This window comes from Rhodoplanes sp. P11 (assembly GCF_964266735.1).
GTDB classification, from domain to species: Bacteria; Pseudomonadota; Alphaproteobacteria; order Rhizobiales; family Xanthobacteraceae; genus Rhodoplanes; species Rhodoplanes serenus.
Genome location: NZ_CAXWGY010000016.1, coordinates 567,055 through 621,353, shown reverse-complemented (window position 1 = coordinate 621,353; position 54,299 = coordinate 567,055). Strand labels below are relative to the sequence as shown.

Genomic DNA, 54,299 nt, shown 5'->3' with positions numbered 1-54,299 from the left:
GACGGCTATCCATCCTCCCGCCCGCCCGGCCCCATCACGTTCCGCCACGGCCTCGAACAGTTCAAAATCCACGCCGCCGCAGCCGCAACCGGAAATCTGTACATGCCCTAGCGCCAGCGGGGAGAGGGTCGGGGTGAGGGGGCGTTTCATGGTCCAGCCGCCCCCTCACCCGGCTCGCCGCTGCGCGTCTCGCCGACCTCTCCCCGCAGGCGGGGAGAGGTGAAGAGGGCGCCGAGGCTAGAGCGGTATCCGATCCAACTGGATCGGCTCCCGCTCTAGAAGTTCTTATTCGATCGCATTTTCGACGCGAACCGGGTCCCACTTCGCCGGAAAATGCTTTAGGGCTGCGGGCCGTCGTAGCCTTCGACGATGACGAGATCGCACACCGCCTTGCCGAGCCGCAGCGCGCGGGCCTCCTGGTACTCGGGCGCGTCCCAGCAGGCGAGCGCCGTCGCGTAGTCGGGGAACTCGATGACGATGTTGCGCGAGCGGCTGTCGCCCTCCGGGGTCTCGTAGCGGCCGGCGCGCACCAGGAAGCGGGCGCCGTACTTGGCGAACGCCGTGGCTTTGGCCGCGACGTAGAGCCGGTAGGCGTCGGGGTCGGTCACCTCGACCCGGCCGATCCAGTAACCTTTCGGCATGGCGTGTCGCCTCCCCCCGCGGCTCAGGCGGTCTCGTCGGCGGCGGCCGCGATCTCGGCCACGATGCCGTCGGCGGCGGCGCGCGGGTCCTTGGCGGCGACGATCGGCCGGCCGACCACGAGATAATCGGCGCCGGCCCGGATGGCGTCGCGCGGCGTCTTCACCCGCTTCTGGTCGCCCACCTCCGCGCCGCTCGGACGGATGCCGGGCGTCACCAGCACCATGCCGGGGCCGATTTTCGGGCGCAGCATGGCGGCCTCCTCGGCCGAGCAGACGAGGCCGTCGATGCCGATGTCGTGTGCCTGGGCGGCGCGCTCGGCGACCAGCTCCGACACCGTGAAGTCGTAGCCGGCGGCGGCCAGGTCGGCGTCGTCGTAGGAGGTCAGCACGGTGACGGCGAGAATGCGAAGGTTGGAGTCGCCGCGGCCCGCCACCGCCGCCTTCATGGTCTGCGGATAGGCATGCACGGTGAGGAAGGTGGCGCCCATGCGGGCGACGCTCTCGACGCCCTTCTCGACGGTGTTGCCGATGTCGTGCAGCTTGAGGTCGACGAACACCCGGCGCCCCTTGAAGATCAGCTTCTCGGCGAGCGCGAGCCCGCCCGCGAAGGCGAGCTGGTAGCCGATCTTGTAGAAGGTCACGCTGTCGCCGAGCCGGTCGATCACCGCCTCGGCGGCGTCGATGCTCGGCAGGTCGAGGGCGACGATCAGGCGATCGCGCGGTTGTTCCACGGCAGTCCTCTCCGCGAGTGAGTCGTGAGCCAATGTGTCGGGACGCGAGTCGCGTCGAATGGATCGCGGCTATTGTGGCCAACGATCGACCGGACGGAAGCGGGAATTTACGAAGCCGCGAGGACGCGGGGCGAGGCTTGCCGCGACGCCGCATCAGCCGCGGCGATAGACCCAGACGCGGGCGGGCGGCAGGTTGAGCCAGATGCGTTCCGACGCCTCGACCCGGACACGGGCGAGCGAGCGCGGGATCGGCGGCACCACCGAGTAGGTGAACTGCACGAAGGGAGCGCCCGGCTCCAGCAGCCCGAACGCCTCGTTGAGCAGGCGGACGCGGGTGCGCAGCGGCTTGGTGACCAGCGGCAGCCCGGAGACGACGGCCGAGACCTCGCCGCGCAGGACCTCGCCGAACAGCCGGCGCAGCCGGTAGGCGTCGCCCTGAATGACGGTCGCGGCCGGATAGCGGGCGCGCAGCAGGCGGCAGAAGTTGGAGTTGAACTCGACCAGCACCAGGCGGGACTCGTCCACCCCGTGCTCGACCAGCGCCTCGGTGATGGCGCCGGTGCCGGGGCCGAGCTCGACCACCTTGCCGTCGGCCTTGGGGTCGACGAAGCTCGCCATGGCGCGCGCCAGCGGCTTGCTGGACGGCATCACCGCCCCGATCGCGAGCGGCTTCTCGATCCACGACCGGATGAACCTTACATCGTCGTCGATGCGAAGGCCCTTCCTGGCGGTGCCCACAGCAGACTGAAACGGCATGGCGACGACAACTTGGCTGTGACGCGGCAACGGCTGGTCACGGAAACGTCACGGGTAATGCTCTCGGAGCCCCGGGTCAACCCCGATCGGGTCACCCATCAGGACGAGGCGCGGTTGCCGAAGAACTCCTTGACCCTGCCGAAGAACCCGGCGGACTCCGGATGGGTCGCGGTGGACGACAGTTTCTCGAACTCCGTCAACAGCTCGCGCTGCCGCTTGGTGAGGCTCTGCGGGGTCTCGACCACAACCTGGACGTACATGTCGCCCATCTGCTTGGAGCGCAGCACCGGCATCCCCTTGCCGGTCAGCCGGAAGCGGCGGCCCGACTGGGTGCCGTCCGGGACCTTCACGCGGGTCTTGCCGCCGTCGATGGTCGGCACCTCGAAATCGCCGCCGAGCGCCGCCGTCACCATCGAGATCGGCACCCGGCAGTGCAGGTCGGCGCCGTCGCGCTGGAAGAAGGCGTGCGGCGCGATCGACAGGAAGATGTAGAGGTCGCCGGCCGGGCCGCCGCGGATGCCGGCTTCGCCCTCGCTGGCGAGGCGGATGCGGGTGCCGTCCTCGACCCCCGGCGGGATGTTGACCGACAGCGTCCGCTCGCGGGTGACGCGCCCGGCGCCGGCGCAGGCCGGGCAGGGGTCGTCGATCACCTGGCCGCGGCCGTGGCACGCCGGGCAGGTCCGCTCCAGCGTGAAGAAGCCCTGCGCATGCCGGATCTTGCCCTGGCCGCCGCAGGTCGCGCACGCCTTCGGCTTGGTGCCCGCCTTGGCGCCGGTGCCCGAGCACACCTCGCAGGTGACCGAGGTGGGGATGCGCACCGGCGCGACCTTGCCGTGATACGCCTCCTCCAGGGTGATCTCCATGTTGTAGCGGAGATCGGCGCCGCGTTCGCGGCCGGAGCCGCGGGCGCGCCCGCGCATGCCGAAGAAGTCGTCGAAGATGTCCGCGAAGGTCGAGGCGAAGTCGGCGCCGAAGCCGGGGCCGCCGGCGCCCTGCTCGAACGCCGCGTGGCCGAAGCGGTCGTAGGCGGCGCGCTTGTCGCCGTCCTTCAGCACCTCGTAGGCCTCGTTGACCTCCTTGAAGCGGTGCTCGGCCTCGGCGTCGCCCGGATTGCGGTCCGGGTGGAACTTCATGGCGAGCTTGCGGTAGGCGGTCTTGAGGTCGGACTCGCTGGCGCCGCGCTGGACTCCGAGCACCTCGTAATAATCGCGCTTGGCCATGTCGATCTGTGAGTTCCGAGGTCAACGATCCGGCAGCGACCGGGTGGTTCGTGCGGCGCCGATCGACGGCTCGCAATCTGCGATCATCGGTCGACAGGCCGAGGGGGGATCATCGAGGGATTTCTTATTCGCCTCTGCGGGTGGCCGCAACGCCTCGGACGGGCCGCGTGCGGCCCGGGGCGTCCACCCCGGACCCGCCGGGACGAGATGGGCGCCCGCGCGGCGCACCGCCGAAGACCACACGCGAATGGCCGGGAATGCCCCGGCCATCACGTCGTGCGGGCCCGTGGCCGAAGCCACGGTCAGGCGCTCTTCTTGTTCTTCTTGTCGTCGTCGACCTCGGTGAACTCCGCGTCGACCACGTCTTCCTTCTTGGCGCCCGCGGCACCCGCCGCGCCGGTGGCGCCAGGGCCGGCGTCGCCGCCGCCGTCCTGCTGCTTGTACATCGCCTCGCCGAGCTTCATGGACGCCTGGGCGAGCGTGTTGGTCTTGGTGCGGATCACCTCGGCGTCGTCGCCCTTGAGGGCCTCGCGCAGATCGCTCAGGGCGTCCTCGATGGCGCGACGCTCGTTGTCGCCCACCTTGGAGCCGTGCTCGGCCAGCGCCTTCTCGGTGGAGTGCAGCAGCGCCTCGCCGTGGTTCTTGGCTTCCACCGCGGCCTTGCGCTTCTTGTCGTCCTCCGAGTGCGCCTCGGCGTCCTTCACCATCCGCTCGATGTCGGACTGCGACAGGCCGCCCGACGCCTGGATGCGGATCTGCTGCTCCTTGGCGGTCGCCTTGTCCTTCGCCGACACGTTGACGATGCCGTTGGCGTCGATGTCGAACGACACCTCGATCTGCGGCACGCCGCGCGGCGCCGGCGGGATGCCCATCAGGTCGAACTGGCCGAGCAGCTTGTTGTCGGCCGCCATCTCGCGCTCGCCCTGGAAGACCCGGATGGTGACGGCGTTCTGGTTGTCCTCGGCGGTCGAGAACACCTGGCTCTTCTTGGTCGGGATCGTGGTGTTGCGGTCGATGATGCGGGTGAACACGCCGCCCAGCGTCTCGATGCCGAGCGACAGCGGCGTCACGTCGAGCAGCAGCACGTCCTTGACGTCGCCCTGGAGCACGCCCGCCTGGATCGAGGCGCCGATCGCCACCACCTCGTCGGGATTGACGCCCTTGTGGGGCTCCCGGCCGAAGAACTGGCGCACCACCTCCTGCACCTTCGGCATGCGCGTCATGCCGCCGACCAGCACCACCTCGTTGATCTCGCCCGCCGACAGGCCGGCGTCCTTGAGGGCGAGCCGGCACGGCTCGATGGTCCTCTGGACGAGGTCGTCGACCAGCGCCTCGAACTTGGCGCGGGTGAGCTTCATGGTGAGGTGCTTCGGGCCGGAGGCGTCGGCCGTGATGTAGGGCAGGTTGATCTCGGTCTGGCTGGTCGAGGACAGCTCGATCTTGGCCGCCTCGGCCGCCTCCTTGAGACGCTGGAGCGCCAGCTTGTCGCGGCGCAGGTCGATGCCCTGCTCCTTCTGGAACTCGTCGGCCAGGTAGTTGACCAGCCGCATGTCGAAGTCTTCGCCGCCGAGGAACGTGTCGCCGTTGGTCGACTTCACCTCGAAGACACCGTCGCCGATCTCCAGGATCGAGATGTCGAAGGTGCCGCCGCCGAGGTCGTAGACCGCGATGGTGCCGGTCTTCTGCTTGTCGAGGCCATAGGCGAGCGCGGCCGCGGTCGGCTCGTTGATGATGCGCAGCACCTCGAGGCCGGCGATGCGGCCGGCGTCCTTGGTGGCCTGGCGCTGGGCGTCGTTGAAGTAGGCCGGGACGGTGATGACCGCCTGGGTCACCTTCTGGCCGAGATAGGACTCGGCGGTCTCCTTCATCTTCTGGAGCGTGAAGGCCGAGATCTGCGAGGGCGAGTAGGTCTTGCCGTCCGCCTCGACCCAGGCGTCGCCGTTGGAGGCGCGCACGATCTTGTAGGGGACGAGCTTCTTGTCCTTCTCCACCATCGGGTCGTCGTAGCGACGGCCGATGAGGCGCTTGACGGCGAAGAAGGTGCGCTCCGGGTTGGTCACCGCCTGGCGCTTGGCCGGCTGGCCGACCAGCCGTTCGCCGTCGTCCGTGAACGCGACGATCGACGGGGTGGTGTTCTTGCCTTCCGAGTTCTCGATGACCTTCGGGGTCTTGCCTTCCATCACGGCAACGCAAGAGTTGGTCGTGCCGAGGTCGATGCCGATGACCTTGCCCATTGTCCTTGTCCTTTCTTCGCAGCAGGCCGGCCGAGCCTGAACAGCACCCGGAAGCGTCCGCAGGCGTCGCGCCTGCAAGAGATGCCTTGGGTCCGGCCCCTTGGAAATACGGCAGCCGCCCTGAAGGGCGGGTTCGAAAGGTCATATAGGAGGGCCGTCATGGCCCGCAAGGCGGACCTTCCGCAAATCCCGCCCGGTCGGGCATGAGCCGGTCGAGGCGGCAGGGCCGCGCGGGGCGGACCCTGCCAGCAGCGGCCATCGGGAGCCGGGGGCGGTTGCGGGTTAACGGCGCCGCAAGGGGAGCCTGCGAGCATGGCGGCCGATCGGCCCGGGGGGAGAGGCCGGCCATCGGGGCGGCGGGCTCGAACGGGGCAGGGCGGGATGGCGGACATGGGAGCCTGCGAGGGCGTTGCGGCGGTGCCGTCGGCAGTATCGCGGCGCACCGTCCATCTGGCCGTGCTGGTCGCGCTGTTCGGCCTGGTGCTCGCTGCCACGGCGCTCCGCTTCGCCCTGGAGCCGCCGGGGCCGGCGGCGCGCAGTCCGGTCGACTTCGACGCCTTTCGGCTCGCCGGCGATCTGGTCCGGCAGGGGCGGATCACCCTCGCCTATCGCTTCTCCGAGTTCCAGGGGCTGCTGCGAGCCGAGTTCGGCGGCACGCCGTTCCTGCCCTGGACCTACCCGCCGCCCTTCGACCTCGTGGTCGCTCCCCTGGCGCTGCTGCCGGCCTGGCTCGGCTATGCGGTGTTCATGGGCGGTACCCTCTGGGGCTTTCTGGCCGCGCTGCGCCGGCTGGCGCCCGATGGTGCCGTGCCGGCACTGATCCTGTTCACGCCGGTCGTGCTGGTGACGCTGCGCTGCGGCCAGAACGGGCTGCTCACCGGGGCCCTGATCGCGTGGGCCTGTTGCGGGCTGCTCGCCGGGCGGGCCTGGGCCGGGGTGCCGCTCGGCCTGATGGTGATCAAGCCGCATCTCGCGATGGCGTTCGCGGCCTATGTGGTGCTGTCCGGCCGCTGGTCCGTCGCCGCCACGGCGGCCGCCACCGCGCTTTCGGTGTCCCTCGCCGCCACCGTGGTGCTGGGCCCGGACGTGTGGATCGCCCTCGCCGGCAGCATCCGCGAGGCCAAGACGTTCCTGGCGGATGGGTACTATCCGTTGTTCCGGATGGTCTCGCCCTATGCGGCGCTTCACACCCTCGGCGCTGGTCCGACCGTCGCCATGGCCGGGCAGGTCGCGGTGGCGCTCCTGGCGCTGGCGGTGGTGGCCTGGGCCAGCCGTCGGCTGCCGGTGCGCCACGCCCTCGGGGTCACCGCGGTGGCCTCGCTGCTGATCAGTCCCTACGCCTACGACTACGATCTGACGATCGTGGCGGTCGGGCTCGCCCTGCTGCTGCCCGACCTGATCCGGTGCGCCCGTTCGGGCGAGCGCGGCGCCGTCTACGCCCTGTGCGTCGTCGCCGGCGGCTTCGGCCTCGCCCAGTCGGCCGTCCTGTCGGCTCGCTTCGGGCCGGTCCCGGAGCTGGTGCCGGGCGACATGCCGCTGTCCCTGTCGGGATTCTGCCTGGTGGCGCTGCTGGGGCTTCTCGTCGGCATCCTGGCGCGCGCCCGCCGGGCCGAGCCCGCGTTGACGGTTCGTTAAGGCTGCGGGCGATCCCTGCTGCGTCGCGGTCGCCGCGACTCCGCCCATTAAGGTTCGGCTGCGACAGTCGGCTCCGTGAGCCGGCGCGGCCGACCGTCGGCCGAACGCTGCGGGACGGGGCCTTGCGGGACGTGAGCATGACGGCGGCGGCGAGCCACGAGCACGGCGGAGGCGTGGACCGCGCCCCGCGCAAGGTGTCGGCAGTCGACCGGCCGCCCCTCGGCGCCGCGGCGCGCGACCCGCTGGCGCCGCTGCTGGCCCGCCTGCCGCGGCCGCTGCGCTTCCTCGGCGTCGGCGGCGTCGGGCTCCTCACCGATCTCTCGGTGTTCACCGCGATCCCGCAGCATCTCGATCATCCGCTGACGGTGCGGCTCGTCTCGCTCGCGGTGGCGACGCTGGTCACCTGGCGGCTCAACCGGGCACTGACCTTCGCGGCCAGCGGCCGCCGGCAGCACGCGGAGGCGATGCGCTACGCCGTCGTCACCGCCGTCGCCCAGGGCACCAGCTACGCGGTGTTCGCCGCCCTCGTTCTCACCGTGCTCGGCGCCATCCCGCAGGCCGCCACCGTGATCGGCGCGGCGATCGCCGCCCTCGTCTCCTACAACGGGCACCGGCTCTACGCCTTCGCGCCGGCCGCCGCCCGCAACGGAGTGTTCGACCGATGAGCATCCACACCGACGTGTTCGTGATCGGCGCCGGCCCGGCCGGGCTCACCGCGGCCTACTGCCTGAGCAAGCACACGCCGTCCGTGATCGTGATCGAGAAGGACCCGGTGCATGTCGGCGGCATCAGCCGCACGGTCCGGCACGGCGATTTCCTGTTCGACATCGGCGGCCACCGCTTCTTCTCGAAGTCGCGCGAGGTGGTCGACCTGTGGAACGAGATCCTGCCCGACGACTTCATCGAGCGGCCGCGGCTGTCGCGCATCTACTACGGCGGCAAGTACTACTCGTATCCGCTCAACGCCATGGAGGCGCTGCGCAACCTGGGCATCGTCGAGAGCACCGCCTGTGTGCTGTCCTACCTCAAGGCGCGCGCCACCCCGATCCGCGAGCCGGCGACCTTCCACGAGTGGGTGCGCAACCAGTTCGGCGAGCGGCTGTTCTCGATCTTCTTCAAGACCTACACCGAGAAGGTGTGGGGCATGTCGTGCGACGACATCTCGGCCGACTGGGCCGCCCAGCGCATCAAGGGGCTCGATCTCAAGGTCGCGGTGATGAATGCGCTCGCCCGCTCGTTCGGGAGCGGTGGGCCGAAGCCGGCGACGCCCGGTGAGCCGGTGGTCAAGACGCTGATCGAGACGTTCCGGTATCCGCGCAAGGGTCCCGGCATGATGTGGGAGGCGGCGGCGCGCAAGATCCGTGCGCGCGGCGCCGAGGTGCGGATGGGACGCGACCTCGTCTCGCTCACCTACGACGCGCGCCGCCAGCTCTGGGACATCGAGGTGGCGACCGCCGACGGGCCGGAGCACTACACGAGCTGGCACGTCATCTCGTCGGCGCCGCTCGCCGAGCTCGTCGACAAGATCCGTCCGCGGCCGATCTCGACCTTCCAGGCGCGGGCGCTGCGCTACCGCGACTTCCTCACCGTCGCCCTGATGGTCGATCAGCCCGACCTGTTTCCCGACAACTGGATCTATGTCCACGATCCCGCCGTGAAGGTCGGCCGCATCCAGAATTTCCGCTCGTGGTCGCCCGAGATGGTGCCGAGCGGCAAGACCTGCCTCGGGCTCGAATACTTCTGCTTCGAGGGCGACGGCCTGTGGTCGGCGCCGGACGACGCGCTGATCGCGCTCGCCACGAGCGAGATCGCGCAGATCGGCCTGATCACTGCGGCCGAGGTGACGGGCGGCTGCGTGGTGCGCCAGCCGAAGGCGTACCCGGTCTACGACGACGCCTATCGGGATCACGTCGCCACCATCCGGCGCGACATCGCGCTCGGCTATCCGAACCTGCATCTCGTCGGCCGCAACGGCATGCACAAGTACAACAACCAGGACCACGCCATGATGACCGCGATGCTGACCGCGGAGAACATCCTGGCGGGTGAGCGCCGTTATGACGTGTGGGCCGTCAACGAGGACGCCGAGTATCACGAGGCGGGCCGCGAGGGCGTGAGTGACGGCCGCGCGGCGGCGCTGGCGAGCGAGCGGCAGGTGCCCGGCAAGGTGTCCGACGCGGCGTAGAACAGCGCTCTGCCGGCCTTCACCTCTCCCCGCTGGCGGGGAGAGGTCGGATGTCACGCGCTCGCGCGAGACATCCGGGTGAGGGGGCGCCGCGGTTCGATCCGAAACGCCCCTCACCCGGCTCGGACCTGCGGTCCTCGCCACCCTCTCCCCGCTGGAGCGGGGCGAGGGAAGAGGCGCCCTCATGGCTAGCGGGGCGAGGGAAGAGGCGCCGTGCTACAGGCGGATCAGAAGTACTTTCTCAGCTCCGCCGCCGCCTCCTCGGGCGGCCGCTTCATGTTGAACGGCGCGACGAAGCGGCCCTGCTTGTTCATCAGGTAGACGATGGCGGTGTGGTCCATGGTGTAGTCGCCGCCTTCCAACGGGACCTTGCGGTAGTACACCCGGAACGTCTTGGCGACGGCCGCGATCTGCTCGGGCGTGCCGGTGACGCCACGCAGATGCGGATCGAAGCTCGACAGGTAGTCCTTCAGCACGGCGGGGGTGTCGCGCTCGGGATCGACCGAGACGAACAGCATGCCGGTGCGCGACGCATCGGGGCCGAGAGCGCGCAGCACCTCGGATGCCTCGAACAGCGCGGTCGGGCAGACGTCCGGGCAATGGGTGAAGCCGAAGAACATCAGGAACGGCTTGCCGCGCAGATCCTCGTTCGAGATCGGCTTGCCGTCCTGGTCGGTGAGCCGGAACGGCCCGCCGACCGCGGCCGCCTGCTGGACGGCGCCGCCGGAGCCGAGCCGGCCGGTCGCCAGCAGGACGAGGCCGAAGCACAGCACCAGGCCGAGCCCGAAGACGGCGGCCAGGAGGGCGATGCGCGACGCGCGGGACACCACGATTGTCGTCTCCTCGGGAGTTGGAGGGCAGGGACGCCGGCTCAGAAGCAGGCCGCGATGCCGGCCAGGATCACCTCGTAGAACACCGCCGGCCCCCACACGGCCCACAGGCCGAGGGTGCCGGCGATCAGCACGGCGGCGAGCGCCGCCAGCACGAGACCGGCGCGGCGGCCGATCCCGCTGCCGCTGCCGCCGCCGGCGGCCGTCGGCTGCGCCGGAGCCGCGGCCTCGGGTCGGTTCGGGGGCGTGGCCATGCGGCCGGACGGGCTGATCGCGGGGCCGGCGGTCTCGGACAGCGGATGGCTCGTCATGGTCGACCTGCGCCTCGTCGGCGGGCGGCCGCCTGCCGCCCGCATCCGTCCCCCGACATAGGCCGAGGTGGCGGTTCCGCCAAGGGCGTGTCCGTCGCGGAGGGTGGTGCGGTGCTTCGCCGTTTGCGCGACCGCAATCGCGGCGCGGCTCAGGGTGCCGGGCGCGGCGCCGAACGGACCGGCGGCGCCGCCGCGATGGTGGCGGGACGGGTCGCCGCCTCGCCGATCGCCTCGGCCACCAGCCGGCCGAAGCAGGCGTAGCTCCAGTCGTTCATGTGCAGCCCGTCGGCGCCGATGAAGGTGTCGACCGGAATGTGCTCGGTCTCGTGCCAGCGCTTCATCACGGCGAAGCGTGGGAACAGGTCGGCATGGCCCTCGCGGGCGAGCGCCGCCAGAAGGTCGATCATCTCGCGGGCCTGCGGCCGCGCCAGCACCGAGGGGGCGTATTGCGGGTCGATCAGCACCACGTCGATGCCGAGCTCGCGCAGGCGCGTCACGCCCTGGGTCACCAGAGCCTTGATGGAATCAAGCGAGTGGCCGCGCAGCAGCGCGTTGGTGCCGATCTGCCAGAGCACCAGGTCGGGCTTCTCGGCCACCACGCTGGCCTCGAAGCGCGCCATCATCTCGTGCGCGTCCTCGCCGTTGACGCCGCGGTTGAGCACCCTGACGGGCTGGTCCGGCAGGATCTCGCGCAGGCGGGCGGCGAGCCGGCTCGGATAGGAGGCGTCGGGCGAGGAGGCGCCGGCGCCGGCCGTCGAGGACGAGCCCAGCGCCACGATGGTGAGCGGCTGATGCTTGGCGATGCGCTCGGCGGTGCGGGCGAGGCGGTCGGCGAAGCGGGTCAGGTCGGCCTGCGACCGGCACGGCGGCGCCGCCACGTCGGTCGCGCAGGCGACACCGGCCAGCCCCGCGAGCACGAGAGCGACAATCCCGACGAGCCCGGCGGCCCGCGGCCAGGGAAGGAATGAATGCGGCATGGCGTCAATCGTTTGTCTTCTCGCCCTGGGTTGTCAAGGCGGCCCCCTCGGTCACCAGGCGGGTGAGCAGGCGCCCGAAGCAGTCGTGGACCCGCTCGGCCATGTCCATCTTCTTGGTGGCGGCGTTCAGATCGAAGACGCCGGTCTCGTTCCAGTGCTTCATCACGGCGAAGCGGTCGAACAGGTTGACCGCGTGCTGGAGGGCCACGAAGCGCATCACGTCGGCATAGGCCGAGACCGCGATCATGGACTCGGTGCGCGGGCTGAACTGCATGTTCATCAACACGATATCGGCGCCGCCGGCGCGCAGCGAGGCGACGCCGTCCTCCAGCGCGGTGCGGAAGTCCTCGGGGTCGATGCCGCGGATCGCGTCGGCTGTCCCGGTCTGCCAGATCACCAAGGCGGGCTTCTGGGCGGCCAGCACCGGGGCGATCTCGCGCTCCATCTCGGCGGCGCTCTGCCGGGCTTTCGCGTAAGGAGTGACCCGGACCGTGACGCCGGGCAGCTCTGCGGCGAGCGCAGCCTCGAAGCGGGCCGGATAGGACTTGCCGCTGCCGGCGGGGCCGGCGAGCGCCGACGAGGCGCTGCCCAGCACGGCGATGTCGAGGCGCTTGGCGGCGATCGCCTCGGCCACTCGGGGCATCGGGAAGTCCGCCTGCACCAGCCCGTCCGGAACCTGGCACAGAGCCGCCTCCGGCTCCGCCCAGGCGCCGCCGACGAGCCACAGGCCGGCCAGGGCCGGCAACAGGCCGGCGAGGACCGGCAGGGCACGGCGGAGAACGGCGCGGGCCACAACGGCACCCGTCATGATAAACCACCGATCATGGTGACCGCGGTCCCTGGCGAGCCACGGGTCATGGCGAGCTCCCGGCCGGATCGGCGCCCGCTCGCGGTCGCCCCCCGGCCTGGCGGCCCTCGATGGTCTTGTACCAGGACATCAGCGCCGCCGCCCCAATCATAAGCATAACGCCGACAGTGCTGACAAACACTTGCATGGCGATGCCGTCCGACACCTCCGCCATGAGGAAGTGCGCCGCGAAGGCCAGGAACACCCCCATGCAGAAGACTTCGAGGGAGTGCTGGCCGCACAGCACCGCCGGCCGCAGCCAGCGCGACCGCAGCACCGGCCAGCCGGCCGGCACGAACCGCACGGTCAGCACCGCGAGGGCGAAGAAGTGGGCCAGCCGGAGCACGTCGAGATTGGTCTTGTCGATCGGATACATCCACTCCGCCAACGCCTTAGGGACCCAGCGGGTCCATGGCGGCACGTACCAGGTCAGCACGATCGCGAAGGACAGCACGAGATAGACGATCGCGAGCCCGACCACCCAGGGGGACCGGATGAAGCCGCCGATCCGCGTCATGCCGCCGAGCGCGCACCACGCCCCGAAGGCGAACAGGAGCTGCCAGGCGAACGGATTGAACACCCAGTGGCCGCTCGGATAGGCGGGCAGGTTGACGCCGAACTCCCAGGCCACCGCGTAGATCGCCACGGTCACGAACAGCGCCACGGTGGGGGACCGCAGCAGCAGCCACACATAGGGCGGAAAGGCCGCGAGCAGCGCGATGTAGAGCGGTAGAACGTCCATGTTGGCGGGCTTGAACTTGAGCAGCAGCGCCTGCACCAGCGTCACGTCGGGCTGCCGCAGGAACTCGAAGACGCCCATTTCCTCGGCGTAGAGCGGGTTCTCGAAGCTCGCCGCCACATAGGCGATCTCGGCCATGTAGATGGTGAACAGGAAGATGTGGGCGACGTAGACCTGCCAGGCGCGCCGCAGGATGCGGGCGCTCGCCACCACGAAGCCGCGCTCCCGCATGGTGGCGCCGTACACGAAGGCGGCCGTGTAGCCCGAGATGAAGACGAAGATCTCGGTGGCGTCGCTGAAGCCGTAGTTGCGGATGGTGATCCAGCTCACGACGTTCGACGGGATGTGGTCGAGGAAGATCAGCCACAGGGCGAGGCCGCGGAAGAGATCGAGGCGAAGGTCGCGCTCGGTCGGGGGAGGAGACATGCGGGCCGTCCAGGGTCGATCGTCGCAGGCGGGCGGCGCCCGGCGTCGTGCCGGTCGTCGTCCGTGGCCCGTGCCGCACCGCGATGCACCGCGAGCCGTGGCCTGCTTACCATCCGTCTACCGGGATGGCGACGCACAGGATCGCGACGCAAGAGGTCGCGACGCACAGGATCGCGACAATTGGGGCGATCCGAGGACGGTGACCGGACGCCTCCGTGGCGCCGCGGGCGCACCCGGCCATGGCGAGACGGCTGGCCGCCGCTATACTGGCGCCCTGTCCCGCGGCCGGTCGCCGCGGCTGTCGACCGGCGAGGGCCATGTTCACAGCACGCACCCGCGACATCGAGGTCAAGGTGACGCCGCGCTTCCTGCCGGAGCGGTCCTCGGCCGAGCAGCGTTACTACTTCTGGGCCTACACGATCGAGATCACCAATCACGGCGCCGAGACGGTGCAGCTCGAAAGCCGGCACTGGCGGATCACCGATGCGAACGGACGGCTTCAGGAGGTGCGGGGAGCGGGCGTAGTGGGCGAGCAGCCGGTGCTGGCCCCGGGGGCATCCTACGAATACACCAGCGGAGTGCCGCTGCCGACCGACTCGGGCTTCATGGTCGGCACCTACGAGATGGTGTCGGAGGCCGGTGAGCGCTTCGAGATCGCCATTCCGGCCTTTTCGCTCGACGCCCCGCGCGGCAAGCCGCGGGTGGTGAACTGAGGCGGAGCCGCAGTCCTCACGCCGTCGGGCCGGTCACCTCGTCGGCCGTGAAGGTGTAGCGGGTGTTGCAGAACTCGCAGGTCACCCCGATGCGCCCGTCCTCCACCATGGCGACGCGCTCCTCGGCCGAGAAGCTGCCGAGAATGCCGGCCACCCGCTCGCGCGAGCAGGAGCATTTCGCCTCGACGGCGGCGGCGCGGAACACCCGCACCCCGTGCTCGTGGAACAGCCGGTAGAGCAGCCGCTCGGTGGACAGCGCCGGGTCGAGCAGCTCCAGGTCCTCCACCGTGGCGACCAGCGCCTGGCCCTCGACCCACGCCTCGTCCTCCGGCACCTCGTGCGGAACGGTGCCCTCCGGGGCGTCGCCGGGATCGAGATCGGGGCTGCGCATCCGCTCGGTGGACTTGGGCAGGAATTGCAGCATCAGGCCGCCGGCCCGCCAGCGCCGGCGGGCGCCGCCCGCGGCGGCCGCGAACTCTTCGGCGACCGCCAGGCGGACGCGGGTGGGGATCTGCTCGGAGCGCAGAAAATATTCGTGCGCGGCCTCCTCCAGAGTGCCGCCGCCGAGCGCCACCAGCCCCTGGTAGCGGGTCATGTCGGCGCCCTGGTCGATCGTCATGGCGAGATGGCCGCGGCCGAGCAGGTCGGCATCCGAGGGGTTGGCCAGCGCCGCGACAGCGTCATGGTCAAACTGGGCGTAGGCGCGCACCAGCCCGGGGCTGCGCCAGTCGACCACCAGCATCCGCACCGGCCCGTCGGTCTGGGTTTGCAGGATGAAGCGGCCGTCGAACTTGAGCGAGCTGCCGAGCAGCACGGTGAGCACGACGGCCTCGCCGAGCAGCCGCGATACCACCGTCGGGTAGTCGTGACGGGCGAGGATGTCGTCGACCATCGGGCCGAGCCGGACGGCGCGGCCGCGCACATCGAGCGCCGCCACCTCGAACGGGATCACCAGATCGTCGTGCGGGACGGTATCGGGCTCGCGGGACGGGATGGGGGTCTCGGTCATCGGTCTCCGTCAGCGGTGTCCTGGGCGTCCGGGGGCACCGGGGTGCGAGGCGCGCCGACGCGACCGGGCGCCGCCGGCACATCCGCCCGCGGCGGCCATGTCGGCCCTAGATAGTCACGATGCGGCGGCTTGGAAGCACCAGGCCAGGATGCCCTTCTGGGCGTGCAGGCGGTTCTCGGCCTCGTCGAACACCACCGACTGCGGTCCGTCCATGACGCCGGCCGTGACCTCCTCGCCGCGATGGGCGGGCAGGCAGTGCATGAACACCGCGCCGGGGGCGGCCTTGGCCATCAGCCGCTCGTTGACCTGGTAGGGCTTGAGCAGGTTGTGGCGGCGGGCGCCGTCGGCGTCGTCGCCCATCGACACCCACATGTCGGTGAGGATGCAGTCGGCGCCGGCGACCGCCGCGTCGGGATCGGTGCCGATGTGGATGGCGGCGCCGGTCTTCTTCACCCACTCCACGAGCGCCGGCCGCGGCGCCAGCTCGGGCGGCGTGGCGACCGCCAGCTCGAAGCCGAACCGCTCGGCCGCGTGCATCCACGAGGTCAGCACGTTGGAGGCATCGCCCGTCCAGGCGACCTTGCGGCCACGGATCGGGCCGCGATGCTCCTCGAAGGTCATCACGTCGGCCATCACCTGGCAGGGGTGCGACAGCTTGGTGAGGCCGTTGATCACCGGGATGGTGGCGTGGCGGGCCAGCTCCTCGACGCGGTCGTGATCGAGGGTGCGGATCATGATGGCGTCGACATAGCGCGACAGCACCGCGGCGGTGTCGCCGATGGTTTCGCCGCGGCCGAGCTGGAGCTCGCTGCCGTGCAGCACGATGGTGTCGCCGCCGAGCTGCCGCATGGCGACGTCGAACGACACCCGGGTGCGGGTCGACGGGCGGTCGAAGATCATCGCCAGGATCTTGCCGGCGAGCGGCTTCGGCTGGCTGCCGGGCGCCGCCTTGACGGCCTGCTTCATGGCGCGGCTGGCGTCCAGCATGCCGCGCAGCTCCGCCTGCGAGATGTCGATCAGATCGAGAAAGTGTCGAATGCCGTTCACCCCTTGATTCCTTCCAGCTTGGGGGTGCTCTGGGACGATGCCGCGCTCTCCTGCGCGAGGCGGGTGGCGGCGCGGTCGATCCGCTCGATGGCGTCGGCGATCTCCGCCTCGCCGATCACCAGCGGCGGCAGCAGGCGCACGACATTGTCGCCGGCGCCGACCGCCAGCATCTTCTCGTCGCGCAGCGCCGCCACCATCCGGTCGTTGGGCACCACGCAGGCGAGACCGAGCAGCAGCCCCTCGCCGCGCACCTCGCGGATGATGGTCGGGTGCCGGTCCTTGATCTCGGCGAGCCGCTGCTTGAGCAGCAGCGCCTTGCGCTCGACCTCCTCCAGGAAGCCGGGCGCCAGCATCACGTCGAGCACCGCATTGCCGATCGCCATGGCGAGCGGGTTGCCGCCGAAGGTCGAGCCGTGGGTGCCGGCCGTCATGCCCTTGGCGGCCTCGGCGGTCGCCAGGAAGGCGCCGACCGGGAAGCCGCCGCCGAGCGCCTTGGCGATGCCCATCACGTCCGGCGTGACGCCGGCCCGCTGATGGGCGAACAGCGAGCCGGTGCGGCCCAGGCCGGTCTGCACCTCGTCGAAGGCGAGCAGCAGCCCGTGGGTGTCGCACAGCTCGCGCAGCGCCCGCAGCGTCGCCGGCGGCATCGACCGGACACCGCCCTCGCCCTGCACCGCCTCGACCAGGATGCCGGCCGTCTGCGGCCCGATGGCCGCCTTGACGGCATCGAGATCCGCGAACGGCACCTGATCGAAGCCGTCCACCGGCGGGCCGAAGCCGTCGAGATACTTCTTCTGTCCGCCGGCCGCGAGCGTCGCCAGAGTGCGGCCGTGGAAGGCGCCCTCGAAGGTGATGATGCGGTAGCGTTCCGGCTGGCCGTTGGCGGCGTGATACTTGCGCGTCAGCTTGATGGCGCCCTCCAGCGCCTCGGCACCGGAGTTGCAGAAGAACACCAGGTCCGCGAAGGTCACGTCGCACAGGCGCGCGGCCAGCCGCTCGGCCTCCGGGATGCGGAACAGGTTGGAGACGTGCCAGACCTTGTCGGCCTGCTCGCGCAGGGCCGCGACCAACGCCGGATGAGCGTGGCCGAGGGCGTTGACGGCAACGCCGCCGGTGAAGTCCAGATAGCGCGTGCCGTCGGTGGCGACGAGCCAGGCACCTTCGCCCCGCTCGAAAGCGAGATCGACGCGGGCGTAGGTCGGCAGAAGATGCGACATGTCGGAGTGTTCGCAGTCGGAGTGTTCGCAGTCGAAGTGGTCGCGGGCGCCATGTGCTCGCAAGCGACGTGGTTCGCGGGCACAGAAACGAGACGTGCCGCCTCACGGGGCGGCACGGTGCGGGCATTCTAGGAGCGTGCGGCGCGGTGTCAACCGGACGGGACGTGACCACGGCGCCACGCGCCGACTCGAAAGCGCCATGAATTGTGGATGCAATACTGGGGACTCTTGCGCGGGACTCGCGCGATATAGTAGCGTTTTTTAGGTAGACATACGACATCTCGTGCGGCGGACTGCTCTCTAGGTTTCACTGCTGTCATGCGTACCCGCCGGTGGAGAGGCACCGCCGCGCGGCGATGGTGGATTCTGCGAGCTCGTCCTGCCGCCGCGGGGCGATGAGGGACACATGTGGACCGACGAGCGCGTGGAACTGCTGAAGAAGCTATGGAACGACGGGCTTTCCGCGAGCCAGATCGCCGCCGAGCTCGGAGGGATCACCCGTAATGCGGTGATCGGCAAGGTTCACCGGCTGGGCCTCTCGGGGCGGGCCAAGAGCCCGGCCGCGGCGGTTCCCCGCCAGCGCAAGCCGCGCGCCGCGCAGCCGATGATGCGGGTGGCACGGCCGGCGATGCGCGGCAACACGGCGTTGGCGCGCGCGCCGATGTACGAGGTCGAGTACGAGCAGGAGGCCGACGCGGTCGCCACCGTGGTGCCGATGGGCCAGCGCTGCACGCTGCTGGAGCTCGGCGAGGGCAAGTGCCGCTGGCCGGTCGGCGATCCCGGCGCCACCGACTTCTTCTTCTGCGGCGGCCGCACCTCGGACGGCCTGCCCTACTGCACCTATCATGCGCGCATCGCCTACCAGCCGGTCGATCGGCGGCGCGACAAGCGTCTGGTGCGGAGCTGATCCGCGCCGCCGCCCCGACGGGACGGTCGTCCTCGTCGGAGCGGCCGGCGACTGGACGGAACGCCGCGGTGGTTCGCTAACCGGGGCGAAGCCTCCGGGGCGGCGTTACTTGGCCTTCTGGATCTTCGTCACGGTCAGGCGGCCGTTGACCCGGTCGGCCTCGAACCGCACCTTGTCGCCCGCCTTCACGGCGTTCAGCATGGCCGGATCGGCGACACCGAACACCATGGTCATGGCTTCCATGTCGAGATTCTTGATCGGCCCGTGCTTGAGGGTGATCTTGCCCTGGGCCTGATCGACTTTCGTCACCTCGCCGGCGGTCGAGGCGCCTTGGGCGGCGGCCGGCGGGGACAGCATGGCGGTCGCCGTCACGGTGCCCATCAGGGCCATCATCGCCATCAGCTTGGTCATTCGTCTGCTCCTGTCGTAGGGGTCGTCATTTCACCGTGACGGTGCCGAACATGCCGGCTTCGCGGTGACCGGGGATCAGGCAGGAGAAATCGAACTCGCCCGCCTTGGTGAAACGCCACACCAGCTCGTCCCGTCCCTTGGGGGCGAGACGGCGGGCATTGGGGTCGTCGTGCTCCATGTCGGGGTTCTTCCGCATCGACTCGCCATGGGCGAGGTTCTCGGCGAGCGTGCCGACCACCATCTCGTGGTCGAGCTCGCCCTCGTTGCGGATGACGAAACGGATCTGCTCGCCCTTGCGGACGGCGACCCGGTTCGGCACGAACTCCATCCGGCCGTCGGACTCGCGCATGACGATCTCGACGACACGCGAGGATCGCTTCGGGCTGCCGGGCTCGCCATACGCCCGCGCCGCGCCGTGGCCCGGATCGGCGAGCGCCGGCACCGGCGGCGTCAGGGTGAGGGCCGCGAGAGCGACCAACAGGCTTCGTGTCAGCATGGCGGTTCTCCTCAGTGGTTGTGGTGGCCGGAGCGGCCGCGCGGCTTCACCACCTTGACGTCGACGGCGGGATCGGCGGCGGGCTTGCCGGCGCCCGCCGGGGCACGGTCGGCGCTGCGCTCCGGGCCCTTCCACTCGAACGCCACGGTGCCCTCGGGGTGCTTGAACCAGCCCGGGTCCTTGTAGTCGCCGCGGGCGAGGCCCTCGCGCACCTTGACGACCGAGAACATGCCGCCCATCTCGACCGCCCCGAACTGGGCGAAGCCGGACATCATCGGCAGCGTGTTCTCGGGCAGCGGCATCTCCATCTCGCCCATGTCGGCCATGCCGGCCGAGCCCATCGGCATGTAGTCGGGCATCAGGCGGCGGATCTTCTTGGCGACCTCCTTCTTGTCGACGCCGATGAAGTTGCGCAGCGAATGCCCCATCGCGTTCATGGTGTGGTGGGCCTTGTGGCAGTGGATCGCCCAGTCGCCCGGCGCGTCGGCGACGAAGTCGAAGGCGCGCATCTGCCCCACCGCGCAGTCGATCGTCGTCTCGGGCCACGCCGCTTCTTCCGGCACCCAGCCGCCGTCCGTGCACGACACCTTGAAGTCGTAGCCGTGCATGTGGATCGGGTGGTTGGTCATGGTCAGATTGCCGAAGCGGATGCGCACCCTGTCGCCCTTGCCGACGACCAAGTGGTCGATGCCCGGCCACACCCGGCTGTTCCAGGTCCACAGGTTGAAGTCGGTCATCTCGGCGACGCGCGGCACGTACGAGCCCGGCTCGATGTCGTAGCTCGCCATCAGGAAGACGAAGTCGCGGTCGACGCGGCGGAATGCCGGGTCCTTCGGATGGGCGACCAGGAAGCCCATCATGCCCATCGCCATCTGCACCATCTCGTCGGCGTGGGGGTGATACATGAAGGTGCCGCTCTTGCGGATCTCGTACTCGTACACGAAGGTCTGGCCCGGCTTGATCTGCGGCTGGGTGAGGCCGCCGACGCCGTCCATGCCGTTCGGCAGCAGCATGCCGTGCCAATGGATGGTGGTGTGCTCGGGCAGCTTGTTGGTGACGAAGATGCGCACCTTGTCGCCTTCGACCACCTCGATCGTCGGACCCGGCGACTGGCCGTTGTAGCCCCACAGATGCGCCACCATGCCCGGCGCGAACTCGCGCACCACCGGCTCGGCGACCAGGTGGAACTCCTTCCAGTCGCCGTTCATCCGCCACGGCAGCGTCCAGCCGTTGAGGGTGACCACCGGCTGGTAGTCAGGGCCGGTGGTGGGCACCAGCGGCGGCTGCATGGCGGGCGACGTCATGGTCGGCGCCTCCGGAATCGACGCCGCCTGGACGCGACCCGACACGGTGCCGGCCCCGATCAGGGCCGCGGCCCCGGACGCGCCGAGAAAGTTTCGTCGAGAGAACGTCATGGGTCTGTCCTCCTGATCAGTCGCCGTCGCCGCCGGCGACCGCCTGCGGTCCGGGCACTGCGCCGGCCGTCGCGATCGTGGTGCCGATACCGACGCTTCCGCCGCTCACTCCACCGCCGATGATGGCGCACTGGAAGTCGATGCCGGCGATGAAGAAGTCGCGCTTGGCGGCGATCGCGGCGACGTTGCTCTGGATGCTCTCGCGGGCCGTGGTCAGCAGCTCGAACACGTCGATCAGCATGCCGTTGTATTCGAGCTGCACCTGCTCGTTGATGGTGCGGCGGAGCGGCAGGATGCGGGTCTGATAGAGCGTCGCGATGTCGTGGCTGGCCCGGTAGGTCAGGTAGGCGGCGCGGGCCTCCGAGCGGACGTCGACAGCCTTCTCGATCAGCCGGTTGACGCCGTCGCGGTAGATGTCGGCCGCGGCCCGCACGTTGGACTCGCCGAGATCGAACAGCGGCACCTGGAGCTCGACCTCGAAGCCGCGCGACACCCTGCGCGGCTCCAATGGCGCAGCGCGGTCGCGCGACTCGGAGCGCCGTCCGGACGCACTGAGAATCGAGATGAAGCGGGTCGCGTCGGTGAGTCCGTAGGCGCGGGCGACGGCGTCCAGCTCGAGCCGCGCCGCGATCAGATCGACCCGTTGGCGGACCGCGGCCTCCTCGGCCTGCTGGACAGTCTGGATTCGCGGCATAGCCGGCAGGCGGCCGGGCAGCCGGAAGTCCAGATCGGAGCCCCACAGACCCATCAGCCGCGTCAGCGCCTCGCGCTCGGTGCCGGCCCGCAGCCGCGCCTGGGCGAGTGCATTTGACACCTCGGCATAGAAGGCGCCGGCACGGGCCTGATCGAGCTTCTTGGCCTCGCCGGTCCCGCCCAGCTTGCGCATCAGGTCGGCGGCCGCATCGGCGGACAGACGCGCCTGCTCCAGGAACGTCACCGTCTCGCGGGCGGCGACCGCCCGGTAGTAGGCCCGCCGCGTCTCGGCGGCGAGCCGAAAGGTCGCCTCGATGGCGCGCTGGCGATCGGCCTCGAACTGCGAACGGGCGATCTCGGTGCGCAGCGGCAGGGTGATCAGCGCCAGCACGTTGGCGACCACGCGGCGCTCGATCTCCAGCTCGCTGCCGGTGGTGGTGCGGCTGAAGCCGAACGCCGGGTTCGGCGGCAGGCTCGCCTGCACGAACTCGGCCTCGGAGACGCCGAGTGCGTTGTAGGCGGTTTGCAGGCCGCGATTGTTGAGCAGCGCGATCTGGACCGCGCGGTCGGCATCCAGCGGCCGGCTCAGCAGGGCGTCCACACGCGAGCGGGCGTAGGCGGCCGCCGCCGGCGAGTCGATCTTGACGGCCTCCATGCCGATCGACTGGCCGACCCGTCCGGCGACCGGCCCCATGGCCCCGTCGGGCGAGAAGTAGACGCAGCCGCCGAGGGTGCTCGATGCGAGCACGAGGGCGACGAGCCGCCGCGGCGGCGTCGGCCGGGGGCCGACCATGCGAGCGGCCGGCGTCATCGGTGGCCTCCCGCTCCGGACTTCGGCTTCGGTGCGACCTGCTGGTTCTGCTCCGCCCAGGGCTTCGGGTCGATCGGACGGTAGTCGACGGTGCCGGCCGTCACCGACCGATAGCGTGTCGGCGCCACCGGCACGTCGGGATCGGCAGGATCGAGCCCCACCGCCATCGGGGGAGGGACCGAGCATGCGGACAGGATGGCCGACAGTGCGGCCAGCACGGCGATCTTCATGGAAAGCAACCTCGATGTCGGTCCCGGTCACCGGACATCCGGGGGCGCGCCGGCAACGATGCGAGCCGCATCGTCGCCGGAGCCGGCGGACAACCCGAGAACGGACAGGGAGAGCGGAGCCGATGGTCGCGTCGCCCCGACGGGGCGGACGGCGACTAGCAGTCGGTCGATCTCGGCGGACGATCGAGGCGCACCGCGAGCGACTTTTCGAAGCCGAGGTCGGGCGGTGACGGATCGGCAGCAGCGGTCAGCAGCATCATGGCCGTGACCGGAACGACGGGCGGGAGCGTCGCATGACAGGTGGCGGCGCCGCAGCAGGGGCCGTTCGGCGTGCTGTGCGGGGCCGCCGGGTCGCAGCCGCCGGCTGCGTCGGCTGTCGCGTGACACGACAACGCTGCCGAGGCGGAACGCTGGAGGCCGTCCTCGCTATCGTGCTCCTGCGCATCTCCGGAATGCGTGCCGGACTCGTCACGATCGGACAGCGTCTGCCCGGCATGCGAGTGCCGAGCATGATGCGACGTCGTATTCACATGATGATGGGCGGCGACGCCGATGGTCATGCCGGTCCTGATGATGCCGGTCGGCAGCTCCTGGGCCGACAATGCCCATCCCAGGCCCGCCGTGACAACGGCGAGCAACGTGACGAGCACGAAGCCGGGATAAGCGCGTCGCATCATGTTAAGTGAATATACGGATTGCGCCCCCGGAGGCAAGACGAACGGCGTCGATTGCTGCGAGGTCCCGGCGCGGTGTCGCGTGGAGACAACACGCACAGGTGCTTGAGCACCGGGCCGGGTGCGATCTTGCCGTTTCTCACGTCGACGCGCCTGTCCGGCGACAGCCCGCTGCATTGCACAGCGTGCCGATCAGGCGTCCGCACCGTAGCGGTCGTTGAGCGCGTAGCCGGCACCGCGCACGGTGCGGATCGGGTCGGAGCGCTGGCCCCGGTTGAGCGCCTTGCGCAGGCGGCCGACATGGACGTCGACGGTGCGCTCGTCGATGTAGACGTCGCGGCCCCACACCCGATCGAGAAGCTGCTCGCGCGAGAACACGCGGCCGGGATTCTCCATCAGGAATTCCAGCAGGCGGAACTCGGTCGGTCCGAGCGGCACGTCGCGCCCGCCGCGCGACACCCGCTTCTTCTCGCGGTTGAGCTCGATGTCGCCGGCGACGAGCACCGAGGCGACGCGCTCCGGCTTGGTGCGGCGCAGCAGCGCCCGGATGCGGGCGATCAGCTCGGGCACCGAGAACGGCTTGACGATGTAGTCGTCGGCCCCGGTGGCGAGGCCGCGCACCCGCTCGCCCTCCTCGCCGCGCGCCGTCAGCATGATGACCGGGAGCTGCTGGGTCTCGGTGCGCCCGCGCAGCCGGCGGATCAGCTCGATGCCCGACAGGCCCGGCAGCATCCAGTCGACGATGGCGAGATCGGGCGGGTTCTCCTTGAGGCGGAGATCGGCGTCGTCGCCGCGTCCGGCGGCGTCGACCGCATAGCCTTCGGCCTCGAGGTTGTAGCGCAGCAGCAGCGTCAGCGGCTCCTCGTCCTCGACGATCAGGATTCGTGCGGCCATCCGATGTGGTTCCTCTCGGGGGATCGCCGTCGCGACGAGGCGCGCGACGGTGACGGGGTCAGGCGTCGAACGGCACCACGGTGCTGGACGTGGTGTCGCCCTTCGGCCGCTCGTCGGCGAGGGCGCGGCCCTCGATCATGTAGTAGACCGTCTCGGCGATGTTGGTGGCGTGGTCGCCCATCCGCTCGATGTTCTTGGCGCAGAACAGGAGGTGGATGCAGATGCCGATGTTGCGCGGGTCCTCCATCATGTAGGTCAGGAGCTCGCGGAACAGCGAGTTGTTGACGGCGTCGACGCCCTCGTCGGCCCGCCACACGCCGATCGCCTTGGCGAGGTCGCGGCGCGCATAGGCGTCGAGCACGTCCTTGATCTGCGACAGCACCAGCTCGGTCATGTGCTCGACGCCGCGCATCACCTTCTGGGTGAGGAACTCGCTGTCGAGCGCCACCACCCGCTTGGCGATGTTCTTGGCGAGATCGCCGATCCGCTCGAGGTCGTTGGAGATCCGCAGCGAGCCGACCACCTCGCGCAGGTCGACCGCCATCGGCTGCCGGCGCGCGATGGTGAGGATCGCCCGCGCCTCGACCTCGCGCTGGAGGACGTCGATGCGGGTGTCGCCGGCGATGACACGCTGGGCCACGGTGAGGTCGCGGCGCGACAGCGCGTCGACGGCGTCGACGATCTGCTGCTCGGCGAGCCCGCCCATCTCGGCGACCATGCGGCCGAGCTCTTGCAGGTCGCTGTCGAACGCCTTGTGCGTGTGGTCCATCATGGACGTCACCCTTCCTGATCTTGGCCGGGACGCGGTGTCGGGAACCGGGTCGGGGCGGGGCCGGTGGGAGCGGCGGTCAGCCGAACCGTCCGGTGATGTAGTCCTGGGTCCGCGGGTCGACCGGCGAGGTGAACATCTTGCTGGTGGTGTCGAACTCGACCAGCTCGCCGAGATACATGAACGCCGTGTAGTCGGAGACGCGGGCCGCCTGCTGCATGTTGTGGGTCACGATGGCGATCGTGTAGTCGGTCTTCAGCTCGTCGATCAGCTCCTCGATCTTGGCGGTCGAGATCGGGTCGAGAGCCGAGCAGGGCTCATCGAGCAGGATCACCTCCGGCTGCACCGCGACCGTACGGGCGATGCACAGGCGCTGCTGCTGGCCGCCCGAGAGGCTGAGCCCGTTGGCCGAAAGCTTGTCCTTCACCTCGTTCCACAGGGCGGCGCGCTTGAGCGCCTGCTCGACGCGGCCGTCCATCTCGGATTTCGGCAGCGGCTCGTAGAGTCGGATGCCGAAGGCGATGTTCTCGTAGATCGACATCGGGAACGGCGTCGGCTTCTGGAACACCATCCCGACGCGCGCTCGCAGCAGGTTGAGGTCCTGCTTGGCGTCCAGGATGTTGTTGCCGTCGAGCAGCACCTCGCCCTCGGCCCGCTGGTTCGGGTAGAGGTCGTAGATGCGGTTGAGGATGCGCAGCAGGGTCGACTTGCCGCAGCCGGACGGGCCGATGAACGCAGTGACGCGCCGGGCGTAGAGCGAGACCGAGATGCTCCTCAGGGCGCGGTTGTCGCCGTAGTAGAAATCGACGTTCCGGATGGCGACCTTCTCGTCGGCGTCCGCCAGGGCGGCGCGCGCCGCGACGACCGGAGCCGGAACCGTGTTCGATCCGTGGGACAGGCCGGTGGAGCTCATGAATTGGTCCTCGTGGCCGAGAGGGCGCGCGCCGAGATCGACAGCGCGAGCACCGCGAAGGTGATGATCAGGGCGCCGGCCCAGGCGAGCTTCTGCCAGTCCGGATAGGGGCTCATGGCGAACTGGAAGATCACCACCGGCAGGCTCGCCAGCGGCTGCGTCATGTCGGCCGAGAAGAACTGATTGTTCAGGGCCGTGAACAGCAGCGGCGCGGTCTCGCCGCTGATCCGCGCGATCGCCAGCAGGATGCCGGTGACGATGCCGGCGCGCGCCGCCCGGTACGACACGTTGGCGATGACATGCGAGCGCGGCAGGCCGAGCGCGGTGGCCGCCTCGCGCAGCTCCTTCGGCACCGTCAGCAGCATGTCCTCGGTGGTGCGCACCACCACCGGCACCACCAGCACGGCGAGCGCCAGCGAGCCGGCGATGCCGGAGAAGTGGCCGAGCGGCCGTACCACCACCTCGTAGATGAACAGGCCGACCACGATCGAGGGGGCGCTGAGCAGGATGTCGTTGATGAAGCGCACCACGCTGGTCAGCATCGAGTAGCGGCCATACTCGGCCATGTAGGTGCCGGCCAGGATGCCGATCGGCGTGCCGATGGCGACCGCCACGCCCGACATCATCAGGCTGCCGACGATCGGGTTGAGCAGGCCGCCGGCGCTGCCGGGCGGCGGCGTCATCTCGGTGAACACCGCCACCGACAGGCTGCCGAAGCCGTTCCACAGCAGGGCGCCGAGCACCAGTACCAGCCAGCCGAGACCGATCACGGTGGCGACGACCGACAGCGTCATCACCACACTGTTGGCGAAGCGGCGACGTCGATAGAGCATCATGGCGTCACCCGATCTTCCGTTCGATGCGCATCAGCATGTAGCGCGCGATGGCCAGCACCACGAAGGTGATGACGAAGAGAATGAGGCCGAGCGCGACCAGCGACGAGGTGTAGAGGTCGCCCAGCGCCTCGGTGAACTCGTTGGCGATGGTGGCCGAGATGGTGGTGCCGGGAGCGAGCAGCGAGCCGGAGATGCGGTGCGCGTTGCCGATCACGAAGGTCACCGCCATGGTCTCGCCGAGGGCGCGGCCGAGGCCCAGCATGACGCCGCCGGTGACGCCGACTCGGGCGAACGGAATGACCACGTGGCGGAACACCTCCCAGGTGGTGCAGCCGAGGCCGTAGGCCGCCTCCTTGAGCACCGGCGGCACCGCCTCGAACACGTCGCGCGAGATCGAGGTGACGAAGGGCAGCACCATGATGGCGAGGATGAGCCCGGCGGTCAGCACGCCGATGCCGTAGGGCGGCCCGGCGAACAGGGTCGAGAGGATCGGCACCGGGCCGAACAGGTCGATCAGCGCCGGCTGCAACGTGTGCTGCAAGAAGGGCGCGAACACGAACAGGCCCCAGATGCCGTAGATGATGCTGGGGATGCCGGCGAGCAGCTCGATGGCGATGCCGATCGGCCGGCGCAGCCACATCGGGCACAGCTCGGTCAGGAACATCGCGATGAGGATGCCGAACGGCACCGCGATCGTCATGGCGATCAGCGAGGTGACGAGCGTGCCGTAGATCGGCGCCAGCGCGCCGAACTTCTCGGTCACCGGGTTCCAGCGCGAGGTGGTGAGGAAATCGAGGCCGAACGCCTGCAAGGCCGGCAGCGCGCCTTCGATCAGCGCCACGATGACGCCGCCGAGGATCACCAGCACCGAGACGGCGGCCGCGAATGTGATGGTGCGGAACGAGCCGTCGATCAGCCGCAGACGACCCAGCAACCGAAGACGATCGGGCGGGGACGACACGGCGGCGGGAGCGTCACGCAGAGCAAGGTCGACCACGGGCTGTCTCCGCCGAAGCATGACTGAGTTCTCTCCAGACGACGGCCGCCAGAGTGGCAGCGGGGCGGGTGCGGTGCGGCCCGCCGGACGATACGCCGGCCCGTCGTCGGACGCGAGAGGAGGGGGCCGTCGAGCCCCCTCCCGAGGGGCGTGCGGTGGAAAACCCGGAGCTACATTCCGAACAGCGGCTTGCCGCTCGCGTCCTTGATCTCGGCCGCCCAGGTCTTCTTGACGCTGGCGACGACGTTCTCGGGCATCGGGATGTAGTCGAGCTCCTCGGCCATCTTGTCGCCCTTCTCGTAGGCCCAGGCGAAGAACTTGAGGGCGTCGGCGGCGACCGCCGGATCGGTCGGCTGCTTGTGCATCAGAATCCAGGTCGCGGTGGTGATCGGCCAGGTGTCGGCGCCGGGCTGGTCGGTGATGATCACGCCGTAGCCGGGAACCGAGGTCCAGTCGGCGCTGGCGGCCGCGGCCTGGAACGACTTCATCTCGGGCGCGACGGCCTTGCCGTCCTTGTTGGTCAGCCGGGTGTGGGTCAGCTTGTTCTGCTTGGCATAGGCGTACTCGACGTAGCCGATCGAGCCCTTGGTCTGCGCGACGTTGTTGGCGACACCTTCGTTGCCCTTGGCGCCGATGCCGGTCGGCCACTGCACCGAGGTGGCGGAGCCCACCCGATCCTTCCACTCGGGGCTGACCTTCACCAGGTAGTCGGTGAAGTTGAAGGTGGTGCCGGAGCCGTCCGAGCGATGCACCACGGCGATCGCCTGCTTGGGCAGCTTGACCGACGGGTTGAGCTTGGCGATCGCCGGGTCGTCCCAGCTCTTGATGTCGCCGAGGAACATCTTGGCGAGCGTCGGACCGTCGAGCACCAGATCGCCCGGCTTGATGCCGTCGACATTGATGACCGGCACGATGCCGCCCATCACCATCGGGAACTGGACGAGGCCGTCCTTCTCGAGCTGCGGGCCCTTGAGCGGCGCGTCGGTGGCGCCGAACGTCACGGTCTTGGCCTGGATCTGCTTGATGCCGCCGCCGGAGCCGATCGACTGATAGTTGAGGCCGATCCCGGTCTCCTTCTTGTAGGTGTCGGCCCACTTCGCGTAGATCGGGTACGGGAAGGTGGCGCCGGCACCCGAGATGTCGGCGGCCACCGCGGGCGCGAGCGACGCCGCCAGGACCGACGACGCCACGATGGCGCCGGCCGCGATGAGGGTTCGGTGAAGCTTCACGGGGAGGTCTCCTGTCGTGGATGCACCGCACGAGGCGGACGCAATCGCACCGCCGCTCCGGCTCAATGCTGGATGGTCGATGCGGGTCTGTCGCTGTCCCTATCGGTGTCGGGCCGGCCGTCCGTTCATCGGGGATCGCGGCGGGCCGGCGGCACGGCCTAGACCGTGCCGGAGCTGTTCTAGGGCCTGATCATGACAGTTGGATGAATGCCTAAGCGGCGGATGCCGCGTCACTTTCTCGTGTAGGCGGAGTTTCTGTCACAATCGGCAGGCGGACCGTGAAGAGGGCGCCGGCGCCGGGCGCGCTGTCGATCGCGAGGCGGCCGCGGTGTCGTTGCAGGATGTGCTTGACGAGGGCCAGGCCGAGTCCGGTGCCGCCCTGAGCGCGGCTTTCCGCCACGTCGGCACGATAGAACCGCTCGGTCAGCCGCGGCAGATGCTCGGGCGCGATGCCGGGTCCGTAGTCGCGGATCGAGACCACCGCCTCGCGCCCCTGCGGCCCGGTCTCGCAGGCGATGGCGAGCTCGACGCGGCCGCCGCTGGCGCCGTATTTCAGGCCGTTCTCCACCAGGTTCTCGAAGGCGCGCACAAGCTCGTCGCGGTCGCCCGCGACGGTGACGGCGCCGTCCGGCGGCTCGAACACGATCACCACGCCGCGCTCGCCGGCGATCGGCTGCAAGCCGTCGGTGACCTGGCGCAGCAGCAGCACCAGCTCGACCGGGCTCTCCGGGCGGATATGCACCTTCAGCTCGATGCGCGACAGCGACAGCAGGTCGTCTATCAGCCGCGCCATGCGGCCGGCCTGCGCCTTCATGATACCGAGGAAGCGTTCGCGCGCGGCGGCGTCGGCGCGCGCCGGTCCCTGCAAGGTGTCGATGAAGCCGGACAGCGAAGCGAGCGGGGTGCGCAGCTCGTGGCTGGCATTGGCGATGAAGTCGACGCGCATCTGCTCGGAGCGGCGCAGCGGCGTCAGGTCGTGGAAGGTGACGACCAGCAGCCGGTCGCGCCGGGCGATACCGACGCGCGCGGCACCGCCGGCCGGCCGCGGCCGCTGCACCGGGGCGACCACCGCCTCCCACCAGCGTTCCGCCGGGACTCTCTGGAACATCTCGACGCGCTCCGGCGCGGTTCCTTCGGCGGCCTTGCGGACGGCGTCGAGAACCCCCGGATGGCGCAGCGCGAAGGAGAGCGGGCGGGCGGTCGCCAGCGCCGGCGCCAGCTCGGCGGCGCGGCGGTTGAAGGCGCGCACCAGGCCGCTCGGCTCCAGCACGATCACCGGATCGGCGAGGCCCGACACCACCACGTCGACGAGCGGATCGTCGGTCTCGGGTTGACCGTCGACGTCGCTCACCGCCGCCGCCTTGCCGCCACCGCTGCGGCGCATGTCGGCCACCGCCGCCGCCGCGATGGCGGCGACGATCAGGGCGGCGGGCACGCCGCGCAGCTCGCCGGCCGCGACCGCCACGCCGACCGCCAGCACGGCGACCGGGAGCACCAGGCGCAGGCGCGACCAGCCGTCCGCCACGGCGGCGATCCGCCGGCGCAGGGGCTCGCGGCCCGACGGCCGCTCCTCGGTCGAAGGCATGGCGACTCCGCAGTCATCGTGGCGGCCGTCAGCCCGGCGGGCCATCCGCCGGTTCGGCACACGACAGTCCGGCGCCGCACCGGCTCGCCGGATTGGGAGCGCCGCCGCTCAGCCGGGCCGGTGATCGGCGCTTTCGGGGCCGGGCTGCGCCGGGGCCCCGCCGCGGGCGCGCCGCATCCCGAGCCACAGCTCCCGGCAGCCGAGAATCGCCAGCGCCAGCGCGAACGGCACGAGATAGTACAGCAGGCGGAACAGCAGCAAGCCGGCGAGCAGCTGCTCCTTGTCGTACTGCATCAGCGCGACCAGCATGGCCGCGTCGAACACCCCGAGCCCGCCCGGCGAATGGCTGGCGAAGCCCAGCAGGGTGGCGGCCACGAAGATGACCGCCACCGTGACGAAGCCGATATAGGGTTCGTGCGGCACCAGCATGTACATGGCGGCGGCGCAGCAGCCGAGATCGACGATGCCGATGCCGATCTGCAACAGGGTCAGCGGCCCGCCCGGCAGCGTCACCTCCCAGTTGCTGCGGCCGATCACCCGCGGGGTTCGCCACACCCAGCCCACATAGGTGGCGAGCACGATCAGGGTGATGATCGCCAGCGTCCGGTTGATCCAGGCCGGCACCTGGTTGATGGACGAGGCCGCCTCCGGCGCCCAGGTGATGCCGAGCCCCAGCACGGTGGCGTTGCCGAGCCAGAAGGTGAAGCCAGCGATGAAGCAGACCTTGGCCACCTCGATGGCCGACAGGCCGTGCATCGAGTAGACGCGGTAGCGCACCGCGCCGCCCGTGAAGGCGCTGGCCCCGACATTGTGGCCGACCGCGTAGCTGGTGAAGCCGGCGAGCGCCGCCACCCGGTAGGGCACCTCGCTCCGGCCGATCGTGTGCAGCGCGAACTCGTCATAAAAGGTCAGGGTGAAGTAGCCGGCCGCCACGAAGCCGGCCGCCAGCCCGATGTCACGCCAGGAGAAGCCGCGTAGGGCATGGATCACCTCGTCGGTGTCGATGCCCTGGAGCGTGTGCCACAGCACCACGGCGGCCGCCGCGATGACCGCGAGGCTCGCCAGGAAACCCACGCGGTGCCAGCCGATCGTCCGATCGAAGGCATCCGCCGCCACCCGCAGCCGGTCGTACATGCGCGATCTGGATCTCCCGAGCAGGCGAGGCGTGGGACGGCATCTCCCCGGCGATGGCCGTCAGTTCGCGTCTAACAGAACGCTGTGCCGAAGGCGAGCGCCGGGACCGCGACCCGGAACCGCGCCCGGCGCGGCCCGGGGGCAGGGCGTTGCTCGCGGTGAGGTGGACAAGAACCGTCGCATCGGGGAAGGTCGGCGCCGCGACGGGTCGGACGGGCGCAACCGGCATTGCAAGAGGCGATCCGCGAGCCAGGATTTGAAGACGACCGAAGGACTTGCGGCGTTTCGCCGCCGCGCCGCGCCGGCCGACGGGGTGGCCGACGGGTGGCCGAGAGCGTCCACCCGACGTCACGGCCCGGCGCGCCATCTCACGAACACGCGAGACCGGCGGGAGGCCGGGAGGGAGCCGCCATGACAGAGACCGACAAGATGCTGGCCCACACCGAGGACGGGGTCGGCATCCTGACCTTCAACAATCCCGAGCGGCACAACGCCGTCTCGCTCGACATGTGGGAGGCGGCCGGCACGCTGCTCGAAGGCTTCGCGGCCGATCCGGCCGTGCGGGTGGTGGTGCTCACCGGCGCCGGCGGCAAGGCCTTCGTGTCGGGTGCCGACATCTCGCGCTTCGAGGACGAGCGCGCCGACGTGGCGGCCTACGAGCGCTACAATGCCGCGGTCGAGCGCACCACCGCGCTGCTCGCCGCCTTTCCCAAGCCGACGGTCGCGATGATCCGCGGCTACTGCCTCGGCGGCGGGGTCGCGATCGCGGTGTGCTGCGATCTCCGCATCTGCTCCGACAACTCGCGCTTCGCGGTGCCGGCCGCCCGGCTCGGCATCGGCTACGCCTATGGCGGGCTGACGCGGATCGTCGACCTCGTCGGTCCCGCCTTCGCCAAGGAGATCCTGTTCACGGCGCGGCAGTTCACCGCCGCCGAGGCGCACCAGATGGGCCTCGTCAACCAGGTCGTCGCCCACGACGAGCTCGACGCCTATGTGCGCGACTATGCGGGCCAGATCGCCGAGAACGCGCCGCTCACCGTGGCGGCCGCCAAGGTGGCGGTCGGCGAGGCCGTGAAGGACCCGGGCGAGCGCGATCTCGCCCGCTGCGACGCCATGGTGCGGGCCTGCTTCGACAGCCGCGACTATGTCGAGGGCCGCCGCGCCTTCATGGAGAAGCGCAAGCCGGAGTTCGAGGGGCGGTAGCTCGGGACGGACGTGATCGGCCGGACGGCGTTGTGGCGCCCGCGGTGCGGTCGCTGCTGCATTAGATTGCTTTACTGATGCATCAGCGGCATGGTCGGCGTCATGGCCACCGATCCTGCTGCCGCTGGCTCCCAGGCCGGGCCGGCGGCCCTGACCCCGATCTCTGCCGATGCCACGCCGGCGAACCTGCCGCCCGGCGATGGCGGCGATCCGGCGCGGCTCACCGGCGAGGCCGTCTATGAGCGGCTGCGGCAGATGATCGTCAGGCTCGATCTGGTGCCCGGGGCTGTCATCGACCGGGCCGACCTCCAGGCGCGCTTCGGGGTCAGCTCGACGCCGCTGCGCGACGCGCTGCTGCGGCTCGCCCGCGACGGCCTGGTGGACATCGTGCCGCAGAGCGCCACCCGGGTCAGCCTCATCGACCTCGTCGCGGTCCGCCAGGCACAGGTGCTGCGCCGCGCCGTCGAGCAGGAGGCCGTGCGCCTCCTGGCCGGCGCCGCCGAGCGCGACTTCGTGCCGGAGCTCCAGTTGGCGCTGGCCGCCCAGCTCGACCGTGCCGAGGCCGGCGACACCGCCGGCTTCGCGGCGCTCGACGAGACCTTCCACCGGCGCCTCCTGGCGCTCGCCGGCGCTCCCGATCTGTTCGACGTGGTGCGCCGGCACAGCGGCCAGATCGACCGCATCCGCCATCTCCAGCGGCCCGTCGCCGGCCGGATGCGCGAGGTGGTCCGCGAGCACGGCCGCATCCTTAAGTCGATCGCGGCCGGCAATCCCGACAAGGCGCAGGCGCGGATGCGCGACCACCTGGCCGGCGCCCTCGCCCCTGTCCACACCCTCCAGGCCGAGCACCCGCAGTATGTCCGGGCGTGACCGGCGCGACGGCTGCGGTCGGCGACTGGTCCGTGTGGGTCCGTCGGCCCTTCCCCGCGGCGGCGCGTCCCGGTAAAAGGCGCCCGAACCGGCTCGTCGCCGTATCGCGCCCGTCGCTCGAGGACTCCCATGACCGTATCGCCGCACGAGATCGCCCGCGTGCTCATCGAGGCGCTGCCGCACATGCAGCGCTACGACGAGGAGATCGTGGTGGTGAAGTATGGCGGCCACGCCATGGGCCAGGAGGCCGCGGCCCGGAGCTTCGCCCGCGACATCGTGCTGCTGGAGCAGACCGCCATCAACCCGGTGGTGGTGCATGGGGGCGGCCCGCAGATCGGCGGCATGCTCCAGCGGCTCGGCATCAAGTCGGAGTTCGCGGCGGGCTTGCGCATCACCGACGCCGCCACCATCGAGATCGTCGAGATGGTGCTGGCCGGCTCGATCAACAAGCAGATCGTCGGCTTCATCAACGAGGCCGGCGGCCGCGCGGTCGGCCTGTGCGGCAAGGACGGCAACATGGTGACGGCCCGCAAGGTCGGCCGCACCGTGGTGGACCCCGGCTCGCATATCGAGCAGATCGTCGATCTCGGCTTCGTCGGCGAGCCCGAGACGGTCGACACTGCGGTGCTCGACCAGATTCTCGGCCGCGACCTCATTCCGGTGCTGGCGCCGATCGCCACCTCGGTCGAGGGCGGCACCTACAACGTCAATGCCGACACCTTCGCGGGTGCCGTCGCCGGTGCCCTGAAGGCCAAGCGCCTGCTGCTGCTCACCGACGTGCCCGGCGTGCTCGACAAGTCGAAGCAGCTCATCAAGGAGCTGTCGATCGACGACGCCCGCCGGCTGATCGCCGACGGCACCATCACGGGCGGCATGATCCCCAAGGTCGAGACCTGCATCTACGCGCTGGAGGCGGGCGTGCAGGGCGTGGTGATTCTCGACGGCAAGGTCGAGCACGCGGTGCTGCTCGAGCTCTTGACTGATCTCGGCGCCGGCACCCTGATCCACCCCTGATCGACTCCCGAGCGCACGGCGGGGCCGAGTCCCGCATTGCCGTCACGGTGCCGACACGAAACCGCCGCCTTGGCGCCGCCGCGCCCGGGTGGCGGGGTGTCGGCCCCGCGTGAGTGCTTGAGTGCGCCGGGTGATCCGTGCAAGGTGGCCGTGTCCGATCCGACCGGCCAGCCGTGGAGCCCCCCGACGTGACTGCCCGTCCCCCTCGCGTGCTGATGATCTATCCCGAGTTCATCAAGGACTCGTTCTGGCACTACAAGGCCGCCTGCGAGCTGGTCGGCGCCAAGTATCCGGCGGCGCCGCTCGGCCTGATCACGGTGGCCGCCATGCTGCCGTCGGGCTGGGACATCCGTCTCGTCAACCGCAACACCGAGACGCTGACCGACGACGATCTCGCCTGGGCCGACCTGGTGATGATCGGCGGCATGCTCAACCAGCAGCCCGACTTCCTGCATCTGATCGATCTCGTCCACCAGCACGGCAAGCCGGTCTGCGTCGGCGGGCCGGACGTCTCGTCGAGCCCGCATCTCTACGCGGCTGCGGATTTCCAGGTGATCGGCGAGGCCGAGCTGGTGATCGACGATTTCATCACGGCGTTCGAGCGCGGCGACCGCAGTGGCGTGTTCACCGCCGAGAAGTACCAGGCCGACATCACCAGGACGCCGCTGCCGCGCTGGGACCTGCTGAAGCTCGACCAGTATCTCTATATCGGGGTGCAGTACGCCCGCGGCTGTCCGTTCACCTGCGAGTTCTGCGACATCATCGAGCTGTATGGCCGGGTGCCGCGCACCAAGACGAACGATCAGATTCTCGCCGAGCTCCAGGCGCTCTACGACCGCGGCTATCGCGGTCATGTCGATTTCGTCGACGACAACTTCATCGGTAACAAGAAGAACATCCGCACCCTGATGCCGCGCCTGAAGGCGTGGCTCGTCGAGCGCGACTACCCGTTCGAGTTCTCGACCGAGGCATCGATCAATCTCGCCGACGATGACGAGATGCTGCAAGCCATGAAGGACGCCAACTTCTTCGCGGTCTTCGTCGGCATCGAGAGCCCCGATCCCGAGACGCTGGTGCAGATGCGCAAGAAGCAGAACACCAAGCGCAACATCGCCGAGTGCATCCACAAGATCTACAGCTACGGCATGTTCGTGACGGCCGGCTTCATCGTCGGCTTCGACAGCGAGAAGGTGTCGATCGCCCAGTCGATGACCGATTTCATCGAGGAGTGCGCGATCCCGGTCTGCATGGTCGGCCTGCTCTATGCGTTGCCGAACACCCAGCTCACCCGGCGGCTGGAGAAGGAGGGCCGGCTGCATCCGGGCCACGACCGGATGCACGTCGATACGGGCGGCGACCAGTGCACGCTCGGCTGCAACTTCGACACCAAGCGGCCGCTGCGTGACATCCTGGTCGACTACCGCACGGTGCTCGCCAACGTGTTCGAGCCGTCTGCCTATGCGGGGCGGCTGGCGCGGCTCGCCGCCATGATGGACCGCTCCGACCGACGCCGCGAGCTGCCGGAGGGCGACGTCCGTCGGCGGGTCGGCGGCATCGAGGCGGTCCACAAGATCATGTCGGCGCTGCCGGAGGCGCGCGAGCCGTTCTGGAAGGTGTTCGTCGAGGTGGCGAAGTCGAACCCCGGGGCGCTGCGCTACATCGTGCTGCTGATGGCGTTCTATCTTCATCTCGGCCCGTTCTCGCGGCACGCCATCGCGGTGATCGATCGCCGCATCGCCGAGCTGGACGCCGCCGCGGCGGTGCCGCCGATGGCCGTCACGGTCGAGCGGCAGGCCGCCCTGCACTGAGGTCCGCCCCGCCGCCCCTTGCGGCCGCCGCGGCGGCGCTTCATGCCTGTCCGCGAGGGCGATTCGGCTCGCGGAGGGAGTCATGCGGAGAACGGCCGTGCGGTCCGCCATCGGCGCCGCGGTGCTCGCCGCCACGTTGCTCGGCAGCGGGCCGGCCCGCGCGGATCTCGATCTCTGCAACCGGCTGAGCTTCGTGGTCGAGGCGGCGATCGGCATCGAGGAGAAGGGTGCCACCGCGACCCGCGGCTGGTTCCGCCTCGATCCCGGCCAGTGCCGCACCGTGCTCACCGGCGAGGTGACGGCCGAGCAGGTGTTCCTGCATGCGAAGGCGCTGCCGCTCTATGGGCCGTCGCCGGAGCCGATGAGCGGCCACGCCGATCTGTGCGTCGGCACCGGCGACTTCGTGATTGCGGCGGCGCGCGCCTGCCGGCCGCCGCAGCGCTTCGCCCGCTTCGCCGCCGTGAAGCCGTCCGAGGCGGCGGGGCGGCTGGTGGCGGCGCTGGCCGAGGAGGCCGAGTATTCCGACGAGCAGGCCCGCCGCGCCGGCATTCAGCGCCTGCTGGTGCTGGCCGGCTACGACGCCCATCCGATCGACGGCGTGAGCGGCCCCAAGACCGACGCCGCCATCGCCCAGTTCCTCAAGGACCGCGGCCTGCCGGCCGATGCGGCCACCGGCGCGGGCGTGTTCGATGCCCTGATGGAGGCGGCCCAGCAGCCCGCCGCCTCGGGTTTCTCCTGGTGCAACGACACTCGCTTCGCCGTGATGGCGGCGATCGCCGTGGAGGAGAAGGGCGCCCTGGTGGCGCGCGGCTGGTACCGGGTCGAGCCGGGCAAATGCGTCCGCCCGGATGTCGTCGGCAAGCCGCGCCGGGTGTTCAGCTACGGCGAAGCTGTGGACGGCGACGGCCAGCCGGTGCGGCGCGGCGACCGGCGGCTCGCCTGGGGCGGCGGCACCATGCTGTGCACCCGCGAGGCGCGCTTCGAGCTCGGCGACCACAAGGATTGCGGCGCCGCCGGCCTCGACGCCACCGGCTTCGCCGTGGTGGACCTCACCGGCAAGCCGAGCGCCACGGTGCGTTTCCAGGAGTGATCCGAGATCCGGCTGATCAACTGGGCGGTCGCGCCACGGCGCGCCTGCCTCGACATGCCTGCCGGAGAACCGGGTCCCACTTCGCCGGAAAATGCTCTAAGACGTCCGCATGTCCAGCATCGCCCCCGCACCGTCCGACGCCACCCGCCGGTTCGACCATGTCGAGACCTGGGTGTTCGATCTCGACAACACCCTCTATCCGCACCACCTCAACCTGTGGCAGCAGGTCGACGGCCGCATCCGCGATTACATCGCGGAGTTCCTCGCCGTCACCCACGACGAGGCGTTCCGCGTCCAGAAGGACTACTACAAGCGGTTCGGCACCAGCATGCGCGGCCTGATGATCGAGCACGGTCTCGATCCGGACCACTTCCTCGACTACGTGCATCGCATCGATCATTCGCCGCTGACGCCCAATCCCGCCCTCGGCGACGCCCTGGAGCGGCTGCCCGGCCGCAAGCTGATCCTCACCAACGGCACCCGGGCGCACGCCGAGGCGGTGCTCGCCCGGCTCGAGATCGACCACTGCTTCGAGGACGTCTTCGACATCGTCGCCGGCGCGCTGGAGCCCAAGCCGTTTCCCGAGGTCTACGACAAGTTCCTGGCTCGCCACGGCGTCGATCCGGCCCGGGCGGCGCTGTTCGAGGACCTCGCCCGCAACCTGGCGGTTCCGCACGCCCTCGGCATGGTGACCGTGCTGGTGGTGCCGGAGAAGACCCGCGAGGTGTTCCGCGAGCACTGGGAGCTGGAGGGCCACGACGCCCCCCATGTGGACCACGTGACCGACGATCTCACCGGCTTCCTGGAAGAGGTCCTGCGCGCCCGAGGCATCCCTGCGACCGCTTGACCGGCCACCCTTGACATCGCTCCCGGCTGCCCCGACAACGCGGCGCCTTCGCGTTTCCGAGGATCGCTCCATGTCGCACGCCGAGCTTGCCCGCACCATCGACGAGGCATTCGAACGCCGCAGCGAGATCGGCCCGGATACCGCGGGTCCGCTGCGCGGCGCGGTCGACCGGGCGCTGCGCCTGCTCGACGCCGGCGAGGAGCGGGTCGCCGAGCCGCAGCCCGATGGCTCCTGGCGGGTCAACCAGTGGCTCAAGAAGGCGGTGCTGCTGTCGTTCCGCCTCAACGACATGAGCGTCATTCCGGGCGGTCCCGGCCGGGCCGGCTGGTGGGACAAGGTGCCGTCCAAGTTCGACGGCTGGGGCGAGGCGCAGTTCCGCGAGGCCGGCTTTCGTGCCGTGCCCGGCGCCATCGTGCGGCGCTCCGCCTATGTGGCGCCCGGCGTGGTGCTGATGCCGTCCTTCGTCAATCTCGGCGCCTATGTCGACACCGGCACCATGATCGACACCTGGGCGACGGTCGGGTCCTGCGCCCAGATCGGCAAGAACTGTCACATCTCGGGCGGCGCCGGCATCGGCGGCGTGCTGGAGCCGTTGCAGGCCGGCCCGGTGATCATCGAGGACGACTGCTTCGTCGGCGCCCGCGCCGAGGTCGCCGAGGGCGTCGTCGTGCGCCGCGGCGCGGTGCTCTCCATGGGGGTCTATCTCGGCGCCTCGACCAAGATCGTCGACCGCGAGACCGGCGCCGTCGTCACCGGCGAGGTGCCGGCCTATTCGGTGGTGGTGCCGGGCACGCTGCCCGGCAAGCCGCTGAAGGACGGCTCGCCGGGGCCGGGCCTCTACTGTGCCGTCATCGTCAAGCGGGTCGACGAGAAGACCCGCGCCAAGACCAGCATCAACGAGCTGCTGCGCGACTGACCGGGGCGGAGGTTCGACGGCCGCCCGTGGCGCCGGCCGGGCCGAACGGGCCCCGCGTCGAGGCGGCGGCTCGCGCGGCGGGTCGAGACGCTCCATTCCACGGCGCGCCGGTGCGAGCGCCTCGTTCGCGCCGGAGCCCGATCGGAGGACGGACATGACCTGGCGTGACGTCCTGTTCGAGTTCGACGGCCGGATCGACCGGCGGACCTTCTGGACCGCCTTCCTGGCGGTGGCCGTCGCCGAGCTGTTCTGCCATGCCGTGGTGGGGCTGGTCGCCGACGACCGTGCCACCTCCATCGTCAGCCTCGCCTTCAGCTATCCGGAGTTCGCCATCATGGCCAAGCGCGGCCATGATCGCGGCATGCCCACCGCGGTGCCGGGCGTGTTCTTCGGCCTCAGCGTCCTCGTCGACTTCGTCTTCGTCATCGATGCCGCCGGCACGCCCGAGCAGCCGAGCCCGCTCCTGATGATGCTGACGGTGCCGTGGCTGGTGTTCGCCGTGGCGTTGCTGGTCGATCTCGGCTTCCGCCGCGGCACCCGCGGCCCCAACCGCTACGGCCCCGACCCGCAGGGGCCGACCATCTACCGCATCGACCGCCAGGACTGAGCGGCCGCCGTTCCAGGACCTGACCGTTATGCCGGCCGATCCCGCCGTCCTCGCCCGCGATCTCCTGCGCTGCCCGTCGGTGACGCCGGCCGAGGGCGGCGCGCTCGATCTGGTGGCCCGGGTGCTGGGCGCCGCCGGCTTCACGGTCGAGCGGGTGACCTTCTCGGAGCCCGGCTTCGCCGACGTCGAAAATCTGTTCGCGCGGATCGGCGAGGGCGGGCCGCATCTCGTCTTCGCCGGCCATACCGACGTTGTGCCGGCCGGCGACGCGGCGCGGTGGACGCATCCGCCCTTCGCGGGCGAGATTGCCGACGGCGTGCTCTACGGCCGCGGTGCCGTCGACATGAAGGGAGCGGTCGCTTGCGCCATGGCGGCGGCGCTCGACCATCTCGCCGCCAGCGGCGGGCGGCCCAAGGGCACGCTGTCGTTTCTGCTCACCGGCGACGAGGAGGGGGTGGCGGTCAACGGCACCGTCAAGCTGCTGCGCTGGGCGGCGGCGCGCGGCGAACGGTTCGACCACTGCCTTCTCGGCGAGCCGACCAATCCGGACGCGCTCGGCGACATGATCAAGATCGGCCGCCGCGGCTCGCTCAACGGCACCCTGGTGGTGAGCGGCACCGCCGGCCACGTCGCCTATCCGCAGCGCGCCGACAATCCGGTCCGCCACATCGTGCGGCTCGCGGCGGCGCTCATGGGCGAGCCGCTCGATCACGGCACCGCGCATTTTGATCCGTCGAACCTGGAGATCACCTCCATCGACGTCGGCAATCCCACCGTCAACGTCATCCCGGCCGAGGCGCGGGCGCGCTTCAACATCCGCTTCAACGATCGGCACACCTTCGCGTCGTTGAAGGCGCTGGTGGAGGCACGCGCCGCCGCGGCCGCGCAGGGCGCCCGCTGGCGCATCGACTGGGAGCCGTCCAACGCCGATGCGTTCGTCACCGCGCCGGGTGCTTTCGTCGATACGGTGCGCGATGCCATCGTGATGGTCACCGGCCGCACGCCGGTCTTGTCCACCTCCGGCGGCACCTCGGACGCGCGGTTCATCAAGGACTATTGCCCGGTGGTCGAGTTCGGGCTGGTGCAAGCCAGCATGCACGGCGTCGACGAGCGGGTGCCGGTCGCCGACCTCGCGGCGCTGACCGCCATCTATCGCGAGATCTTCGCGCGGTATTTCGGCTGACGACGCGCCTCCGGCGAGCGCCGCGCCACCGCCGGGCCGCCTCAGTACTCCACCGCGACCAGATAGAGCCCGTCGGGCGGCGCCACCGGGCCGCAGGCCGAGCGATCGCGCGCCGCCAGCGCCGCCGCGAGGTCGTCGGCGGTCCACCGGCCGTCGCCGACCAGTACCAGCGAGCCGACCATCGAGCGCACCTGATGGTGCAGGAACGAGCGCGCCACCGCGGTGACCATCACGTCGTCGCCGGAGCGGTCGACGTCGAGCACGTCGAGCGTCTTGTCGGGCGAGGCGGCCTGGCACTCGGCGGCCCGGAAGGTGGTGAAGTCGTGCTTGCCGACGAGGCGCTGGGCGGCGGCGTGCATGGCCGGCACGTCGAGCGGGCGGGCGACCCGGAAGGCGCGGCCTTCGTCGAGCGCCAGCGGGGCACGGCGGTTGACGATTCGGTACATGTAGTGCCGGCGCTTGGCCGAGAAGCGGGCGTCGAAGTCGTCGGCGACCGGCTCGGCGGCGAGCACCGCCACCCGGTGCGGGCGCAGATGCGCGTTGGCAGCGTCGCGGATGGTGTCGGTGTCGATCTCGCGCGACAGATCCACATGGGCGACCTGGCCGACGGCGTGCACGCCGGCGTCGGTGCGGCCGGCCCCCTTGACCGTGACGGCCTCGCCCGCGAAGGCGGCGATCGCCGTCTCCAGCACGCCCTGCACCGACACGCCGTTCTGCTGCACCTGCCAGCCGCAGAAGCCGGCGCCGTCGTACTCGATGGAGAGCTTGTAACGCGGCATGAGGATCTCTCAGGGCAGGACGGTGCCGGGCTCGACCGGGGTGCCGCGCAGGAACTCGTCGGCGGTCATCGGCTGGCGGCCGGCGCGCTGGAGCTGGAGGATGCGCAACGCCCCGTCGCCGCAGGCCACCGTGAGGCGATGATCCAGCACGGTGCCGGGCGGGCCGGAGCCCTCGCCGCGGGTGGTGCGCAGGACCTTGATGCGCGCCGGACCCTTGGCTTCCGGCAGCTCGAACCAGGCGCCCGGGAACGGCGACAGGCCGCGAGCGTGGTCGTGGACCGCCTTGCACGGCCGCGTCCAGTCGATCCGGGTCTCGGCCTTGTCGATCTTGGCCGCGTAGGTGACACCCTCATCGGCCTGCGGGGTGAGCACCAGGGCGTCGCGTTCCAGCGCCGCCAGCGCCCGCGCCATCAGGTCGGCGCCGAGCCGGGCGAGGGCGTCGTGAAGGTCGCCGGCCGTCATGTCGGGGCCGATGGCGAGCCGCTCCGCCATGGCGACCGGGCCGGTGTCGAGCCCTTCCTCCATCCGCATCACCATCACGGCGGTCTCGGCATCGCCCGCCATCACGGCCCGGTTGATCGGCGCGGCGCCGCGCCAGCGCGGCAGCGCCGAGGCGTGCAGGTTGAAGCAGCCGAGCCGCGGCGCGTCGAGCACCGGCTTGGGCAGGATCAGCCCGTAGGCCACCACCACGGCGGCGTCCGCCCCATGGGCCCGGAAGGCCGCCTGGGCCTCCTCGCTGCGCAACGTCTTCGGGGTGAGCACCGGCAGCCCGAACCGGCGCGCCTCGCGCTCGATCGGGCTCTCCTGGAGCGCCATGCCGCGCCCGGCCGGCTTCGGCGCGCGCGTGTAGACGGCCACGACCTCGTGGCCGCGTCCGACGATTTCGAGGAAGGTCGGCACGGCGAAGTCCGGCGTGCCCATGAAGACGAGACGAAGCGGCATGACGGTGACCGAATCGCCAACACGGCGACGGCGGACCGTAGAGCATTTTCGGGCCGCCGGGTAACCGGCTGTTCGGCGTGTCGCGCGCGTTCGAGCGAATCCGCGTCGACCCGGGACGGCCCGGAGTTGTCGCCGCTTCGGCGATCCGGCTAAGGTCCGGCGAGAGGATCGAACCCGACAGGCGCGGGCGCGGTCCGGCGGGCGCCGGCGGCCTCCCGGGGCTGCAAGTCCGCCCGGGCGCCGTCCCGGCCAGGACCAGGACGACCGCGCCATGCCCGCCGAAACCCTGACCTTCCGGACCCTCAGCGGCAGCGCCATCGAGAGCCGGCCGATCGTCCTCAAGGCCGTCGCGGTGGCCCTGTGGACCAGCCGGGACATGAGCGGGCGCGACCGCCGCGTCGCCGAGATGGAGGCGCTCGGCATTCCGCGGCCGCGCACGACGCCGCAGTTCTATCGCGTGTCGGCGCATCGACTCACCACCTCCGACTGCATCGAGGTGGTCGGCCCGGAATCGAGCGGCGAGGTCGAGATCGTGCTGGTGCGCGACGGCCGCGGCCTGTGGGTGGGGGTCGGCTCCGACCACACCGACCGCCGGGTCGAGCGCTGCGACGTCCACGTCTCCAAGCAGATGTGCGACAAGCCGCTGGCCCCGGACCTCTGGGCCTTCGACGACGTGGCCGACCACTGGGACCAGCTCGTGCTGCGCTCGTGGATCGCCGAGAATGGCGAGACGCGCCTCTACCAGGAGGGCACCGCGGCCGCGATCCTGCCGGCCGTCACCCTGATCGCGGGCTATGCCGGACGCGACGACCTGCCGGAGGGGACGGCGCTGTTCTGCGGCACCTTCGCGGCGATCGGCGGCATCCGGTCGTCGGGACGGTTCGCATTCGAGCTGTACGACCCGCAGCGCGAGCGGCGGATCGCCCATGCCTACGACGTCGTCGCCCTGCCGGTGGCCCCGTGAGCCGTCGCCGGGTCACGTTCCGCGGTGTCGCGCGGGTTCTCGCCACGGCGGCGGTCCTGACGATGGCGCTGCTGACGATGGCGGTCCCGCCCGGCCCCGCCGTCGCGCAGCCCGCCGTCGCGTCGGCCGCGCTGCCCGATGGCTTCGTGCGCCTGCGCGAGCGCGATCCGTCGATCCGCCAGGACATCCGCTATGCCGGCCCGTTCAACTTCACCGGCCGCCCGGTGCCCGGCTATCTGGCGGCGGAGTGCATCCTGTTGCGCCCGGTCGCCGATGCGTTGGCGCGCGCCCAGGCCCGCCTCGCCGCCGAGGGCTTCCACCTCAAGGTCTACGACTGCTACCGGCCGGTGCGCGCCGTGCAGTCCTTCATCGTCTGGGCGCAGAGCCCGGAGCCCGACCGCATGGCCCGCATCTTCTCGCCGGCCATCCCCAAGCAGCAGCAGTTCGCGCTCGGCTACATCGCCAAGCGGTCGCGCCACTCGGTCGGCACCGCGGTCGATGTCGGGCTGGTGCGGGCGGCCGATCCCGACTTGCCGACCCCCGCCGACGCCGGCCCATGCGACGGCCCCGTCGCCACCCGGGCGCGGGAGTCGAGCCTCGATCTCGGCACCGCCTACGACTGCGCCGCTCCGCTCGCCGCCACCGCGGCGCGGGTGTCGCCGGAAGCGCGGCGGAACCGCGACCGCCTGGTGCGCGCCCTCGCGGCCGAGGGATTCCGCAACTATTCCCTCGAATGGTGGCACTTCGACTACAGCGGCCCGACCCCACCCCAGAAGGCGTGGGATTTTCCGGTGAGGTGACGGATCGATCCGGGTGAGTCCGGAGGCCGGCGCGTTGCGGCGGCGGAGATTAACGGCCGAGTAACAGCAGGCCGAAAAAAACCTGGAGTTGAATCGATTCATCCACCCACCGTCGGCACAATGGCCCGAGCGGTGGAGTGGGACCCGTGATGACAGATCGGCGGCTGGTCCAGCCGTTCCATGCCTTGATCGCTGTCGCGGCCGTGCTGGTCGGCCTCGGCATCGTGGCGATCGGCCTGACGGTATGGGGGTTGCGGTCGGACGCGATCCGGGTCGCGGTCCGCGATTCCGAGAACATCGCGGTCCTGGTCGGCGACCAGGTCGCCCGCTCCCTGGAGCCGCTGGTCGACGTGCTCGACGAGATCCGCGAGCGCGCCGCCGCGCTGCCGATGCAGCGCCCCGAGGAATTTCGGGAGTGGTTCGGCAGCGAGGCGATGTTCCGCCTCCTCAGCGACCGCATCGCCTGGATTCCGCCGGGCGTCGCGCTCACCATCACCGACAGTCGCGGCGATCTCGTCAACACCAGCCGGGCGTGGCCGCCCTTCGCGCTCAACCTGGCCGATCGCGACTACTTCCGGCATCTCGTATCGAACGCCACGACGGGTCTCTATGTGAGCGCTCCGGTGGAGAGCCGGCTCACCGGCGAGACGACGCTGATCTTCGCCAAGCGAATCGTCGACCGCCGCGGCGAGTTCCTCGGTGTCGTCGCCGCCGCCTTCGATCTCCCGCAGGTCGAGCGGGTGTGGCGGCCGATCGCCGAGCTCGACGGCCGCACCTTCGTGATGCTGCGGCAGGACGGCACCGTGCTGGTGCGCTACCCGGACCCGAAGCGGCGCGCCGGCGACCGGCTGCCGCCGACGTCGCCCTGGTATCGCGTGGTGGCACAGGGCGGCGGCGCCTTTCGCGGCTCCGGCATCTTCGACCCGAACCGGCGCTGGATCGCCGTTCGCGCGGTGCCGAACCTGCCGCTGGTGGTGAATATCGGGATGGACGAAGACGTCATCCTGGGGCCATGGGAGCGCCGTGCCGCGCTGATCGCCTTCGCCACCCTGCTGGCCGTGCTGGCGGCCGTGCTGCTGCTGCGCGCCCTCATCCTCCAGTTCCGTCGACTGTCGCGCTCGGAAGCCTCGCTGGCGGCCACCTCGCACGAGCTGAAGCACGCCAACACCCGGCTCGACGCGGCCTTGAACAACATGTCCCAGGGCCTGTGCATGTTCGATCGCGACGAACGGCTGGTCCTGTGCAACGAGCGCTATCTGAAAATGTATGGCCTGGCGGGCGCCGACGTGCGTCACGGCATGTCGCTGAGCGACCTGCTGCAACGGCGCACCGCGACCGGGACCTTCATGGGCGATCCGGACGACTATCGGGGCAGGCTGCGCGACCAGCTCCTGCACGGCAATCGGCTCTACGTGCAGACCGAGCTGCCCGACGGCCGCATCGTCGCCGTGCTCAACCAGCCGATGCCCGACGGCGGCTGGGTGGCGACCCACGAGGACGTCACCGAGCGCCAACGCGCGGTCTGGCGCATCGCCCACATGGCGCGCCACGACGCGCTCACCGATCTCGCCAATCGTCTTCTGTTCAGCGAGCGTCTGGACGAGGCGTTCGCCCGCATGGACGTCGCGGGCGGCGGCTTCGCACTGTTCGTGTTCGATCTCGATCTGTTCAAGGCGGTCAACGATTCGCTCGGGCATCCGGTGGGTGACGCATTGCTGCGCGCGGTGGCCGACCGGCTGCGCCGCTGCGTGCCGGCATCGTGCACCATCGGCCGCCTGGGTGGCGACGAGTTCGCGGTGCTGATGCCGGGGAGCGGCGATCTGCGCGCCGCCGCGTCGGCGCTCGCCGATATGGCGTTGCGCGAGATCGGCGCCCCCTACGACGTCGAGGGCAGCCATGTCGGCATCGGCATCAGCATCGGCGTGGCGATTGCGCCCGACGACGGCGGCAACAGCTCGGCGCTGCTCAAGAATGCCGATCTGGCGCTGTACCGGGCGAAGGCGTCGGGCCGGCACTGCTGGCGGTTCTTCGAGATCGAGATGGATGCCGAGGCGCGCATGCAGCACGTCCTCGAGATCGATCTACGCAGCGCGCTCGCATCCGACGAGCTCGACGTCCACTATCAGGTGATCGTCGACGTCGCCACGCGCCTGCCCTGCGGTGTCGAGGCGCTGGTGCGCTGGCGGCACCCGGTGTTCGGCAATTTGTCGCCCGACCGCTTCGTGCCGATCGCCGAGAACACCGGCCTCATCGTCCCGATCGGCGAGTGGATTCTGCGCCGGGCCTGCGCCGAGGCGACGGGCTGGCCGGCGCACGTCAAGATCGCCGTGAACATGTCGCCGGTGCAGTTCCGCAGTCCGGGGCTGGTGGCGATGGTCCGCGGCACGCTCGCGGCGGTCGGGCTGCCGCCCGAGCGGCTGGAGCTGGAGATCACCGAGTCGGTGCTGCTCCAGAAGCACAGCGAGATCATCGACCGGCTGCACGAGCTGAGTGCGCTCGGCATCAACATCGTGCTCGACGATTTCGGCGTCGGCTACTCGTCGCTGAACTATCTGCGCCTGTTTCCGTTCTCCAAGATCAAGATCGATCGCGGCTTCGTCGGCGAGATGGCGCGTCGCACCGACTGCGCCACCATCGTCAGCGCGGTCACCGGGCTCGCCCACGCGCTCGACATGGCGACCACCGCCGAGGGCGTCGAGACTTGGGAGCAGTTCCGCCTCGTCCAGGCGGCGGGGTGCAGCCAGGCGCAGGGTTATCTGTTCAGCCGGCCGGAGCCGGCCGGGCGGCTCGACTTCTCCCGCCGCGAGATCGGCGAGCGCAACCGCAGCTGATCTCGGTTTCGGACTGCGAAGCCGGCGCCCGGCGTCCAGTCGATTCGCGCCACCAGGCGCACGACGTGACATTTCCACGCGGCCGAAAATGCTCTAAGCCGGAACGGCGCGGCGCCGCCGGCGGCGCACGCGCGCTCCGCTCGCCCGCGCCGGCATCATGCCGAGGAATTCCGCCATGCAGGACATGCCCTCGCGGGTCGGCCTGATCGGCCTCGGCCTGATCGGGACGGCGCTCGCCCGCCGCCTGATCGCGGCCGGCTTCGCGGTCACCGGCACCGATATCGCGGCCGAGGCGCGAGCACGTCTCGCCGGACTCGGCGGCACGCCGGCCGACGACATCGCGACGATCGCCCGCACCTGCCCGCGGGTGCTGATCGCGGTGTTCGACAGCGCCCAGGTGGAGGACGTGATCGAGGGACCGGCCGGTCTCCTCGCGGTCGGCGACGGGGCACGGGCGACACGGCTCGTTCTCAACTTCGCGACCTGCGATCCCGACCGCATGGTGGCGCTGGCGGCGCGCGCCGCGGCGCGCGGCCTCGACTTCCTCGAAACGCCGCTGTCGGGGGCGAGTGATCAGGTGGCGCGCGGCGAGGCGGTGTGCCTGGTCGGTGGCGACCGCGCCGTGATGGAGCGGGCCGACGATCTGCTGCGGGCGGTGAGCGACAAGGCATTCTTTCTCGGTCCGGTCGGCAACGGCGCCAAGGCCAAGCTCGCCACCAACCTGATCCTCGGGCTCAACCGCGCGGCGCTCGCCGAGGGGCTGGTCTATGCGGAGCGGCTGGGACTGCCCGCCGACGCCTTCTTCGAGGCGGCGCGTCACTCGGCGGCCTATTCGGCCGCCATGGACGTCAAGGGCCGCAAGATGATCACGCGCGATTACGCCACCGCCGGCAAGGTCTCGCAGTCGGCCAAGGACTTTGCCCTCATTCTCGCGACTGCCCGGGCGCACGGCCAGGCGCTGCCCTTCGCGGCCGCCTATGCGGAGGCGATGGCCGGCTGCATCGCGGCCGGCGAGGGCGACTGGGACAACAGCGCCATCGTCGAGCAGATCCGCCGCCTGCACCGGCCGCCCGGCGGCGGCTGAGCGGGCGGTGGCGCTCATATTTTTCCGGGTGATCAGTTCGCCGTCGTTCCGGGGCGCGGGCGATCAGCCCGCGAACCCGGAACCCAGCGAAACACGTCATCCCGCGGCAGCTTCGCGGCTTCCGGAATGACCGCCAAATGGATCAGCCGGATCTCGTATCACTTCGGCGCGGCGTTCTCCTGGCGGAAATAGACGTCGACCTGCATGCCGACCTTGAGCGGCCCCGGATCGGCGAGGTCGACCACCACCTCCAGCACGTCGATGTCGGCCTGGCGCCGCGGGCCGCGCGCCGCCATGCCGCCGGGGCCGACCGTCTGGGCGATCGACGCCACCGTGCCGGCGAAGTCGCGCCCCTGGAAGGCGTTCGCCCGCACCACCACGGCCTGGCCGACCCGGACCTGCGCGATGTCGCGCTCGTCCAGCTCGGCCCGCACCCGCAGGCCGGAGAGATCACCGAGCACCACCAGCGGCGCCTCGGCCGACGGCGCCGCCAGCTCGCCGCGCCGGGCCGCGACCTGCAAGACGGTGCCGTCGATGGGAGCGCGCAGCCGGGTCTTCTCCAGTCCCGCCTCGGCGAGCGCCAGCTCGGCGCGGGCGGCGATCCACTCGGCCTCGGTGCGATTGGGCAGCGGCGTGTCGCCGGTGGCGCGCAGCCGCGCCAGCTCGGCCTCCGCCCGGCGTAGCCGCTCGCTCGCCTGGACCAGCGCCTGGCGGGCGCGCGCGATCGCGGCCTCGTCGCCGTCGCCGCCACGCCGCCGCTCGATGGTCGCGGCGTCGAACGCATCGCGCGCGGCCAGCGCCGCCTGCTCGGCCTCGACCAGCGCGTCCTCGGCGCGGCGCCGCTCGCCGGAGCCGCGCGGCGCCGACTGGTCGTCACGGGCCCGCTCGCGGGCCCCGGCCTGGGCCTCGGCCATCGTCACCCGGGCGCGGGCCTCGGTGTCCTCGATCCGCACCAGGATCTCGCCTGCCGTCACGGTGTCGTTCGGCCGCACCAGCACCTCGACGATGCGGCCGGCCGTGGCGGCGCCGAGCCGCAGCTCGCGCGAGCGCGGCTCGACGCGGCCGAGCGCGACGGCGGCCCAGGACTTGCGGCCGTTGCGGTCGGCGGCCTCGTCGGCGCGCTGGGCCGTGGCCGGCAGCGGCGCGGCGAAAACGAGGAGCATGGCGACCGCCGGCAGCAGGGCGGCCGGACGGGGGAGCGGATCACGACGCATGCGGACGGACCTCGGAATCGATCGGGACGGTGGGTGGACCGGACGCCGCGCGGCGTGGGCCGGGCTCCTCGGCGACGATGCGGCCGTCCTCGATGCGCACCACCCGGTCGGCGAACGGCAGGGTGCGCGGATCGTGGGTGACCACCAGCACGGCGCGCTCGGGGTCGCGGGCGATCTCGGCCAGCACCGTCATGATGGCCTGGCCGTTGTCGCCGTCGAGCGACGCGGTCGGCTCATCGGCGAGGATCACGGCGGGACGGCCGACCACGGCCCGCGCGATGGCGACGCGCTGCTGCTCGCCGCCCGACAGCTCGCGCGGGAACGCCGCCCGCTTGTGGGTGAGCCCGACGGTCGCCAGTGCCGCGGCGGCCCGCTCGCGGACCTCCGGGCTGCGCTCCCCGCGCACGTCGAGGACGAGCTGCACGTTCTCCAGCGCCGTCAGGGTCGGGAACAGGTGGTAGGACTGGAACACGAAGCCGACGTGTCGACGGCGCAGTGCCGCCAGCGCCTCCGGGCCGGCGCCCGTGGTGGTCTCGCCGCGCAGCCGCACGGTGCCGCGAGTCGGCGTCAGCATGCCGCCGAGGATCGACAGGAGGGTCGTCTTGCCGCTGCCGGACGGCCCCATCAGCAGCGTCAGCGCGCCGCCCGTCAGCGTCAGCGAGACGCCGCGCAGCGCCGCGACGCGGCCGGCGCCCTCGCCCAGCGTCTTCTCGATCGCCAGGCCCTCGACCACCGGCGCCGTCATCGGGCCAGCACCGTGGCGGGATCGATGCGCACCACCTCGCGGATCGCTGCGACGGCCGAGACCGCGCACATCGCGATGGTCATGACCAGCAGGCCGAGCACCAGTGTCGGCGTCATCACCACCGGCAGGGCCGAGTCGGTGGTCGCCGCCACCACGGCGAGGCCGGCCGCCGTCGCCAGTGCGAAGCCGACGAGCGCGCTGAGCAGCGCCTGCCACAGGATCACCTCGACGATGTAGCGGGTCGACGAGCCGATGGCGCGCAGGGTCGCGAACTCGGCGATGTGGTCCTTGGTGCTGGAGTAGAGCGTCTGCGCGACGATCACGGTGCCGACCACGATGCCGAGCAGGGCGCCGCCGAACAGCGCCGCGCCGGCGCCGGTGCCGAACAGCCAGAACGAGCGGCTGCGCTCGCGGAACGCCGCTCCGGTCAGCACCTCGGCGTCGGCGAGGTTCTCGGCGATTTGCGCGCGGACGCGGTCGATATCGGCGCCGGGCGCCAGTCGGACCAGGAAGTAGGTGGCGCGATCGGTCGGTGTGCCCAGATAGGCGCGGGCGCGGTCGAAGCCGGCGAACACGTAGGGCGTCGTGGTGAACGAGCGGATGCCCGCCGTCACCGCGACGATGCGGGCCTTTTGGTCGCGGATCTCGCCGGCGTCGCCGACGCCGCGCACGCCCAGCCGGTCCGCATAGGAGCGGTCGACCGCCACCGCGAAGGGGGCGGCGAGATCGTCGGCGCGTCCGGCGACGACGTTCCACGGCGCGAGCCCGCCGCCGCGCGGATCGGAGCCGACCACGAACACCGGGGTCGAGCCGCCGTCCGGCCGCCGCCACTCGGCGAAGCCGAGCACCAGCGGCGCCACCGCGGCGACGCCGCCGACCGACAGCGCGCGGAAGCGCTGGCGCTCGTCGAGCAGCGACGGGTCCTCGAAGTTGCGGGTGCCGCGCGGCACGATCCACAGGTCGGCCTCGGCATGGTCGACCATCGTCGTCACCATCCGCTCGAAGCCGAGGAACAGGCCGATCTGCACGGTCACCAGGATGACCGAGAAGACGATGCCGATCACCGTGGTGACGAGGCGCACGCGGTCGTGGAACAGGTTGCGGGAGGCGAGCACGAGGACGAGCGGCGGCCCCGCCTTGCGGGCGGTGCTCAGACGCTCCGCGGCTGCACGGCTCGCCGCCGCGATGGCTTCTCCGGTGCGGCGTGCGGCGCGCCATCCGGTGCGGGCGGCGGCGCTGGCGACCGGCACGAAGGCGTCCCACGCACGGTCAGTCGCGGCCGCCGTCGCGGCGACCGCGCGTCGCACCGACGCGACGAGGCGCCGTGTCCGGTCGTCGTCGTGCCGGCCGTCTCTGCGCTGATCGGTTTCGAGCCGGTGCTGGTGCATTCCGGGTTCCTGGGATCGGCGCCCGATGATCGACCCGGAGAGGTCGCGGCGGAAGCCCTACCTCTCCGCCCGCCATCGGGGCGGGCCGCATGTCCCTGGACAATGCAGCAGGCGACGTTCGGTGCCATCCCCCTACCGCTTCCGGATGCCGCACCGTCAGGCGGCGAATATGGCCTTCAGCGCGTCGAAGCGTGCGACCTGAGCGGGATCGAGGCTGCGATCGGGCAGCCGGCGCACGAACACCTTGAACATCGCCTCGCCGTCGCGATCGAAGAATTGCACCGAGCAGCTCTCGCGCCCCATGAAGGGCCGCCGCACGAAGGCGATCGCCACGCAGCGGTCGGCCCGGATGTGGCCGCCGATCGGGCTGTCGCCGTGTAGGTTGAAGAAGCCGCGCCCGAAGCTGCCGGGCGGCACCGGCCCCTCGCATTCGAGCACGATGCTCGGCGTGTGGACGATAACCAGCACCGGACCCCAGCCCGTCAGGTCGGCCATCACGTCGGCGAAGGCGTCGGCCGGCGCGAACGCGGCGGCGTCCGGCGGCAGCAGGCGGGTGGCGTCGAGCGTGGTGACGCCATGCTGGCGGGCGAGCGCCTCGATGACGCCGTCCGGATTCTCGGCGAGGCGCGCCGCCAGCGCGGTGCGGTCGTCGGCGGTATCGCGTGCGGTGGCATTGATAGTGAGGTCGGTCATGCGGGGGACTCCTGCGTGGGGGCGGTGCGGTCGAGCGCCGCATAGAGGCCGCCGGTGAGATTGGTGATCCAGAAGGCGCCGGCCGTGGTGGTGGCGAGGCGGCTGCCCGCCACGGTGACGAGACCGGCTGCGTGCCAGTTCTCGATCAGCGGCGCGGCGGCGGCGCGGAAGCCGGGGGCGAGCGCCTCGACGGCGGCGAGATCGAGTGCGCCGGCTTCGAGGCCCGCCGTCACGGCCGCCTGGGCGGCGAAGCGCGGCGGCGTGCGCGACACGCCCTCGATCGCGGCGCGGCCCTCCGCCTGCATGGCGCGGCGGCGCGCGATCTCGATGACGTTGCGCCAGCGCAGGCCGTGCGCCTGGCCGCCGGCGCCCGGACCGAACGGCAGGCAGGGCAGGCCACGCTTGACGCCTCCGTTGTAGACGTTGCGCTCGCGCCCCGAGCGGACGAGATGCGACTGGGCGACCTGCCGCCAGCCGTGGCGGGTCAGCCGTGCCACGCTGTCCGCATAGGCGCGCGCCTGTGCGGCGAGCGAGCCGGCGGGCGGCAGCTTGCCGGTGTCGATCGCCTGCGCCATCGGGCCGCCGCGCCAGACGTTGAGGGCGTAGAGGGTGACCCCGTCGATGCCGGTCGCCGCCACGGTCTCGATGTCACGCGCCCAGACCTCGGCCGTCTGGCCGGGCAAGCCGTAGATCAGATCGCAGACGACGCGCGCCCGGCCGAGTCCGATCAGCGCGGCGAGAAACGCCGAGACCTCCTCGCCCGAGCACTTGCGGCCGAGGCGGCGGCGAAGCGCGGTGTCGAAGCTCTGCACGCCGAGCGAGATGCGGTTGGCGCCGGCCGCGATCGCCGCCTCGGCCTTGTCGAGACCGAAGTCGTAGGTGCGGCCCTCCAACGTGATCTCGCAGTCGGGGGCGAGCGGCAGGTGGCGGCGCAGCGCACCGATGAGCCGGGCGAGCGCGTCCGCCGGCAGCGCCGTCGGGGTGCCGCCGCCGATATACACGGCGGCGATCGGGGCCGAGGCGACGAGCGGCGTCGCGGCGCGTGCCGCGATCTCGGCGACGACGTCGTCCACGAAGGCGTCGGCCACCTGCGGGCGCCAGACGTTCTGGAAGAAGCCGCAGAACAGGCAGTGGTTCTGGCAGTAGGGCACATGGATGTAGACGACCGCCGGGGTGTCGCGCGGTGTCGCGAAGGCGGTCTCGATCAGCGCCTCGGCCGCGGCCGGATCGACCGCGGTGCTGCCGCGCCAGGGCGGCGCGAAGCTGCGGCCCGAGAATGCCGCGGTCAGCGCGTCGCGCCCCGCCGGCACCAGGAACGCCTCGATCGGCTTTGTCGGCGCGACCGGATGATCGCGCTGTGTGGCGCCGTGCGGATGCCCCGTTGCGGCCATGACCTCTCGGCTTGTCGTTCCGTGCATGACGTCATCCCGTGCCCTTCAGCGCCGCTCGCGTGGCTCCGCCACGGGCGGGGCGCTGCGCCCCCGCGGCGTGATCATGTGGGGCAGCACGCAGGGCACCCCGGCCGGCAGCCCGCAGCTCCGCAGATCGACCCCGAACACGCGGGCCAGCAGATCGGGCGTGATCACCGTGCGCGGCGCGCCATCGGCGGCGATGCGGCCGCGGTGGAGCGCGACGACGCGGTCGGCGACCGCGGCCGCGAGATTGAGATCGTGCAGCACCGCCACGACGGCGGTGCCGGCCGCGGCGCGGGCGCGCACGGCGGCGACCACGTCGATCTGATGGCGGAGATCGAGGGCGGCGGTCGGCTCGTCGAGCAGCAGCACGCCGGGGCCGGCGGCCGCCTCGCCG

Annotated in this window: 53 protein-coding genes (1 of these 53 running past the window's edge); 18 read left to right on the top strand and 35 right to left on the bottom strand. The window is 70.9% G+C overall.

What is annotated here, in order from left to right:
• Window positions 1-338: 338 nt before the first annotated feature.
• From ACFQUV_RS14585 to dnaK, 5 genes are all read right to left on the bottom strand, one after another.
• A complete protein-coding gene (locus tag ACFQUV_RS14585) occupies window positions 339-641 on the bottom strand; it encodes a DUF1330 domain-containing protein (RefSeq protein WP_129607862.1) in 303 nt (100 codons plus the stop codon).
• A 23-nt stretch (window positions 642-664) separates the two neighbouring features.
• Window positions 665-1,372, bottom strand: a complete 708-nt coding sequence (pyrF, locus tag ACFQUV_RS14580; protein WP_129607861.1) for an orotidine-5'-phosphate decarboxylase — start codon at window positions 1,370-1,372, stop codon at window positions 665-667.
• 153 nt (window positions 1,373-1,525) lie between these two features.
• Window positions 1,526-2,128, bottom strand: a complete 603-nt coding sequence (locus ACFQUV_RS14575) for a class I SAM-dependent methyltransferase (protein WP_111386432.1) — start codon at window positions 2,126-2,128, stop codon at window positions 1,526-1,528.
• Between the two features lie 98 nt (window positions 2,129-2,226).
• Window positions 2,227-3,348, bottom strand: a complete 1,122-nt coding sequence (dnaJ, locus tag ACFQUV_RS14570) for a molecular chaperone DnaJ (protein ID WP_155480207.1) — start codon at window positions 3,346-3,348, stop codon at window positions 2,227-2,229.
• A gap of 302 nt (window positions 3,349-3,650) precedes the next feature.
• Window positions 3,651-5,582 (bottom strand): molecular chaperone DnaK, encoded by a 1,932-nt coding sequence (gene dnaK, locus ACFQUV_RS14565; RefSeq protein WP_129607860.1) that lies wholly within the window; start codon window positions 5,580-5,582, stop codon window positions 3,651-3,653.
• Between the two features lie 390 nt (window positions 5,583-5,972).
• Between dnaK and ACFQUV_RS14560 the strand changes: the two genes are divergently transcribed.
• The 3 genes from ACFQUV_RS14560 (at window position 5,973) to ACFQUV_RS14550 (ending at window position 9,402) form a co-directional block, all read left to right on the top strand.
• Entirely contained in the window at window positions 5,973-7,217 is a 1,245-nt protein-coding gene (locus ACFQUV_RS14560) for a glycosyltransferase family 87 protein (protein ID WP_129609015.1), read from the top strand.
• Window positions 7,218-7,348: 131 nt separating this feature from the next.
• The gene (locus ACFQUV_RS14555) at window positions 7,349-7,882 is read left to right on the top strand and encodes a GtrA family protein (protein ID WP_244601573.1); all 534 of its coding nucleotides are present in this window, start codon (window positions 7,349-7,351) and stop codon (window positions 7,880-7,882) included.
• Window positions 7,879-9,402 (top strand): NAD(P)/FAD-dependent oxidoreductase, encoded by a 1,524-nt coding sequence (locus ACFQUV_RS14550; protein WP_129609017.1) that lies wholly within the window; start codon window positions 7,879-7,881, stop codon window positions 9,400-9,402. Before ACFQUV_RS14555 ends, ACFQUV_RS14550 begins: the two co-directional genes overlap by 4 nt.
• Window positions 9,403-9,629: 227 nt before the next feature.
• On the opposite strand, the gene ACFQUV_RS14545 is transcribed toward ACFQUV_RS14550, so the two are convergent.
• From ACFQUV_RS14545 to ACFQUV_RS14525, 5 genes are all read right to left on the bottom strand, one after another.
• Window positions 9,630-10,229 (bottom strand): SCO family protein, encoded by a 600-nt coding sequence (locus ACFQUV_RS14545; protein ID WP_165363874.1) that lies wholly within the window; start codon window positions 10,227-10,229, stop codon window positions 9,630-9,632.
• A 44-nt stretch (window positions 10,230-10,273) separates the two neighbouring features.
• A complete protein-coding gene (locus ACFQUV_RS14540) occupies window positions 10,274-10,543 on the bottom strand; it encodes a hypothetical protein (protein WP_129609019.1) in 270 nt (89 codons plus the stop codon).
• 149 nt (window positions 10,544-10,692) lie between these two features.
• Window positions 10,693-11,520, bottom strand: a complete 828-nt coding sequence (locus ACFQUV_RS14535) for a GDSL-type esterase/lipase family protein (protein ID WP_129609020.1) — start codon at window positions 11,518-11,520, stop codon at window positions 10,693-10,695.
• Window positions 11,521-11,524: 4 nt separating this feature from the next.
• On the bottom strand, window positions 11,525-12,328 hold the full coding sequence (locus ACFQUV_RS14530; RefSeq protein WP_129609021.1) for a GDSL-type esterase/lipase family protein: 804 nt from the start codon (window positions 12,326-12,328) through the stop codon (window positions 11,525-11,527).
• Window positions 12,329-12,374: 46 nt separating this feature from the next.
• Window positions 12,375-13,532, bottom strand: coding sequence for an OpgC domain-containing protein (locus tag ACFQUV_RS14525; RefSeq protein WP_111384945.1), 1,158 nt, complete (start codon window positions 13,530-13,532; stop codon window positions 12,375-12,377).
• A 317-nt stretch (window positions 13,533-13,849) separates the two neighbouring features.
• Between ACFQUV_RS14525 and apaG the strand changes: the two genes are divergently transcribed.
• Window positions 13,850-14,245, top strand: coding sequence for a Co2+/Mg2+ efflux protein ApaG (gene apaG / locus ACFQUV_RS14520; RefSeq protein ID WP_111384944.1), 396 nt, complete (start codon window positions 13,850-13,852; stop codon window positions 14,243-14,245).
• A 16-nt stretch (window positions 14,246-14,261) separates the two neighbouring features.
• On the opposite strand, the gene ACFQUV_RS14515 is transcribed toward apaG, so the two are convergent.
• The 3 genes from ACFQUV_RS14515 to ACFQUV_RS14505 form a co-directional block, all read right to left on the bottom strand.
• The gene (locus ACFQUV_RS14515) at window positions 14,262-15,254 is read right to left on the bottom strand and encodes an Hsp33 family molecular chaperone (RefSeq protein ID WP_129609022.1); all 993 of its coding nucleotides are present in this window, start codon (window positions 15,252-15,254) and stop codon (window positions 14,262-14,264) included.
• 114 nt (window positions 15,255-15,368) lie between these two features.
• Window positions 15,369-16,301: an ornithine carbamoyltransferase gene (gene argF / locus ACFQUV_RS14510; protein WP_129609023.1), complete on the bottom strand. Its 933-nt coding sequence runs from the start codon at window positions 16,299-16,301 to the stop codon at window positions 15,369-15,371.
• A complete protein-coding gene (locus tag ACFQUV_RS14505) occupies window positions 16,298-17,518 on the bottom strand; it encodes an aspartate aminotransferase family protein (RefSeq protein WP_129609024.1) in 1,221 nt (406 codons plus the stop codon). Before ACFQUV_RS14505 ends, argF begins: the two co-directional genes overlap by 4 nt.
• A gap of 406 nt (window positions 17,519-17,924) precedes the next feature.
• Between ACFQUV_RS14505 and ACFQUV_RS14500 the strand changes: the two genes are divergently transcribed.
• Window positions 17,925-18,425 (top strand): GcrA family cell cycle regulator, encoded by a 501-nt coding sequence (locus ACFQUV_RS14500; protein ID WP_111384940.1) that lies wholly within the window; start codon window positions 17,925-17,927, stop codon window positions 18,423-18,425.
• Window positions 18,426-18,530: 105 nt separating this feature from the next.
• On the opposite strand, the gene ACFQUV_RS14495 is transcribed toward ACFQUV_RS14500, so the two are convergent.
• The 14 genes from ACFQUV_RS14495 to ACFQUV_RS14430 all read right to left on the bottom strand — a co-directional run bounded on the left by ACFQUV_RS14495 (window position 18,531) and on the right by ACFQUV_RS14430 (window position 31,512).
• Window positions 18,531-18,836 carry a copper-binding protein gene (locus ACFQUV_RS14495; protein ID WP_371851705.1) on the bottom strand — a complete coding sequence of 102 codons (306 nt, stop codon included), beginning with the start codon at window positions 18,834-18,836 and terminating at the stop codon, window positions 18,531-18,533.
• A gap of 25 nt (window positions 18,837-18,861) precedes the next feature.
• Complete coding sequence (locus ACFQUV_RS14490; protein ID WP_129609025.1) at window positions 18,862-19,332, bottom strand: plastocyanin/azurin family copper-binding protein; 471 nt, start codon at window positions 19,330-19,332, stop codon at window positions 18,862-18,864.
• Between the two features lie 11 nt (window positions 19,333-19,343).
• Complete coding sequence (locus ACFQUV_RS14485) at window positions 19,344-20,747, bottom strand: multicopper oxidase family protein (RefSeq protein WP_129609026.1); 1,404 nt, start codon at window positions 20,745-20,747, stop codon at window positions 19,344-19,346.
• Window positions 20,748-20,763: 16 nt separating this feature from the next.
• The gene (locus tag ACFQUV_RS14480; protein ID WP_244601571.1) at window positions 20,764-22,251 is read right to left on the bottom strand and encodes a TolC family protein; all 1,488 of its coding nucleotides are present in this window, start codon (window positions 22,249-22,251) and stop codon (window positions 20,764-20,766) included.
• Window positions 22,248-22,481 carry a hypothetical protein gene (locus ACFQUV_RS14475; RefSeq protein ID WP_129609027.1) on the bottom strand — a complete coding sequence of 78 codons (234 nt, stop codon included), beginning with the start codon at window positions 22,479-22,481 and terminating at the stop codon, window positions 22,248-22,250. Before ACFQUV_RS14475 ends, ACFQUV_RS14480 begins: the two co-directional genes overlap by 4 nt.
• Before the next feature lie 155 nt (window positions 22,482-22,636).
• Window positions 22,637-23,254 (bottom strand): hypothetical protein, encoded by a 618-nt coding sequence (locus ACFQUV_RS14470; RefSeq protein WP_129609028.1) that lies wholly within the window; start codon window positions 23,252-23,254, stop codon window positions 22,637-22,639.
• Window positions 23,255-23,347: 93 nt separating this feature from the next.
• Window positions 23,348-24,049, bottom strand: a complete 702-nt coding sequence (phoB, locus tag ACFQUV_RS14465) for a phosphate regulon transcriptional regulator PhoB (RefSeq protein WP_111384935.1) — start codon at window positions 24,047-24,049, stop codon at window positions 23,348-23,350.
• Window positions 24,050-24,107: 58 nt separating this feature from the next.
• Window positions 24,108-24,821: a phosphate signaling complex protein PhoU gene (phoU, locus tag ACFQUV_RS14460; protein ID WP_111384934.1), complete on the bottom strand. Its 714-nt coding sequence runs from the start codon at window positions 24,819-24,821 to the stop codon at window positions 24,108-24,110.
• A 76-nt stretch (window positions 24,822-24,897) separates the two neighbouring features.
• Window positions 24,898-25,731, bottom strand: coding sequence for a phosphate ABC transporter ATP-binding protein PstB (pstB, locus tag ACFQUV_RS14455; RefSeq protein WP_129609029.1), 834 nt, complete (start codon window positions 25,729-25,731; stop codon window positions 24,898-24,900).
• Entirely contained in the window at window positions 25,728-26,567 is an 840-nt protein-coding gene (gene pstA / locus ACFQUV_RS14450; RefSeq protein ID WP_129609030.1) for a phosphate ABC transporter permease PstA, read from the bottom strand. The genes pstB and pstA overlap by 4 nt, the downstream gene beginning before the upstream one ends.
• 4 nt (window positions 26,568-26,571) lie before the next feature.
• Window positions 26,572-27,564, bottom strand: a complete 993-nt coding sequence (gene pstC / locus ACFQUV_RS14445) for a phosphate ABC transporter permease subunit PstC (protein ID WP_244601572.1) — start codon at window positions 27,562-27,564, stop codon at window positions 26,572-26,574.
• A gap of 170 nt (window positions 27,565-27,734) precedes the next feature.
• Window positions 27,735-28,793, bottom strand: a complete 1,059-nt coding sequence (gene pstS, locus ACFQUV_RS14440) for a phosphate ABC transporter substrate-binding protein PstS (RefSeq protein WP_111384930.1) — start codon at window positions 28,791-28,793, stop codon at window positions 27,735-27,737.
• Window positions 28,794-29,004: 211 nt separating this feature from the next.
• The gene (locus ACFQUV_RS14435; RefSeq protein WP_129609032.1) at window positions 29,005-30,378 is read right to left on the bottom strand and encodes a cell wall metabolism sensor histidine kinase WalK; all 1,374 of its coding nucleotides are present in this window, start codon (window positions 30,376-30,378) and stop codon (window positions 29,005-29,007) included.
• Window positions 30,379-30,486: 108 nt separating this feature from the next.
• Window positions 30,487-31,512: a lysylphosphatidylglycerol synthase domain-containing protein gene (locus ACFQUV_RS14430; protein ID WP_111384616.1), complete on the bottom strand. Its 1,026-nt coding sequence runs from the start codon at window positions 31,510-31,512 to the stop codon at window positions 30,487-30,489.
• A gap of 411 nt (window positions 31,513-31,923) precedes the next feature.
• Here ACFQUV_RS14430 and ACFQUV_RS14425 point away from each other — a divergent pair, with 411 nt between their 5' ends.
• The 9 genes from ACFQUV_RS14425 (at window position 31,924) to dapE (ending at window position 41,050) form a co-directional block, all read left to right on the top strand.
• Complete coding sequence (locus ACFQUV_RS14425; RefSeq protein ID WP_129609033.1) at window positions 31,924-32,715, top strand: enoyl-CoA hydratase; 792 nt, start codon at window positions 31,924-31,926, stop codon at window positions 32,713-32,715.
• Between the two features lie 102 nt (window positions 32,716-32,817).
• Window positions 32,818-33,585, top strand: coding sequence for a GntR family transcriptional regulator (locus ACFQUV_RS14420; RefSeq protein WP_165363871.1), 768 nt, complete (start codon window positions 32,818-32,820; stop codon window positions 33,583-33,585).
• 129 nt (window positions 33,586-33,714) lie between these two features.
• Window positions 33,715-34,599, top strand: a complete 885-nt coding sequence (gene argB / locus ACFQUV_RS14415; protein WP_111384611.1) for an acetylglutamate kinase — start codon at window positions 33,715-33,717, stop codon at window positions 34,597-34,599.
• A gap of 215 nt (window positions 34,600-34,814) precedes the next feature.
• Window positions 34,815-36,407: a B12-binding domain-containing radical SAM protein gene (locus tag ACFQUV_RS14410; protein WP_129609054.1), complete on the top strand. Its 1,593-nt coding sequence runs from the start codon at window positions 34,815-34,817 to the stop codon at window positions 36,405-36,407.
• A gap of 82 nt (window positions 36,408-36,489) precedes the next feature.
• Window positions 36,490-37,497 (top strand): DUF1036 domain-containing protein, encoded by a 1,008-nt coding sequence (locus ACFQUV_RS14405; RefSeq protein WP_129609035.1) that lies wholly within the window; start codon window positions 36,490-36,492, stop codon window positions 37,495-37,497.
• A gap of 109 nt (window positions 37,498-37,606) precedes the next feature.
• A complete protein-coding gene (locus ACFQUV_RS14400; protein ID WP_129609036.1) occupies window positions 37,607-38,344 on the top strand; it encodes a pyrimidine 5'-nucleotidase in 738 nt (245 codons plus the stop codon).
• Window positions 38,345-38,414: 70 nt separating this feature from the next.
• Complete coding sequence (dapD, locus tag ACFQUV_RS14395) at window positions 38,415-39,260, top strand: 2,3,4,5-tetrahydropyridine-2,6-dicarboxylate N-succinyltransferase (protein WP_111384608.1); 846 nt, start codon at window positions 38,415-38,417, stop codon at window positions 39,258-39,260.
• Between the two features lie 154 nt (window positions 39,261-39,414).
• The gene (locus tag ACFQUV_RS14390; protein WP_111384607.1) at window positions 39,415-39,867 is read left to right on the top strand and encodes a DUF805 domain-containing protein; all 453 of its coding nucleotides are present in this window, start codon (window positions 39,415-39,417) and stop codon (window positions 39,865-39,867) included.
• A gap of 28 nt (window positions 39,868-39,895) precedes the next feature.
• Entirely contained in the window at window positions 39,896-41,050 is a 1,155-nt protein-coding gene (gene dapE, locus ACFQUV_RS14385; RefSeq protein ID WP_129609037.1) for a succinyl-diaminopimelate desuccinylase, read from the top strand.
• A gap of 41 nt (window positions 41,051-41,091) precedes the next feature.
• On the opposite strand, the gene truA is transcribed toward dapE, so the two are convergent.
• Both truA and fmt read right to left on the bottom strand, forming a co-directional pair.
• Entirely contained in the window at window positions 41,092-41,829 is a 738-nt protein-coding gene (gene truA, locus ACFQUV_RS14380; RefSeq protein WP_129609038.1) for a tRNA pseudouridine(38-40) synthase TruA, read from the bottom strand.
• A gap of 9 nt (window positions 41,830-41,838) precedes the next feature.
• Window positions 41,839-42,771: a methionyl-tRNA formyltransferase gene (gene fmt / locus ACFQUV_RS14375; RefSeq protein ID WP_129609039.1), complete on the bottom strand. Its 933-nt coding sequence runs from the start codon at window positions 42,769-42,771 to the stop codon at window positions 41,839-41,841.
• A gap of 271 nt (window positions 42,772-43,042) precedes the next feature.
• Here fmt and ACFQUV_RS14370 point away from each other — a divergent pair, with 271 nt between their 5' ends.
• From ACFQUV_RS14370 to ACFQUV_RS14355, 4 genes are all read left to right on the top strand, one after another.
• Entirely contained in the window at window positions 43,043-43,735 is a 693-nt protein-coding gene (locus ACFQUV_RS14370) for a DUF2848 domain-containing protein (RefSeq protein ID WP_129609040.1), read from the top strand.
• Window positions 43,732-44,535, top strand: coding sequence for a M15 family metallopeptidase (locus ACFQUV_RS14365; protein ID WP_129609041.1), 804 nt, complete (start codon window positions 43,732-43,734; stop codon window positions 44,533-44,535). The genes ACFQUV_RS14370 and ACFQUV_RS14365 overlap by 4 nt, the downstream gene beginning before the upstream one ends.
• A gap of 149 nt (window positions 44,536-44,684) precedes the next feature.
• Entirely contained in the window at window positions 44,685-47,366 is a 2,682-nt protein-coding gene (locus ACFQUV_RS14360) for an EAL domain-containing protein (protein WP_244601575.1), read from the top strand.
• 175 nt (window positions 47,367-47,541) lie between these two features.
• Entirely contained in the window at window positions 47,542-48,450 is a 909-nt protein-coding gene (locus ACFQUV_RS14355) for an NAD(P)-dependent oxidoreductase (RefSeq protein ID WP_165363872.1), read from the top strand.
• A 158-nt stretch (window positions 48,451-48,608) separates the two neighbouring features.
• Here ACFQUV_RS14355 and ACFQUV_RS14350 read toward each other — a convergent pair whose 3' ends face one another.
• The 6 genes from ACFQUV_RS14350 to ACFQUV_RS14325 form a co-directional block, all read right to left on the bottom strand.
• Window positions 48,609-49,664, bottom strand: a complete 1,056-nt coding sequence (locus ACFQUV_RS14350) for an HlyD family secretion protein (RefSeq protein ID WP_129609044.1) — start codon at window positions 49,662-49,664, stop codon at window positions 48,609-48,611.
• Entirely contained in the window at window positions 49,654-50,409 is a 756-nt protein-coding gene (locus ACFQUV_RS14345) for an ABC transporter ATP-binding protein (RefSeq protein WP_129609045.1), read from the bottom strand. Before ACFQUV_RS14345 ends, ACFQUV_RS14350 begins: the two co-directional genes overlap by 11 nt.
• Entirely contained in the window at window positions 50,406-51,797 is a 1,392-nt protein-coding gene (locus ACFQUV_RS14340; protein WP_129609046.1) for an ABC transporter permease, read from the bottom strand. Before ACFQUV_RS14340 ends, ACFQUV_RS14345 begins: the two co-directional genes overlap by 4 nt.
• 156 nt (window positions 51,798-51,953) lie before the next feature.
• Window positions 51,954-52,490, bottom strand: a complete 537-nt coding sequence (gene hutX, locus ACFQUV_RS14335; protein ID WP_129609047.1) for a heme utilization cystosolic carrier protein HutX — start codon at window positions 52,488-52,490, stop codon at window positions 51,954-51,956.
• The gene (gene hutW / locus ACFQUV_RS14330; protein WP_207211465.1) at window positions 52,487-53,881 is read right to left on the bottom strand and encodes a heme anaerobic degradation radical SAM methyltransferase ChuW/HutW; all 1,395 of its coding nucleotides are present in this window, start codon (window positions 53,879-53,881) and stop codon (window positions 52,487-52,489) included. The genes hutX and hutW overlap by 4 nt, the downstream gene beginning before the upstream one ends.
• 45 nt (window positions 53,882-53,926) lie before the next feature.
• Window positions 53,927-54,299, bottom strand: partial view of a heme ABC transporter ATP-binding protein gene (locus ACFQUV_RS14325; RefSeq protein WP_129609049.1) — the final stretch only. 458 nt of this gene lie beyond the right edge of the window; 373 of the gene's 831 nt are visible here — the last part of the coding sequence; the start codon falls outside the window, past its right edge — the gene reads right to left on this strand; its stop codon occupies window positions 53,927-53,929.

Coding starts and splice junctions, on each gene's coding strand:
- ACFQUV_RS14550 (WP_129609017.1), top strand. CDS start 7,879: ATGAGCATCCACACCGACGTGTTCGTGATCGGCGCCGGCCCGGCCGGG.
- dnaK (WP_129607860.1), bottom strand. CDS start 5,582: ATGGGCAAGGTCATCGGCATCGACCTCGGCACGACCAACTCTTGCGTT.
- phoB (WP_111384935.1), bottom strand. CDS start 24,049: ATGGCCGCACGAATCCTGATCGTCGAGGACGAGGAGCCGCTGACGCTG.
- ACFQUV_RS14475 (WP_129609027.1), bottom strand. CDS start 22,481: ATGAAGATCGCCGTGCTGGCCGCACTGTCGGCCATCCTGTCCGCATGC.
- ACFQUV_RS14490 (WP_129609025.1), bottom strand. CDS start 19,332: ATGCTGACACGAAGCCTGTTGGTCGCTCTCGCGGCCCTCACCCTGACG.
- ACFQUV_RS14530 (WP_129609021.1), bottom strand. CDS start 12,328: ATGACGGGTGCCGTTGTGGCCCGCGCCGTTCTCCGCCGTGCCCTGCCG.
- ACFQUV_RS14400 (WP_129609036.1), top strand. CDS start 37,607: ATGTCCAGCATCGCCCCCGCACCGTCCGACGCCACCCGCCGGTTCGAC.
- ACFQUV_RS14360 (WP_244601575.1), top strand. CDS start 44,685: ATGACAGATCGGCGGCTGGTCCAGCCGTTCCATGCCTTGATCGCTGTC.
- ACFQUV_RS14355 (WP_165363872.1), top strand. CDS start 47,542: ATGCAGGACATGCCCTCGCGGGTCGGCCTGATCGGCCTCGGCCTGATC.
- ACFQUV_RS14405 (WP_129609035.1), top strand. CDS start 36,490: ATGCGGAGAACGGCCGTGCGGTCCGCCATCGGCGCCGCGGTGCTCGCC.
- pstB (WP_129609029.1), bottom strand. CDS start 25,731: ATGAGCTCCACCGGCCTGTCCCACGGATCGAACACGGTTCCGGCTCCG.
- ACFQUV_RS14495 (WP_371851705.1), bottom strand. CDS start 18,836: ATGACCAAGCTGATGGCGATGATGGCCCTGATGGGCACCGTGACGGCG.
- ACFQUV_RS14525 (WP_111384945.1), bottom strand. CDS start 13,532: ATGTCTCCTCCCCCGACCGAGCGCGACCTTCGCCTCGATCTCTTCCGC.
- phoU (WP_111384934.1), bottom strand. CDS start 24,821: ATGATGGACCACACGCACAAGGCGTTCGACAGCGACCTGCAAGAGCTC.
- hutW (WP_207211465.1), bottom strand. CDS start 53,881: ATGGCCGCAACGGGGCATCCGCACGGCGCCACACAGCGCGATCATCCG.
- ACFQUV_RS14345 (WP_129609045.1), bottom strand. CDS start 50,409: ATGACGGCGCCGGTGGTCGAGGGCCTGGCGATCGAGAAGACGCTGGGC.
- ACFQUV_RS14540 (WP_129609019.1), bottom strand. CDS start 10,543: ATGACGAGCCATCCGCTGTCCGAGACCGCCGGCCCCGCGATCAGCCCG.
- ACFQUV_RS14435 (WP_129609032.1), bottom strand. CDS start 30,378: ATGCCTTCGACCGAGGAGCGGCCGTCGGGCCGCGAGCCCCTGCGCCGG.
- ACFQUV_RS14500 (WP_111384940.1), top strand. CDS start 17,925: ATGTGGACCGACGAGCGCGTGGAACTGCTGAAGAAGCTATGGAACGAC.
- ACFQUV_RS14485 (WP_129609026.1), bottom strand. CDS start 20,747: ATGACGTTCTCTCGACGAAACTTTCTCGGCGCGTCCGGGGCCGCGGCC.
- ACFQUV_RS14585 (WP_129607862.1), bottom strand. CDS start 641: ATGCCGAAAGGTTACTGGATCGGCCGGGTCGAGGTGACCGACCCCGAC.
- ACFQUV_RS14575 (WP_111386432.1), bottom strand. CDS start 2,128: ATGCCGTTTCAGTCTGCTGTGGGCACCGCCAGGAAGGGCCTTCGCATC.
- ACFQUV_RS14410 (WP_129609054.1), top strand. CDS start 34,815: ATGATCTATCCCGAGTTCATCAAGGACTCGTTCTGGCACTACAAGGCC.
- ACFQUV_RS14505 (WP_129609024.1), bottom strand. CDS start 17,518: ATGTCGCATCTTCTGCCGACCTACGCCCGCGTCGATCTCGCTTTCGAG.
- pstA (WP_129609030.1), bottom strand. CDS start 26,567: ATGATGCTCTATCGACGTCGCCGCTTCGCCAACAGTGTGGTGATGACG.
- dapD (WP_111384608.1), top strand. CDS start 38,415: ATGTCGCACGCCGAGCTTGCCCGCACCATCGACGAGGCATTCGAACGC.
- ACFQUV_RS14420 (WP_165363871.1), top strand. CDS start 32,818: ATGGCCACCGATCCTGCTGCCGCTGGCTCCCAGGCCGGGCCGGCGGCC.
- ACFQUV_RS14430 (WP_111384616.1), bottom strand. CDS start 31,512: ATGTACGACCGGCTGCGGGTGGCGGCGGATGCCTTCGATCGGACGATC.
- fmt (WP_129609039.1), bottom strand. CDS start 42,771: ATGCCGCTTCGTCTCGTCTTCATGGGCACGCCGGACTTCGCCGTGCCG.
- ACFQUV_RS14535 (WP_129609020.1), bottom strand. CDS start 11,520: ATGCCGCATTCATTCCTTCCCTGGCCGCGGGCCGCCGGGCTCGTCGGG.
- argB (WP_111384611.1), top strand. CDS start 33,715: ATGACCGTATCGCCGCACGAGATCGCCCGCGTGCTCATCGAGGCGCTG.
- dnaJ (WP_155480207.1), bottom strand. CDS start 3,348: ATGGCCAAGCGCGATTATTACGAGGTGCTCGGAGTCCAGCGCGGCGCC.
- ACFQUV_RS14560 (WP_129609015.1), top strand. CDS start 5,973: ATGGGAGCCTGCGAGGGCGTTGCGGCGGTGCCGTCGGCAGTATCGCGG.
- truA (WP_129609038.1), bottom strand. CDS start 41,829: ATGCCGCGTTACAAGCTCTCCATCGAGTACGACGGCGCCGGCTTCTGC.
- ACFQUV_RS14340 (WP_129609046.1), bottom strand. CDS start 51,797: ATGCACCAGCACCGGCTCGAAACCGATCAGCGCAGAGACGGCCGGCAC.
- ACFQUV_RS14350 (WP_129609044.1), bottom strand. CDS start 49,664: ATGCGTCGTGATCCGCTCCCCCGTCCGGCCGCCCTGCTGCCGGCGGTC.
- dapE (WP_129609037.1), top strand. CDS start 39,896: ATGCCGGCCGATCCCGCCGTCCTCGCCCGCGATCTCCTGCGCTGCCCG.
- ACFQUV_RS14480 (WP_244601571.1), bottom strand. CDS start 22,251: ATGACGCCGGCCGCTCGCATGGTCGGCCCCCGGCCGACGCCGCCGCGG.
- apaG (WP_111384944.1), top strand. CDS start 13,850: ATGTTCACAGCACGCACCCGCGACATCGAGGTCAAGGTGACGCCGCGC.
- ACFQUV_RS14390 (WP_111384607.1), top strand. CDS start 39,415: ATGACCTGGCGTGACGTCCTGTTCGAGTTCGACGGCCGGATCGACCGG.
- ACFQUV_RS14425 (WP_129609033.1), top strand. CDS start 31,924: ATGACAGAGACCGACAAGATGCTGGCCCACACCGAGGACGGGGTCGGC.
- ACFQUV_RS14515 (WP_129609022.1), bottom strand. CDS start 15,254: ATGACCGAGACCCCCATCCCGTCCCGCGAGCCCGATACCGTCCCGCAC.
- ACFQUV_RS14370 (WP_129609040.1), top strand. CDS start 43,043: ATGCCCGCCGAAACCCTGACCTTCCGGACCCTCAGCGGCAGCGCCATC.
- hutX (WP_129609047.1), bottom strand. CDS start 52,490: ATGACCGACCTCACTATCAATGCCACCGCACGCGATACCGCCGACGAC.